We start from the raw sequence: 55697 nt of genomic DNA on the forward strand, positions 1-55697 counted from the left end.
GCGCAGGTCGGCGATGGTGAAGGGCTCCTTGCAGAACGCGGCGGCGATCGTGGTGTGCTCCAACTGGGACCTGGCTCGCTCAAGTCCGTCACGAAGGATCTGCTCGTGGTCGAAGGCCAGCGTGACCTGCCCGTGGAGGATGGAGGAGACAGGCGTCCAGTGAGCGGCGGCGGCGTCGGTTCCTGCCTTCGGCGTCGGTAGATCAGGGCCGAGCGCCAGGTAGGCGATGGAGACGATCCGTCCACGCGGGTCGCGCTCGGGGGCGCCGTAGGCGTGCAGTTGTTCCAGGTGCAGGGTGTCGCCGACGACTCCGGTCTCTTCTCTCAGCTCCCGCCTCGCGGTCGCGTCCAGCGCCTCGCCGTCGCGGACGAATCCGCCGGGCAAGGCCGCTTCGCCGCGATGGGGCATGTTGCCGCGTTCGATCAGCAGGACGTGGAGTCGCCCATCCCGAACGGTGAAGATCACCAAATCCACGGCCACGGCCACGGAGGCGGGCGGGCGGCGCCCACGCACTGTCTTGCTCATTGCCATACCTCTATTAAAGGTCCGGTTGACTCTAACTAGAGCCGCACTTATGGTCAGTCTTACCTGAAGAACTCACCGGAGGGCTCATGGCCCAATCGCGCACGGTAGGCCCCGAGAACAGCGCAGGGACGGTTATTCCGAAGGCGACACGGTATCTCTGCGCCGGCGTGTACCTCGATCGCGAGTTCCGCGAGATGGTCATCCGCCGTGTCTACAACGACTCCCACCACATGGTCGCTCCCTCCTACGGCTTCGATCTCGTTCCGGTTGTCGCACACGCCTGGCGGGCGTGGCGCCTGGACACGATCGGCTCGGCACTGGTCATCATCGTTCTCCTGGGTAGCCTCGCATGGGCTCCCGCGGCTGCCACTGTCGCGGCGGCGCTGTTCGCCCTGTGCTGGTCGGCGACCGTCGCCGTCCGCAACGCGCTGATCGCGGTACCGCTGAAGGCCAAGGAGCGCGCGGACCGGTTCTTCCACCGCGCCCGCTGGGGTAGTGAGTCGCGCGACCTCGCGGTGCATCTGCGTGCTCTGAAGCTTGCCTGTGTCAGCAGCGGCGTCCTCGTCCTCGCCGTTCCCATGATCTCCAGCGCGACCGGCGTCCCGCTGGTCTCATTGCTGCAGCAGGCAGCGATCATGGGAATGTCGGTGGTCCTCGTCGTGTGTGGCTGCGCCGCGGCGCGGCGCCATGCCTTGCACCAGACGGCCAAGGGCAGACTGCCGGCGCCGGACAGCCGCCGGTACCGGACGATCGACGAACAGCAGCGCCATACCTTCGTCATCTACAGCAGGCCCGCCAAGAAAGAGCCGGCGCCCGGGGACTTCCGCGACATTCTGGCATTCGACGACTCGCACAAGCCGTTCGTCGGGGCCGGGCGGTTGATCCATCGCTGGAACCCGCCGCTCAACATCCACCTGTTGCAGTTCGGCGAGGGCAGCATGGCGGCCAGGGAATTCGATCCCCTGCCGTTCCAGGCGCATGAGCTGGTCGCCTATCTGAAGAAGGAGATGCGACGGCTCGACGGGCAGGACGACGCCACCAGCCTTCCCGGCTTCGGCATGTCGGATCGGATCTACGTGGCGGAGGCCGATGTCGACGGCAGGCGTGACTGGCTGCAGGGTGAGCGTGCCGAACACGAGATCGAGGACATCATCGATCGGCCGTTCGACCGGTTCCATCACTTCCTCGAGATCCGTTCCTCCGTGTCCGGCGAGCTCGTCACCACCGTGTTCCTCCGCATCACGGTCAAGGGACGCGCGCTCAGTCTCGACTTCGCCGCCTGTGCGCTGACCCGCACGCCGGACGAGTACCACGTCCTCGACGAGTACGGCGAGGACGGGCCCACCGCGCTCCTCCGGGCCGCGGTCCGGGCTCTGGTCGAGCTGCCGGCCGACATCATGCAGGCGTGGCGCCTCTTCCGTGTCCCTTCCGTCCTGCTCGGAGCCTGTCGAGCCCGACGAACCAGAATTCACTATCCGAAACGCGGTGTGAAGATCGGACCGAAGCTGAGCGTGCGCGAGGAGAAGCGGGTGTCGTGGGAGTCGGCCCAGCTCGACCGAACCCTCATCTCCGACCACGTGAAGCTCATCGAGGATCGTCTGCTGAAGGCGGCCACCGATTTCCTGCGCGAGCACAAGGTCGACATCTCGGAGTTCGAGGAGCGGGCCACCAGCATCATCAACACCGGAATCATGAATTTCGGTGAGTCCATCAACGTCAACAACTCCGCGGTCGGCGCCAACGCCATGAGACTCGATCTCCCTGAATCCTTCGGCCAATCGTCAGGAGGCCACGCATGACCAGTCGGTTCGAGAACAGCGGAATAGTCAATCAGGGCGGCTCCATGACCATCAGCGGGACCGCGGTCGGCGACGGTGCCACAGTCGTCCACCATCATCCCCCGGAGGCCGACATCGGCACGCGGTCGGACGTCGGTGTGATAACAGTCAAGGATTCGGAGGCCCGGGCGGTGAAGGACGCCCTCGGGCTTGACCGAGAAGTCGTCGGGGGAATTCCCTACTGGCGCGGGAGCGTCGATCACCGAGGCGTGGTCGCCAGGGTGGCGATGATCCGCTCCCTGCATCAGGGCCAGCGATCCACCATGGCCGCGTTCGAGCACCTCAGGGAAACGTTCCGGCCGGCGGTCGTCGCGCTTGTCGGTATCGGCGGCGGGTTCCATCCCGACGTCTCGGCGGGCGACGTGGCCATAGGAACGCGGGTCGTTTACTACGACCTTCGAAAGGAAACCGCCGACGGGGTCCAACGCAGAGGTGAGAACCCGGAGACACCCGCCATAGTGGGAAACTCCGTGAACAGCTTCTTCGTCGACCACGGTGAACCGGCGCGCTTCGAGAGCGAAGGAAGCGGGTTCCACGTCATTCCCTGCGTCATCGGGACCGGCGAGGCCGTCATCGCGGACGCCGAGTCCGAGATCAGGAAATATCTGAAGCATTACAACGACAAGGTGTCCGTGGTCGACATGGAGGCCGGTGGCCTGGCGCAGGCCTTCTTCGAGCGCGGAAACTCATCCGGCATGCGCGGTTGGGTAGTGATTCGCGGCGTCTCCGACCATTCGGACAAGGACAAGAACGACGCCATGCAGAACACGGCTGCCCGGCATGCGGCCGAGGTGCTGCGGGCGCTGATCCCCTATCTTCCCTGTCACGCCTGACCCGGAGTCACGATGGAAGAGTTCGTGATCGGGGTGGTGAGTTCGCTCGCCGCCGCTGGGCTCGCCGTGGTGGGCGGCATGGTCTTGCCGCGTCGGGTGCGCTCGTGGCCGACCCTGCTTCTCTCCAGAGCGACGGGCCTGGGGGTCTCCCGGGTGCATCCGCGCCAGCGCGTCGCCGCCGCCGATCTCAAGGCGGCACTCGGCAAAGCCCGGTGGGTACGGGTGCTCGCCGGCCGCGGGAACGAACTCACCCGCGACGGGTTCGCCGCTCTGTGGGACGACGGAGGACGACGTCTGGAGTTCGTTCATGTGCTGCTTCCCGACACCGATCCTCGCTCCGTGTCGTGGCTGAAGTGGCGCGAGGACGAGATCCGGCGCATCGACCCTGGCTTCGCCCAGGGGATGCTGGCCGAGCAGATCGAGCTCAACGCCGGATACGTCAGCGAGGTCGCCGCCGACAGGGACAACATCGAGTTGCGCCGCTACAACCTTCCCCACCTCCACCGCATAGTGATCACTGATCACATCGCCTTTCTCACTCTCTACCGCCGGGCGGGCCACGGACGCGACTCGCCCTGCGTGGTAGCGCCTCGCCCCGGCCTCATGTACGACTACGCGCTTCAGCTCTTCACCACGGCCTGGGACCATGCCTGAAACGCTTCCCTAACCGCGACTCAGGATGGTGAGCAGCCGGCGGAGATTGTGGGTAAGTGTCCTGCCCGGGATGGCCATGCGGAAGGAGGGGGGAGTTGGGCGATCGGGACGCGTCGTTCGCCTGCGCCCGGGCCGCCGCTGGAGCGCTCTTCTTCGACGCGGAAGGCCGGGTGATGCTCGTGCAGCCGGCCTACAAGGAGCAGCGGGAGATCCCCGGCGGCCATGTCGAACCGGGGGAGACCCCGTACCAGGCATGCGTGCGCGAAGTGCGCGAAGAGCTCGGGATCGAGCCGGCCATCGGCCGGCTGCTCGTGGTCGACTGGGCGCCCCATCCGGAGCAGGGGGACAAGATCCTCTTCGTGTTCGACGGTGGTGAGCTGGACGCGGACACGCTCAGGCGGATCACGTTCGCCGACGGCGAGCTCAGCGCGTACGCCTTCCACCCGGCCGACGAGCTGGAAGACCTGCTGATCGGGCGGCTGGCCCGCCGGGTCAGGGCCGCGCTGACCGCCTGGGAGCTCGGCGAGACCGTCTACCTGGAGCACGGCCGGGCTGTCGCCGCCGGGTGACGAGCCCGGCGGCGGCCCCGCGTCAGTCCTTGACGACCTCCACCCAGTACCGGCCGTCGCCGTCGCGGTGGGCGCCGTGGATGTCGGTGGCCAGGTCGGGGAACGTCCGGTCGAAGTCCTCCAGGGCCCGCAGGTACGTCATCAGCGGCCCGTCGGCCGGGCCGGTCGCCTCGCCGGGCATGAGCATGGGGATCCCCGGAGGCGTGACCACCACCGTGGCGGCGGCGACCCGGCCCGGCAGGCCGGACAGCGGGACGCGTTCGGTGCGGGCCCGGATCATCGCCTGGTAGCAGTCGGCGGGCGTGGACACGGGCTCCGGCAGGGTGGTGAAGACCTGGTCGAGCAGCTTGCCGACCCCGGAGTCACGCAGCTTCTCGTGCACCACGGTGCAGAACTTCTGCAGCGAGATCCCGTCCGGTCCGAAGCCGGGCAGCACCTCCGCCAGGGGCAGGTCGGCGTCGTAGGCGTTCTTGAAGTCGGTGAGCGCGTCGATCAGCGTGCCCCACTTGCCCTTGGTGATCCCCATGGAGAACAGCACCAGCAGCGTGTGGTCGCCGGTCTTCTCCACCACGATGCCGCGCCGCTGCAGGTAGGCGGCCACGACGCGGGCCGGGATGCCCCAGTCGAGCGTGCCCGTGGCGGCGTCGGCGCCCGGGCAGGTGATCGTCACCTTGACCGGGTCGAGCAGGCAGTAGCCCTCGGACATGCCGTCGAACCCGTGCCAGGCGGCGCCCGCCTCCAGGGTCCAGCACCGGGGTTCGGCGCACAGCAGCGCCGGGTCGGCCTCGGCGAAGGAGACGGTGCGGCCGGTGCGCGGATCGGTGACGGCCGGAGGCTGCCAGACGCCGAAGAACCAGTCGGGCCGCAGGCCGTCCTCGCGGATGCGGGCGGCCAGCCGGACCATCGCCTGCCGGAACCGGACGGCCTCGACGATCGCCTCCCCGGTGAGGAACGGCCCCGACGGGCCGTCCATCATCGCCGCCGCGACGTCCAGCGAGGCGATCATCGGGTAGAGCGGCGAGGTGGAGGCGTGCATGAGGTACGTCTCGTTGAAGGCGTCGTAGTCGACCGGCGCCCGCTCCGAGGGGCGGACGTGCAGCATCGCCGCCTGCGACAGCGCCGCCAGCAGCTTGTGCGTCGACTGGGTGGCGAACACGGTGGGACGGCCGGGGCCCGGCAGGGCGCGCTCGTCGACGGCCATGCCGTACCGGCCGGCGTAGAGCGGGTTGAACCGGGCGTAGGCGAACCACGCCTCGTCGAAGTGCAGTCGCGGCACGCTGGCGCCCAGCAGCTCGCCGACCCGCACCGCGTCGTAGCACACCCCGTCGTACGTGGAGTTGGTGATCACCGCGTACGACGGCTCGCCGCCGGCCAGGGGATGGGCGGCCACCCGGGCGCGGACCGCGGCCGCCTCCAGCGCGGCGGGCGGGATCGGCCCCGCCAGGCCGAGCCCGTTGCGCTCGGGCACGAGGTAGACCGGGCGGGCGCCGCTGATGGCCAGCGCGTGCTGGACCGACTTGTGGCAGTTGCGGTCGACCAGGACGGTGTCGTCGCGGGCGATGGCGTGGTGGCCGACGATGCGGTTGGCGGTGGAGTTGCCGTTGACCACGAAGAACGTGCGGTCGGCGCCGAAGACGCGGGCGGCGTTGCGCTCGGCCTCGCCGATGGGGCCGGTGTGGTCGAGCGGCGACCCCAGCTCGGTGACCGAGATGGACAGGTCGGTGCGCAGCAGCCGCTCGCCGTAGAAGTCGAAGAACGCCCGGCCGACCGGCGACTTGAGGAACGCCACGCCGCCGGCGTGCGCCGGGGTGTGCCAGGAGTAGCGATGGTGGTCCTGCAGGCGGCGCAGCGCGCCGAAGAACGGCGGGAGGATCTTCTCGGCGTACTGGTCGGCGGCGTACGCGATGCGCCCGGCGATGAACTGCGGGGTGTCCTCCAGCGGGAAGACGTAGCCCTGGATGACCTCGTACACCCACAGCGGGAGCTCCTGCTCCTGGGTCATCAGGAAGACCGGCAGCCCGCGGAACCGTCTCGCCACGGCGCCCAGCAGCTCCTCGGCCCCCGGCGCGTCCCACGCCGCCAGCACCGCCGTGAGCGAGGCGTCGGACCCGACCACCGCCAGGGCGTCCTCGGCGCGGTGGGTCCAGCGCACCTGGAGGCCTAGCTCGTCCATCGCCGCGCGCACGCGGCGGAGCTGCTCGGCGAGCGCCGAGTCGGCCTCGGGACGTTCGGTGACGGCGGCCAGGACCGTTCGCTCCATGCGGCACTCCGGGGGTCGGGGGGATCGGGCCGGAAGGTCATGCCGAGCCCACACCATGGTAACGCATCGAGGTTGAACGACAACGAAGAGTAATGAGGCGGTTTGCGGTGATGTACGATCGGTGCGATCGTCCTGTCATCCGAACCCGCCTCCCAGGCGGTAGTCATCTCCGGAGAGACGACGAGACGGAGATGATCGATGGACGACGGGTTCGCCGAGTACGTGGCACACCGCCATCTTCGGCTGTGCCGGATGGCGTACCTCCTCACCCGGGACTGGGGCACGGCTGAGGATGTGGTGCAGACCGCGCTGGCGAAGGCATGGCTCGCGTGGAGACGCATCGAGGGCGATCCCGACCCTTACGTCTACCGGATCATCGTGAACACCCATGCCTCCTGGTGGCGCAGGCGCTGGCGCGGGGAGGTGCCGGCCGCGACGCTGCCGGAGACCGCCGACCCGCGTGACCCGGCCGCCGAGGTGGACGATCAGGCCGCGCTGTGGAGCGCGATCGGCACGCTGTCCCCGCGCCAGCGTGCGGTGATCGTCCTGCACTACTTCGAGGGGCGGACGCTGACCCAGGTCGCCGAGATCGTCGGCTGCTCACCGGGAGCGGTGAAGAGCCAGCTCAGCCGGGCCCTCACCCGTCTTCGCGTCGATCCCGACATCCAGTCCATGACCTTGGAGGGGGTCCGGCGATGAGTTACACCGAAAGTGACCTGCGCGAGCTTCTCAACGACCACGGCCACGGGCGGGCCGGCCGCGAGCCGTCCGCTCATCTCGACGCGATCGTACGGCGGGGCCGCCGCATCCGCCGTACCCGGCGGGCCGTGACGGCCGGGACCGCGCTGGCCTTCGCGGCCGTCGCCGCGGCCGGGCTGACGGGTCTCCTGCCCGCCGGCGCGCAGAGGGGGGAAGGGGTGGCGGTCGCCCAGCGGCCGGTGGACTCGGCGCGGGTCGTCACGCTCGGGCCCGAGCTCCCCAGGACGATTCCCGTGGTCCTGGGAGCGCCGAAGTTCGATCTGGGTCTCATCCACTCCCGGCGGTTCGAGACGGTGGGCGCCGGTCAGAAGGTGACCTTCACGCCGACCAGCGTCTATACCGGCTTCAGTGTGGTCTGCGACGATCCACGCGCCCTGGTCGTCTACCGGCAGCGGGGAAGGAGCGACGAGCCGACGGGCGGGTCCGGGCGGTGCGGGGGTTCGATCAGCGGTCACAACGACAAGATGTCGGTGCCGTCCGACTGGCTGAAGCGCCCGCAGTCCCTGGAGGTCTGGGTCTTCCCCGCGGACGCCCCGGTCCGGAAGGTCGCCGAGGCCGTCAACGGCTGCCGGCCGAGGGATGAGAAGTGCGACGAGAGCGCCCAGATCGCGGCGTTGGCGAACCCCGAGGTGCGTCGGCGGCTGTCGGCCCTGGTCGGTGAGCAGCCGGGCAGGTGGGCCGTCGGCATCTACGACCGACCGGCCCCGGCCCAGGCCCCGACCGCCTCCGCGTCCCCGACCGCGGGCCCGTCGGTGGCTCCGACCGCGTCCGCGTCTCCGACCGCGGGCCCGTCGGTGGCTCCGACCGCGTCCGCGTCTCCGACCGCGGGCCTGTCGGTGGCTCCGACCGCGTCCGCGTCCCCGGCCGTGGCTCCGACCGCGTCCGCGTCCCCGGCCGTGGCTCCGACCGCGTCCGCCTCCGCATCGAAGCCGTAGAAGCCGTAAAAGCCGTAGAAGCCGGGTCCAGGCGAGGGACGCCTGGGCCCGGCCGCAGGTGGCGGCGGTCACGGCGGAGGTGTCGTCGGTGGAGGCGACGTCGAGGGCCGAAATGTTGCAGGCACCCGTACGCGACCAGCCGCGGCAGGGGCGATCGCCGGGGAAGTTTCGAGCGGCGAGCGTGGCAAGCGGGTTCGCGACCGGGACTTGGCCATCTCCTGACCAGAGGTTCGGCGGGATGTGGTCGCCCTGCCGCACACCTCCACTGATACTCTATGTCACGACTTGATCGCGTTACGTGACCGAGGGGGCTCGTGTGAAGGTCGCCTGTGTCGGCGGGGGACCCGCCAGCCTGTACTTCTCGATCCTGATGAAGCGGGTGGACCCGTCCCATGACATCACCGTCTACGAGCGGAACCCGGCCGGGTCGACGTACGGCTGGGGTGTGACCTACTGGGACGAACTGCTCCACCACCTCCAGCGTGCCGACCCCGAGTCGGCGGCGGCCATCCTCGACAGCTCGGTCAGCTGGGACAGCTTCGTCGTCAACGTGCGCCACCGGGCGACGGTGACGGTGGAGAACGGGGACCAGGGCTTCGGCGTCGGCCGGCGCCGGTTGCTGGACATCCTGACCGAGCGGGCCCGCTCTCTCGGCGTCCGCGTGGAGTTCGAGCACGAGATCGCCGGCGAGGACGCGGAGGAGCTGGCCGGGGCCGACCTCGTCGTGGCCGGTGACGGGGTCAACAGCGTCCTGCGGGAGCGCCACGCCGACCACTTCGGCACCGAGGTCGAGGTGGGCCGCGACATGTACGTCTGGCTCGGCACCACCAAGGTCTTCGACGCCTTCGTCTTCGCCTTCACGCCGACCGAGCACGGCTGGATCTGGTGCTACGGCTACGCGTTCGGCGACCACAGCACCTGCGTCGTCGAGTGCGCCCCGGAGACGTGGCGGGGGCTCGGCCTCCACGAGGCGAGCGAGGCCGACAGCCTGGCCCTGCTGGAGAAGCTGTTCGCCGACATCCTGGACGGGCACCCGCTGATCGGCCGGGCGAACGCCGACGGAGCCGCGCACTGGCTGAACTTCCGCACCCTGACCAACCGCACGTGGCACCGCGGCAACGTCGTGCTCATGGGGGACGCCGCGCACACGACGCACTACTCGATCGGGGCGGGCACCGCCCTGGCCCTAGCGGACGCCGCGATCCTCGTCAACGCCCTGCACAGCGGCATGGAGCTGGAGCCCGCCCTGGCCTGGTACGGGCGGGAGCGCAAGGCCGCGCTGGTGGCGCCCCAGCGCTCGGCCCGCAACAGCGCCCGGTGGTACGAGGACCTCACCCGCTACATCGACCTGCCGCCGGAGCAACTGGTGGTGCTGCTCAGCGAGCGGCACTCCGGGCTGCTCGCGCACGTGCCGCCCCGGCTGTACTACCGGCTCAACCAGCTCACCACGGCTCTCGGGGAGCTGCGCAGAGGCAGGCGTTGACGGGTCCCCCGCGGATCCGGCGGGTGATGGTGGGGACGGTGATCGCGGAGTCGGCGGCCGGCAGGAGGGCCCTGGACAGGATGACGGTCACCGATGCCATGGGACGTCCCCGCTCCTTGCGTGGTGTTCCCCACGGACGGCTCCGGGGGTCAGGCGGGCTCGTACGACCAGGTCGTGCAGGGCGTCGTGCGCCGTCGGCTCCTCCGGCAGGGCCGAGGTGTCGCGTGCCTCAGCCAGCTCGGCGCTCAGGCGCTCCACGTCCTCGGCCGCGCCCGGCACCGGCGGCGCCGCGCCGTGCTCGGCCTCGCGCTTGGCGGCGACCAGGTCCGGCAGGTACGGCGGGCCGTAGGCGTACAGGTGGGTCACGTCGGCCCGCACCTCCCCGGCGCGCATGAGGTGGAGGCCGGTCAGGAGCACCCGGAACGTGTACAGCAGCGGCTTGAGCCGCCCCGTCCTCTCGAACAGCCGCCACTGCGTCCGGGCGAAGCCGAGGTAGTGGTGGGCGTGGTGCCGGGTCAGGCAGGCGGGGGCGAGCGCGAGGAGCTCCTCGTGCAGCGGCGAGGCGGCCACGACGAGCGGCGACAGGAGCTGCTCCAGCACGTAGCCGTTGCGTCGCAGCAGCAGGCGGCAGAACTTGGCCAGGTCGTGGGTGACGAGGTCCACCTCGACGCCCTCCCGGGTCCAGGTGCGCTCCAGCGTGTCCGGGCCGGTGCGCAGGCCCACGACCCGCTCGGCGGGCAGCACGTGCACGCCGCGCAGGTCCACGTCGGAGTCGGCCGACGGGAAGCCGTACAGGTGGGCGCCGCTGACCGTGGCGAACGCCAGGGGGTGCGGCTGCTCCGCGGCGACCTCCGGCAGCCAGCCGGGCAGGTCCGGCAGACCCTCTGAGTGCGGCGAGCTCACAGGTGCCCCCTTCGGACGTCCATCAGGAACTCCTCCACCTGCTCCAGGCCCGGCTCGGCGGGCAGGACGCTGGGCGCGGCGGCCAGCTCGGCGTTCAGGGAGACGCGCCAGGCGTCCACCTCCGCCCACGGCGTCTCGCCGCGCCGCACGGCCAGCAGCCGGTCGCGGAAGGCGTCCATTCGCACCAGCGGCTCGCCGTGCCGGACCAGGTTCAGCCCGCTCAGCAGGAGCCTGATCATGTGCATGGCCTGCTTCCAGCGCGGGGCGGCCGGGTCGAGACGGCGGAACTGGTCGTCGGCGTAGCGGGCGAACGTCCTGTGCGCCCGCCGCGACACGAACGCCCCGCGCAGGCCGAGCAGCCGCTCCCCGTACGGGGTGGAGACCTCGACGAGCGGCGACCACAGGCACTCCAGCACCGTGGGGTTGGCGGCGAGGGCGAGCGCGCAGAACCGCTCCACCTCCCAGGAGAACTGCTCCGGCAGCGGCCCCTCGCGGTGCGTGGGCGGCTTGGACAGGCGCCAGAAGTCCTGGGTGGGGGCCACGAAGACGCCGCGCCGGTCGGTGTCGGACCCGTCGGTGTCGAGGCCGTACGCGCGCGATCCCGTGACGACGGACAGGATCAGGTCGTCGCCGAGGCGGGGGTCTTCGCGGGAGGTCATGGTGGGTGCCGGCTCCTCTGGAGATCGTGGTCGATCACCGTATCGGGGCGTATCGCGAAATGTCCGGGAATTTCGTACGGTGGCTGCACCGGTTCTCCACGTTCCCCCCGTGGGAACTCCACGGAAGCGCCACGGGATCGCCACGGCGATGTGCTTGGCTCCCTCTCATGATCGACAATCGTGAGGTGGAGCCGCCCGACCCCGTCGACTACCTCGACCAGGTCGCCGCGAGCGCCCCCGGCCGGGCCTACAAGCGGCGGATCCTGCGCCGGCTCGGCCTGCGGCCCGGCCAGACCGTGGTGGACCTCGGCTGCGGCCCCGGCACGGACCTCGGGGCGATGGCGGACGCGGTCGCGCCGGACGGCCGCGTCATCGGCGTCGACCGCGACCCGGCCATGCTCGCCGAGGCTCGGGCCAGGCTGGAGGGCCGGCCGGGCGTCGAGATCCGCGCCGGCGACGTGCACGCCCTCCCGCTGGACGACGGCGCCGTGGACCGGGCCCGGACGGACCGGGTGCTCCAGCACGTGGAGGACCCGTCGCGGGTGCTGGCGGAGTTCCGGCGCGTGGCGCGTCCCGGCGGGCGGATCGTCATGGCCGAGCCCGACTGGGACGGCCTGCTGGTCGACTCCCGCGACCCGGCCATGAGCCGCGGGCTGACGCGCTTCGTCGCCACCGAGGTCGTCCGCAACGCGACCGTGGGCCGCGGGCTCGCGCGGATGTGCGAGGAGGCGGGGCTGACCGTGCTGTCCGTGACCGCCGTGGCGCCGGTGTTCCGCGACTTCGACACCGCCGACCGGCTGCTCGGGCTGCGCCGCAACGTCGTCAGGGCGACGCGGGCCGGCGCTCTGGCTCCCGCGGCGCGGGAGTGGGTCGAGGAGCTGCGGTCGGGGCCGTTCCTTGCGTCGTTCCTGCTGTTCCTGGTGACGGCCGAGGCGCCCGGCTGATCGCGGGGCGCGGGACGCGGACCCGGGCGAGCAGGCGCGTGGCGACCGGCTGGCCGAGCAGGATCCCCGCGAAGACCAGGGCCAGCCCGCAGACCTGCTGCGCCGTGAGCGTCTCGCCCGCCACCGCCGTGCCGAGCAGCACACCGGTCATCGGGTTGAGCAGGCCGATGAGGCCGACCGTCCCCGCGCTCAGGTGCCGCAGCCCGGTGAACCAGGCGGCGAACGCCAGCGCGGTCGCGACCACCGTGACGTAACCGAAGCCGAGCAGCGCGGGCACGTCCAGCGCCGGCGGCGGGCCCTCGACCACGACCGCGACCGGGACGAGCACGGCGCCACCGGCGACGAGCTGCCACGCCGTCAGCGAGAACACGTCCACCGACGCGCTCCACTTCTTGGCCAGCACGTACCCGAACGACGACATCGTCATCGCCAGGACCGACGCCAGCACCCCCGTCGCGTTCACGGCCGTCGCGCCGCGCAGCAGCAGGAGGCAGACCCCGGCGATGCCGATGACGGCCCCGGCGGCGTGCGCCGCGCGGGGCCGCTCGGACAGGGCCGCCCAGGCGAACAGCATCATCACCACGGGCGAGGTCGCCATGATGGTCGAGGCGACGCTCGTCGGGAGCGTCTGGGCCGCCAGGTAGACGAGGGCGAAGAACGCGCCCATGTTCAGCGTGCCGAGCAGCAGCGACCTCCCCCACCACGAGCCGCGCGGAAGCCGCCTGCGGACGAGGAGGAGCAGCAGCCCGGCGGGCAGCGCCCGGATCGCGGCGCCGTACAGGGGGTGGTCGGCGGGAAGGAACCGGTGGGTGACGAGGTAGGTGGCGCCCCACGCGACGGGCGCGATCGCGGTGATCGGGGCCCACCGCAAAGTAGCTTCCATGGAAGACAATGTAGCTTCCATGGAAGCTATTGTGGGGACATGACCGGTTCTATCTCCGGCGATCCGGATCGTCTCGACCACGTGGCGCGGATCCAGCAGGCATGGGCCCGCGAGCGTCCCGACCTGGACGTCACGCCCCTGGGGGTGATCGGGCGGCTGCACCGCCTGGCCGGCCACCTCACCGACCGGCTCCTGATCGTCTACCGGCGCTACGGGCTGGGTGAGGGGGATTTCGACGTGCTGGCCACGCTCCGGCGGGCCGGGCCGCCGTTCGAACGCGCCCCCGGCGAGCTCGCCGCGTACACGATGGTCACCACGGGCGCCATGACCAAGCGGATCGACCGGCTCGAACGCGGCGGACTGGTCACCCGGCGCCCCAGCGAGCAGGACGGCCGCGGGCGCGTCGTCGCGCTGACCGACGACGGGCGGGAGCTGATCGACGAGGCGTTCGCCGAGCACACGCGCAACGAGCGCCGCCTCCTCGACTGCCTGACGCCCGAGGAGGCGGCCCAGATGGAGCGGCTGCTCACCACCTGGCTCGCCTGCTTCGAGTCGCCGCGCCCGCCGGGCTCGTCCCATCCACGAAACAGGCCCTAGGCGGCGTCGAGGCGCAGCTCGAACACGACCCGGTCGGTGGACGGCCCGTCATAGTCGGGGACGGGTCCCCGCACCGCGAACCCCATCGCCCGGTGGAAGGCGATGGAGCCGTGGTTGAGCGGCGAGGTGATCGCCCGCACCCGCGTGCGGCCGGCCGCCGCCGCGAGGCCGAAGAAGCCGCGGTAGAGCCGGCGCGCCAGCCCGCCGCCGCGCCGTTCCGGATGGACGCCCACGAAGTGGATGTACGCGGCGTCGGGCAGGGACGGCGACAGGAAGCCGACGAGGAACCCGGCCAGGGCGTCGCCGTCCTCGGCCACGAGGCTGGTGCGGTGGAAGTGGTCGAGGAACAGCCGCGGCAGCCCGCCCTGGATGGGGCGTCCCCACCAGTCGTCCACCACCGGGGCGATCCGGTCGTAGTCACCCGGTTCGGCGGCGCGCAGCCGCACGTCGTCGGTCATGCCCATCACTTCCCGTCCCCCGCGAGCCTTCCAGAGCGGTCCGGGGGACATCATCCCGCAGCGCGCCGGGCGTCCCGTGGGCGGCCGGCCCTCGCTGATCGCGGACGGCGAACGGGGAGGGGTCCAGGGCCGGCGCCGGACTATCCTCGGGCGATGAACGATCTCTGGGATCCCGCGGCGACCGGTGTCCTGCGGCTGCCCTCGGGGCGGCTCGTGCGCGGCCGGGGGCTGCGGCATCCCCTGCCCGGCGGCCCGGCGCCGGCCTTCGGGGTGTACCTGCTGGGCAAGGAGCCGCCGGCGGTGTCGTGGGAGACGCGCTGGGTGCGGTGGCCCGACTTCTGGCTGCCCTCCGACCGCGCCGCCGCCGCGCGGGCGCTGCGGGAGGCGTGGGAGCGGGCCGCGACCGAACGGGTCGAGGTGGCCTGCGGCGGCGGCGTGGGCCGCACCGGCACGGCGCTGGCCTGCCTGGCCGTCCTGGACGGCGTGCCGGGCGGCGAGGCGGTCGCGTACGTGCGCGCCCACTACAGGGCCCGGGCCGTGGAGACGCCCTGGCAGCGCCGCTACGTCGCCCGGTTCCGCCAGGGCGGGTGAGGGCCGCCGAGGCCCGGCCGGCACGGCGTGTCGCCGAGGAGGCGGCCCGCAGGCTGGAGCGTCGTCTACGCTCGGCCCATGGGGACCGAGGTGAGAGGGGACTCCTCGTGGCTGACGACATGACGGGGCTGACGGGCCTGCTCTACGAGATGGGGCTGCTCAAGCGCTACAAGCGCACCGGCTGGCTGGTGGCGGGCGTGCGGGATCCGGAGAGCATCGCCGACCACTCGTTCCGCACGGCGGTCATCGCGGGGGTGATCGCGGCGCTGGAGGGGGGTGACCCGCAGCGGGCGGCGTTCATGAGCCTGTTCCACGACAGCCAGGAGACCCGGATCACCGACATCCCGTACGTCGCCAAGCGCTATCTCAAGGCGCCCGCCAACGAGGACGTCACCGCCGACCAGACGCGTGACGTGCCCGAGGTCGTGGCCGCCATGCTGCGCGGCGCGATCGCGGAGTACGAGGAGAAGGTCAGTCTTGAGGCGGTGTGCGCCCGCGACGCCGACAAGCTGGAATGCCTGTTGCAGGCCGTCGAGTACCGCGAGCAGGGGCACCAGAACGTGCAGCCGTGGATCGACAGCTCCCTGGCCGCGCTCAAGACCGCCACGGCCAAGCGGCTCGCCGACGAGGCCCTGCGGACGAACACGCTCGACTGGCTGACCCGCGTCCTCGACAGGGGCTGAGACCGGTCACGCCGGCGGGTCCCCTACGCTGGGGACATGATTCGCCGCGCCACCCCTGCCGACGTGCCCGCCATCCTCCGGCTGATCCACGACCTCGCCGAGTACGAGAAGGCCGCGCACGAGGTGCGCGCGAGCGAGGAGCAGCTGCGCGCCGCGCTGTTCGCCGCCGAGCCGGCGGTGTTCGCGCACGTCGCCGAGGAGGAGGGCGCCGACGGGGAGCGCGAGGTCGTCGGGTTCGCGCTGTGGTTCCTCAGCTTCTCGACCTGGCGCGGTACGCACGGCGTCTACCTGGAGGACCTGTACGTGCGGCCGGACCGCAGGGGCGGCGGCCACGGCCGGGCGCTGCTGGCCGAGCTGGCGCGGATCTGCGTCGAGCGCGGCTACCACCGGCTCGAATGGTCGGTGCTCGACTGGAACGAGCCCGCGATCGGGTTCTACCGCGCGCTGGGCGCGGTGCCGATGGACGAGTGGACGGTGTTCCGGCTGACGGACGAGCCGCTCCGGGCCCTGGCCGGGCGCGCGTCCTGATCCTCCCGCCCCTTCCCGGGGCCCCTGAACGCCCGTCGCCGCGGGCCCCGTGACCGGAACCCGCGGCGATCAGGAACGCCCGTTCGCGGAGCGCGCCTACCGGCTCGTGGCGGGGTGCGACATACCGCTGGATGCGCGGTCGAACACGTCCGTGTCGGCCTCCCGGCCGCGCTCCATCTCCGGCATGGTGCCGCCCATGCCCATGGCCTCCCGGCTGCCGCCGCCCTCCTCCAGGCGCAGCGCGACGCCGAGGGCGAAGAACGTGGGAGCCCATTCGCCGATGAAGATCCCCCACCGGTCGGCCCGGTCGAGGCCGGCGGCCTCGGCCTTGGTGGACAGGGCCCAGGACGCGAACGCGAGGCCGATGGAGGCCATGCCGGCGGCGTAGGCGTGATGGGAGCGGATTCCCATCTTGTGGAGCATATTGATCATGATTCCCCCTTTGCTGTGGTGCTGCTACCCGCCGCCCATGCGCCGATAACGCGACGTCCATCCGTTTTGCCCGGTCTTGTCCGGTGCGAGGTCAGGGGCAAGGGAACGTCAGGCGGCGGGGTCCGGATCGCTGGTCGCGCGGAAGCCCGCCACCCGGTGGGAGCCGTCGCAGAACGGCTTCGTGGACGACAGCCCGCACCGGCACAGCGCCACCGTCGCCCGGCCGGGGTCGATCTCCCGGCCCTCCTGGGTCACCAGCCGGAAGTTCCCGCGCACGAGGAGCGGTCCGTCCTCGCAGGGGGTCACGGTCACCTCGCCGTCACCGTCGGTACGCATCCCCGCCACCTGCCCAGGCCGCCCTCGCGAAAACTCACTCACCGTGACGCTTCACTCATGTCGCGAGACCGTTCAGAGGTCGGATCGTGATCGTGGCGCGACCAACCCCCGAGAGTGCCGCCGTAACGTCCAGCGAGTGCCCGAAATGGAGCCGAACGTCACCAACGCCCCAGCCCGCCTGCCGCAGCGTGACAGTGCCGATCGCTGCACCAGTGTCGACTCGGGGCGGCGCTGCGTCCTGCCGCCGGGTCACCAGAGCCCGCACGTCTATCCACCGTCGGAGCCGCACCCCTGACCGGGCGGCCCGCGCCGCCTGATGCCCCGGTCCGCGGGTCATGATCCCTGGGAACCGTAAAGGGCTTGTGCGGACTGGACAAGCAGGCATTCGATCAAAGGCGGCGTGGGCATCAAGCGGCCATGCACAAGATTTTTCAGCGCAGGTCACTCCTGCTGGCGGCCATTGTCCCTGCTCTGCTCGCCGCGGGCTGCGCGTCCGGGGGCGGTACAGAGGCCATGGGGGGCGCGGCGTCCCCGGGCGCGCCGACCACGGACATGAGTTCGATGCCGATGGAGAGCGGCTCTCCGTCGGAGACCATGATGGGCAAGAACACACCGAGGGGAACGGTTCAGCGTTACTTCGCCGCTCTCAAGGCCGGCAACGTGGACGACATCGTCAAGCTGTTCGACGCCACCGACGGGCTGGCGGCCCTCCAGGGCTCGGCCACCGCCGAGGGGTCCGACGCGCTCCGCAAGCTCTACCAGCAGACGGTCACCGGGCCCCAGTCGGGCTCGTACACGATCGAGCTGTCTGAGAGGCACGGCGACCAGTACGCCTTCGTCCGCTCGACCAGCGAGCAGGACAGCCAGAGCTACCGGGAGTTCTTCATCCTGGAGAAGTCCGGCGACGGTTACAAGATCGATCAGCTGATGACCAACCAGGCGTCCTGACGCGCGAGGTCCACCGGCGAAGCGGTGACCGCCCTCAGCGGGCGGCCACCGCTTCGCCGTGATCGGGAGCGCCTGTCCGGAACCTCCGGGCGCCGCCGGGTGTACCAGCACCATGAAGACGATCGCGAGAGCCCTGACCTGCCTGCTCGCCCTGGCGCTGGTGGCCGGGGGGACACCGGCCCGGGCCGCCGGGAACCGGGCGGGCAACTGGGCGGTGACGTACCTGGACCCGTCGCCGGCGCGGTTCGCCGCCGGCACGTCGTACACGCTGGGGTACTGGGTGCTCCAGCACGGCAGCCATCCGTTCGCGGGGGACCTCGGGCCGACGGGGCTGCGGCTGAGCGGGCGGGGCGGCGAGGTGCTGACGTTCCTGGGGGCGCGGCTGCCGGAGGCCGGGCACTACGCGACGTCGCTGGTCGTGCCCAGGGGGACGTGGCGCGTCGAGGGGCTCCAGGGGATGTTCCAGCCGCATCCGGTCGGCACGCTCACCGTGTCCGGCGGGCTTGAGGTGAACCCGCTGTCGCGGGAGGCGGTCCCGTCGAAGGCGGCGCCGGGGGAGGACTACTGGGGACGGATCCGGCCACCGGGCTTCCCGGCCGGCAAGGGGACGACGGTCGTCCCCTCGTCGAACCCGTCACCGCTGGTCGAACGGCCTCAGGCGGCTCCCGCGCCGGCCACCCCGCTCTCGGGGGGCGGCTCGTCCGGCTCGGGCGGTGTGCCGCCGTACACGCTGCTGATCGCCGCGGTGGCGGGCGCGCTGCTCGCGCTGGCGGCGCTGCGCCGCCCGGGACGGGAGCGGCGCCGCCCCGAGACGGACGGCGACACCGTCACCTTCCCGGGCTGAGGACGATCTCAGAGCGGGGGCGGAGGCGGGGGAGACAGGAGCGCGTCCAGCGTGCGGACCAGCGTCTCTCCCGCCTCCTCGCGCGCCAGCCGCCCCGCCTCGACCTCGCCCGCCGCCGTGTGCAGGATCGCCAGGAACGTGCTGACGAGCCAGGTCAGCGGCAGGTCGGTGCGGAAGGCCCCCTCGTCGCGGCCCCGCGAGATCAGGCGCTCCACCCGGCCCAGCGGCTCGGCGTGGCGCTCGCGCAGCCGCTCGGCGGGCAGCGCCGCGTCGGCCGCCAGGAACAGCCGGCTGTGCTGGCTCAGCACGTCCCAGGACGAGCGGACCAGCGTGGCCAGCGCCTCGCGGGCGGGCGGCGTGTCGAGGTCGAGCCCGGCCAGCGTCCTGTCGGCCAGGTCGACCGTGTGGCTCACCACCGCCGCGACCAGCGACTCGCGGGAGGGGAAGTGGCCGTAGAGCGTCACCCGCCCGACGCCGGCCTCCTTGGCGACCCGCAGCACGCTCGCGGCCGGGTCGGCGCTCAGCACCCGCCGCCCCGCCTCGAGGATCGCGGCGATGTTGCGCTCGGCGTCGGCCCGTCTGCTCCCCATACCGGCGAGCCTAACGGCGGGTCACGCCCGCCCCGGTCACCGGCGGACGGTCACGCCGTCCCTTGCGACGATCACGTACGGGCGGGGGTCACAGCTCGCGCTCGTGCATGTCGAGGATCGCCATCGACACGGCCACGGCCACGGCGGCGTCGCCGGACTCGATGGCGCGCAGCAGGTCCCAGTGCGAGGTGTCCGGCTCGTGCACGGTGCGGCGCACGTCGCGCACGCTGTCGCGGACGGCCTCGCCCATGCCGTGGTAGAGGTCGGCGAGCAGCGGGTTGCGGGCCGCGTCGGCCACGCGCAGGTGGAAGGCGGTGTCGGCGTCGGCGAACCCGTCGAGGTCGCCCGCCTCGCCGGCCGCGTCCCTGCGCTCCAGCGCCTCCCGCAGCGACGTGAGGTCGTCGTCGGTGCGCCGGACCGCCGCCAGCCGGGCCGCCACCAGGTCGAGGCCGCGCCGTACGTCGATGATGTCCATGGCGGCGGCGCGGTCGAGCCCGCGCCGCAGCGCGGCCCGCGACTCGTCCGTCGCGGTCACGTACGTGCCGTCGCCCTGGCGGGTGGTCAGCAGCCCCGCGTGCGCGAGCACCCGCACGGCCTCGCGCACCGACAGGCGGCTCATGCCGAGGCTCGCCGCGAGCTGCGCCTCCGACGGGATCTTCGTGCCGACCGGCCACGCACCGTCGGCGATCTCCCTGCGGAGCTGCTCGATGGCGGCGTCCACGAGCGAGGTGCGCGAGACGTTGCGCATGCGTCCTCTTTCCTCAGGTTTCGCGGGTCCGGGTCCGGGTCCGGCAGGTCTCCCGGGTCCGGAGCCTCGGCGAACCGGGGCCTCGGGGTGGGGGCCGCCGGTTCGGGGCCCTCCAGCCTAGACGCCCCGCCGCTCGGCCGCCCGCGCGCCGGCAAGGCGGCTCCGGGGACGGCCGGACAGGCGTTTCCACCCGGACGGACAGATCTTGTCAGGTCCTTGGGCGGGTGAGAGATTGCCCGAGGAACTTATCCCCGTTTCCGACACTTGCCACCTTTGTCACGGAGGACACGCGTGTCGCATTTACGCCCGGCCCTTCTGGCGGTCGCCCTCACCCTGGCGATCGCGACCCCCGCCCAGGCGGCGGTCGGTCCCGCCATCACCGTCGAGAACGGCCGCACCCAGCCGGTCTTCTCCTACGCCGACGCCGTCCGCGAGCACGTCTACGTCGAGTCGAGCGTCGACAGCGACGCCGACGGACGGCTGGACCGGGTGCGCGTCGACATCATCCGCCCCAAGGAGTCCGGTCCCGGGCTCAAGGTCCCGGTGATCATCGACGAGAGCCCGTACTACGACAACTCCGGGCGCGGCAACGAGGCCGAGCGCAAGGTCTACGACTCCGCCGGGAACGTCACGAAATTCCCGTTGTTCTACGACAACTACTTCGTGCCGCGCGGCTACGCCGTCCTCAACGTCGACATGCTCGGCACCACCCGCTCCGACGGCTGCCCCGACATCGGCGGCAAGGCCGACGTGCTGGGCGGCAAGGCGGTCGTCGACTGGCTGAACGGCCGCGCCCGCGCCTTCCGCGCCGACGGCACCCCCGCCACCGCCGACTGGACCACCGGCAAGAGCGCGATGATCGGCAAGTCGTACGACGGGACGCTCGCGAACGCCGTGGCCGCCACCGGCGTCAAGGGCCTGGAGACGATCGTGCCCATCTCGGCGATCAGCTCCTGGTACAGGTACCAGCGCTCCAACGGTGTCGTCTACAGCTACGACTACGCCTCCTGGCTCGCGAACTACGTGGACACCGACCCCGAGGCCAAGTGCCAGGCCGTGCGGGACCGGATGGACGCCGAGGACGGCGACGACACGGGCGACTACAACGCCTTCTGGGCCGAGCGCGACTACCTCTCCGGCCTGCTCGGCGACGCCTCGAAGGTGCGGGCCAGCGTCTTCGTCGTCCACACCGTGAACGACCTGAACGTCAAGCCCGACAACTTCTCCACCTGGTGGGACGCGCTCGCCCGGCGCGGCGTGCCGCGCAAGATCTGGGTCGGCCAGTACCAGCACGTGGACCCGTTCGACTTCGAGGGCCGCAGGGACGTGTGGGTGGACACGCTGCACCGCTGGTTCGACCACTGGCTGCTCGGCGTGCGCAACGGCATCATGAGCGAGCCGCGAGCCGACGTGCAGACCGGCCCCACGAGCTGGATCACCCAGCGCGACTGGCCGGCCCCGCTCGCGGCCCGGCTGCCGCTGCGCCCGTCCGCCGACGGCGGGCTGGGGCTCCGGCCGGCCGCCCGGGGCGCCACCGCGTCGTTCGCGGACGTGGCCATGGACGAGGCCGACATGATCGCCGATGTGGGCACCGCCAAGCCCGGCCGGGTGGCGTTCACCACCGGGCCGCTCCCGCTCGACCTGCGCCTGTCGGGCACTCCTACGGCCGACCTCACCGTCAAGCTCGACAAGCCCACCTCGAACCTCACCGCGCTGCTCGTCGACTTCGGCGACGCCGCCCGGGTGGACTGGCGGCGCGGCCAGGGCATCACGACGCTCACCGAGGAGGACTGCCACGGGGAGAGCACCGCGGCCGACGACGCCTGCTACAAGAAGGTCGTCACCAACGTGGCGAACCGGCCGGCCGAGGTCGTCGCCCGGGGCTGGATCGACGTGCAGAACCGCGCCTCGCTGAGCGAGCCGTCCCCGCTGCCGGCCGGCACGTTCGGCAAGGTCCGGTGGCGGACGCTGCCCCAGGACTACACCTTCGCGAAGGGCCACCGGCTGGCGCTCGTGATCGCCGGCACGGACAGCACCTACAGCGAGGAGCCGGGCACGGGCGCGAACGTCACGCTCGACCTGGCGGCCAGCTCCGTGTCCGTCCCGTTCGTCCTCGGCACCCCGCTGACGGACGTGCCCGAGGACCGGGCGACCTTCCGCGGGCCGTCGCGGGTCGAGCTGCCGAAGGCCGAGCCCGAGTTCAGCTTCTTCTGATGCCCATGCTCTCTCGGCGCGCGCGCCGGACCTCAGCCGCGCCTGTCGCGGCAGGCGTCCGGCGCGCCGCCGTCGTCGGGGAAGGCGTACTCTCCGGCCAGGGCGACAGGGCCATCATCGCCTTGCGCGGCTCGACCACGGGGCCCGCATCGTCAACGCGTCGTCCCAGCGGATCCGCCGGCTCTTCTCGGCAGGGGGCGGCTCAGTACCGGGCGCAGTTGCTCCAGTGGCTTCTGCCCTCCCCGTCGATGATGTACGGGCCCGGGTTCTTGGCGACGGTCCACGAGACGCGCAGCCGCAGCGTGCCGCGGGCGGTCGTCGTGCCGGACGTCCTGCGGCCGTCCCCGCGCGCGACGCCGACCCAGCGCACGACGATCGTGCCCGTCTGCGTGACCGGCCGGCCGGGGCAGCCGGGCCGGGACGTGGGCGCCTTCACCCGGAACGCGTGGCCCGACACCGCGATGCCGCCCGTGCCGCCCGCCGAGACGACGCGGCACGTGCCGCCCTTGCAGGAGAGCGCGAACGTACCGGTGCGGCGGGCGCCCAGCCTGACCGAGACCGGCGCCAGGGACGCGGCCGGGGCGTGCGGGCGCGGCAGCGTCACCGGCTGCGTCACCGGCTGCTCGCGCGGCGTCCCCGCGGGGTGGCGCGTCACGCTGTCGACGGGGCCGCCGGTGGCGGAGCGCCTGGCGGGCCGGTCGGCCGGGCTCTTCGTGCCGGTCACGGCCGGGCTCATGGTGCCGGCCACCACCGGGCTCTCCCGCCGGCCGTCCGCCGCCTCGTCCGTACGGGACGGACCGGCCGTGGCGCGCGCCGGGGACCCCGCCGCGGGGGTCACGGCAGGGGCCGCCGTCGCGGCGGGAGGCACGGCGGCGGGCTCCGGCGGCGGCACGGGCACCGCCGATCCGGGGGACGGGCGGCCGTCCGGCGTCGGCGTCCGCGCCGGGTCCTCGGCGCCCGTCTCGGAGATCGCCGGCATGTGCTGGCGGGCGTTGAGACCCGACCAGGCCAGGCCCGCGACCAGCAGCCCGACGCCGACCAGCAGGCTCACCCGGGCCACGTTCCGCACCGTGAAGCGCGGGTCGCCGTCGGCGAGGTCGGGGCGCTCCAGCCAGAACTCGTCGGGGCCGCTCGCGTTCAGCTCCACCACCTGGCCGCCGAAGGCGGGGCCCGGCTCGTAGCGGAGCGGCGCGGTGAACGGCGGGGCGCCGACGGCCGGGCCCTCACCCGGGCCGTCGGCGCCGCGGCCACGGGCCCATCCCGGTACGCCGCCGGCCGGAGGGGGGAAGGCGTCCTCGGGGGGCCGGCGAGGCCCGGGGATGGTGATCACACCGTGGATCCGGGCGGAGGAGGGCGGGACGCGCCGCTCCGCCTCCGGGGACGTGGACGCTGACTTGCCTGGGCCCTTGGTGGTGACGGGGCGGTCGGCCGCGGCCGGGCGGCTGGTGGCCGCCGGGGGCTCGGGGGAGGGGCGGTGCGGGGTGGCCGATCCGTCGGCGGGGCGCTGGTGCCGGTGCTCGGGCCGGTCGGGGGTCGCTCCGTTGGCGGGACGGTGCCGCTCGGTGGGCGGGGTGGTGCCGGTGGAGCCGTTACGCGGGCGGGTGGCGGGCGGGGCGTCGGCCATGACGGGGGCGCTCAGGGGGACGGGCCGCTTCGAGCGGGGGGCGCCGGCGACCATGCGGTCCGTCGGCAGGCTCGTGGGCGCCACGCGTCCCGCCGGAGCGACCGGGGCCGCCACCGGCTGGGCCCCAGGTGCGGGTGCGGGCGCGCGGGTCGGCGAGGGTGAAGGTGAGGCCGACGGCTTCTGTGACGGTGAAGGTGAGGGCGAGGGCGAGGGCGTGGAGGTGCGCATCGGCGGCACGACTGGCCGCGCCGCCCGCGACGCCGGGGCCGCGGTGGCGGGTCGCGCGACGGGACCGCCCTCCTCACGGTGTGCGGCGGCGGGTCGCGCGACGGGACGGCCCTCCTCGCGGTGTGCGGTGGCGGGCTGTGTGACGGGACGCGCCTCTTCAGGGTGTGCGGGGCGGGTGAGGGGGCTCGCCTGGTCGGGACGTGCGGCCGGGGTGGAGGGCGTCGGGGTGGTGGGAGGAATGGGTGGGCCATCGTCCGGGTGGTGCTCCCAGGGCGGGCCACCTTCGGCCCGGCGTGAGGGGGCCCGCTCCTGACCGGCCGGGCCGCTACTGCTGATCCGGTCATGAGCGGACGCCGCTGGAAGGTTCCGGTACGGCACGCCTCCGCGGTTGCGGCGGACGATGGCCCAGTCTGCGGCCGGATCCGGCGACCAGGCGGGGGACTGGCCGGTCGGGTCCGGGGTCCAGGCGGCGCTCTGGGCGGCCCCGCCTGGGGTCTGGACGGCGGGCGCGGACGTCCCGCCTGGGGTCTGGGGGGCGGGTGCGGACGTCCCGCCTGGGATGTCGGTGGCGGACGCGGACGCCGCGGACGCCGCGGACACCGAGGACACCGAGGACGGCGCGGACGGCGCGGACGGCGCCGGGACGCGCGCGGCCGGGACGACAGGACGCTCCGGGCGGACGCGGGACGGGACGGCGTCCGGTGTCGGCCGTCTCGGGACGATGTCCGGCGGTCCCGGGCGGGCGTGCTTGCTCGGCGGGCGGTGCGCGGCCGGGTCAGGTGTGTGCTCCGGGCCGGCGGCGGCCGCGCCCGCCACCGGCCCGGAGCTTTCCCAGGTCCCCGTCGTGGGGCCGGGGACCGGAGAGATGGGCGGCGGCGCGGGCTCGGTCAGCCCGCGCGCCTGCGCCGGGAAGCCGTCCGCCCGCCACAGTCCCGCCTCGTCCGGCAGAGGAAGCGCCCAGGCGAGCTGCCCCTGCAGCGTGCCCGGCGCCGAGGAGATCGGCATCTGGCGCAGCAGCGTGTCGGCCACCATGACGCGCGGCGCGCTCTGGCAGAGGTCGCAGTGCGCGATGTGGCGGCTGATCCGCGCCCGGGTACGCCGCCCGGGCGCCGCCGCCCAGTCGTTGACCCGTGACTCCAGCGCGGCGCATCCGTGGCGGGTCCTGGCGGCGATGACGGCGGCGAACCACTCCTCCAGCCCGTCGGCCGCCTCCAGGACGATCATCTCCACCTCGTCGGCGTCCGCCGCGAAGATGGTGGCGATCTCGTCGTGCGTCAGCCCGTGCCGTACGGACAGGTCGAGCAGCTCCCGGTGCGCCGGGGAGAGCGCCCGCAGCGCCTCGGGCAGCAGATCGGCCATCCGGCCCGGCCGCGACCAGGAGCCGACGCTGGTGGGGGTGGACAGGTACGCCCGGTGCGCCCTGGCCAGCGCGTACAGCCAGGGCCGCAGCGGCGACGACTCGTCGACGCGCTCGGCCCAGGCGTGCGCCGACAGCAGGGTGCCCGCCACGGCCAGTTCGGCGTCGCCCGACGACAGCTCCGTCCGGCAGTAGTCGTACAGGTGCGGCCCGTAGCCGTCGCACAGTTCGAGGATGGCCTCACGTGCGTCCTCCGACAGGGTGCGCCACATGGGGGTCGCATCTCCTCTCCGTGGTTCGGGCATCGGGCGGCTCCGGGGTCAGCGGGGCAGGCGTTCGGCGATCTCGGTGGCCCAGTAGGTGATCACGCTCCCCGCGCCCGCGCGGCGGATCGCGGTGAGGCTCTCGAGGATGGCGCGGTCCCGGGTGAGCCAGCCGTTGGCGGCGGCCGCCTCGATCGCGGCGTACTCGCCGGAGACCTGGTAGGCGGCCACCGGCACGTGGACGGCGTCGGCGACGCGGCGCACCACGTCGAGGTAGAGGCCGGCGGGCTTGACCATCACCATGTCGGCGCCCTCGTCCACGTCGAGCAGCACCTCGCGCAGCGACTCGCGCAGGTTGGCGGGGTCCTGCTGGTGGGTGGAGCGGGTGCCGGTCAGCCGCGACTCGACCGCGTCGCGGAACGGGCCGTAGAACGCGGAGTCGTACTTGGCGGCGTACGCCATGATCGGCACGTTGTGGTGGCCGGCGGCGTCGAGGGCCCGGCGGATGGCGCCGACCTGGCCGTCCATCATGCCGCTGGGCGCCACCATGTGGGCGCCGGCCCTGGCCTGGGCGACGGCGACGCGGGCGTAGGCGGCCAGCGTGGCGTCGTTGTCGACGTCGCCGCGCTCGTCGAGGACGCCGACGTGCCCGTGCTCGGTGTACTCGTCCAGGTTGATGTCGCCGATGACGACGGTGGCGTCGCCCACCTCGGCGGCGACGTCGGCGAGGGCGAGCTGGGTGATGCCCTGCCCGTCCCAGGCGCCCCGCCCGTCGCTGTCCTTGGTCTCAGGGATGCCGAACAGCAGCAGCCCGCCGACGCCGGCCCGCACGGCGGCCGCGGCGGCCTTGCGGACGCTCTCGCGGGTGTGCTGGACCTGCCCGGGCATGCAGGCGATGGGACGGGGCTCGTCCAGGCCCTCGCGGACGAACAACGGCTGGATCAGGTCGGCGGGGTGCAGGCGGGTCTCGGCGACCAGCCCGCGCAGGGCGGCGGTGCGCCGCAGGCGGCGGGGACGCTCGGCGGGATAGCTCATGTCAGTCTCCGATCACCTTGCCGAGCAGGACCCGCTCGGCGTGCTCGACGGCGGCCTGGGGCGGGCGCCGCATCCAGTAGCCGGCGTTGCTGCGCGCGGTGATGTTGAGCGCGCGCAGCTCGCACAAGTGCTCCGCCGTCTTGATGGCCAGCCCGCCGGGGTCGATGACGGGCAGTCCGTGCAGTTCGTGGACCCGCAGGTGGACGAGGATCACGTTGGGGATGCCCTCGGCCGGCACCAGCCACTGCGCGCCGGCCTTGGCGGCCTGGCGGGCGGCCTCGGTGTAGGCGTCCAGGAACGGCTCGAAGTCGTGCGCGAGGGCCCGCTGCACGACGTCCGCGCCGCGCTCCACGATCTGGTACGAGGCCAGGTCGGCGCCCGCGGCCCGGATGTTCTCGGTGATCGGCTCGGCCAGGTGCGGGATGAACCCGAGCACCCCGAGGCGGTGGCGCTCCATCCGGGCGGCCTGCCAGACGGCGTCGCCGTAGCCGACGACGGGGATCGACACCCGGGTGCGGGCCGCGGCCAGCCCCGGGTCCTGGCCGGCGCCGCTGATCCAGGCGGCGCAGCCGTCGCGCTCGGCGGTCACGGCGGTCTGCGCGAAGTAGTGGCCGAACAGCAGGCCGATCTCGCCGTAGCCCACCAGGTGCTCGGGCAGCGCGGTGCCGTACGTCTCGGGCGGCAGCGTGTGGATCTCCACGGTCGTGCCGGGGGAGGACACCAGGGCCAGGTGTTCGGCGTACAGCTTGTCCAGAAGCGGCGTGCGGCCCTCGACGGTGTGTTTCTGGAACCAGATGCGCATGTCAGCTCTGCCTCACGGGGTGGTGGGGGACGGGGTCCAGCACGCGGTCGGGGCCGCGCCCGGGGGGACGGCCGGGCAGGGTGTCGGCGGCGCTCGCGGGCATGCCGCCGGGCAGGGTGTCGAGCATCGAGGCCTGCGCCAGGTAGAGGCGGGTGGCCTCGGGGTCGCCGGCGATGGCCCGCAGCCCCGCCATCGCGGCCGCCAGCCGGGAGGTGTCGCGGTCCTGGACCCCGGCCACGCGTGCCTCGCTGCGCGGGATCACGTGTTCGAGCAGGACGTTGCGCCGCCGCGCCGCCCACGCGTCCAGCGCCGCCGGGCCGGCGTGCCCGGCCGTCACCTCGGCCAGCACGGCGCCGAGCTCGACGGCGTCGTGGATGCCGGCGTTCATGTTGAGCCCGCCGGCCGTGGACGTCAGGTGCGCCGCGTCGCCCGCGAACAGCACCCGGCCGCACCGGAACGAGCCGAGCACGCCGCGCGACAGGCCGTACCGGTCGGCGCCGATGACCCGCACCGGCCGGCTGACCCCGGGCAGCGCCCGCCGCACCAGGGCGGCGACGCTGGAGGTGGCCAGCGGGTTGCGGGCGTCGCAGGGGATGCGCACGACGATCCGCCAGTGGTCGGGCAGCGCGAGCAGGCTGCACGACTGGCCCACGTCGCGCACGTACGTCAGGGGCGCGAGGCGCGGCAGCAGCTCGTCCAGCGGCGAGTCGGTGAAGACCCGCAGCGCCTGGGTCGGGTAGCCGGCGCGGGGGAACGGCAGGCCGAGCGAGCCGCGCACGGTGCTGTGCGCGCCGTCGGCCGCCACCACGTACTTGGCCCGCGCCCAGCTCTGCCCGATGCGCAGCCGCACGCCGGTGCCGCCCTCGGCCACCCCGTCCACGGCCGTGCCGAAGCGCACGTCCGCGTCCGGCTGGGCCTCCAGCGCCGCCAGCAGCAGCGGGGTGAGCGACGACTGCTCGGCGTGCAGCCGGTACGGGTGCCGGGTCATGCCGTCGAGGCTGCCCATCCCCATCTCCGCCAGGACCTCACCGGCCCGGTCACGCCACTGGACGCGGTTCACCACGCGGCCGCGGGCGATGAGCGGCTCGGCGACGCCGAGGTCGTCCAGCAGGTCGAGCGTGGCCGGGTGGAAGGTGGAGGCCCGCGACTGCCTGGCCAGGCCCGCCTCCCGTTCGAACACGGTCACCGGCACGCCCGCCCTGGCCAGGGTGAGCGCGGCCGTCAGCCCGACCGGGCCGGCGCCGACCACGGCGACGCCGCTCATGTCCGCTGCCCCTGCGCGGCGGGACGGTGCGGGACGCGGCCCAGCGTGATCGGCATGCCCGTCGCCCGTGACAGCGCCCACCAGGAGCTGCACAGGTTCGAGGTGAGCAGGATCCGGTCGTTGCCGGCGCCGATCGGCAGCAGCGCCGGCAGCGTCGACATGCCGGTGCCGCTGAACAGCACCACGGCGTCGTCCGGCAGGCACGCCTCGCCGACCTGCTCCACCAGCTCGGCCGTGGTGACGTCGTAGGGCGAGAACCGGCCGCGCGCCCGCACGTCCACCACCCGGGTGACGTGCATCCCGGCCGCCTTCCAGAACCGCTCGGCCAGCTCCGTCAGCCACGGCTCGTACGGCGAGACCAGCACGATGTCCTCGGCGCCGATGTGGTCGAGCGCGTCCAGCGTGGCCAGGGTCGCCGAGGCGAACGGGACGCCGAAGCGCTCGCTCAGCTCCTCGCACCGGAACCGGTCCTCGTCCGGGCCGAGCAGGTACCGCGAGCCGCTGCACAGCATGACGATCGCGTCGAGCGGCAGGTCGCCGAACGAGCAGATCATCGCCGGCAGCGCCTCGTTGTACGCCTCCAGCCGCTCCGGCAGCGTCAGCCCGGGCCGTACCGGGAACCGGGTGACGTGCATGTCGGCCCGCGAGCCCAGCAGCCGGGCCAGCTCCGGCTCGGCCGCCGGGTTGGCCGGGGGCACGATCACGCCCACTCTGCCGCGCTTCATGCGGTCCTCCCCGCGTCCAGGCCGAACAGCGTCCGCAGCGCGTCGGCGTACCGCTCGCCCAGGGGAGAGCCCGAGTGGCGGGTCAGGCTGGTCAGCGGCCCCTCCAGGAACGCGTCCACCACCCGCTGGACGGCGTCGCGCACCTCCTCGCGCGCCGAGGGGTCCAGCTCCGGCGCCCGCGAGGCGAGCCGGCCCAGCTCGGCGTCCGCGACGGCGCTCGCCTTCGTGCGCAGCGCCACCGCGACCGAGCAGGTCGCCGATTCCACCGCGACCGAGCAGGTCGCCGGCTCCGCCGCGGTGGGCGGCGGAACGGAGGAGGGGGCCGGCACCGTGGTGATCCACGGCCTGCGCGGCACGGCGGCCCGGCGGGCGGGGATGGCGCCGCCGATCCCCCTGCGCGGGCGCCGGTCCGGCAGGACGGGGGACGGGGCGAGTCCGGCCGTCGTCATCAGCAACCCGACCAAGCCGCGGCCCAGAACGCCGCCTCACGCCGCTCCAGCGCCTCGTCATCCAATTCGCGCCGGGTCCGCGCGGTGTCCGATTCGCGCCGGGTCCGCGCGGTGTCATCGGTGGTGTCCAGCCGCACCCCGGCCCGCTCGGCGCCGAGCAGGTGCACCGCGGCCCCGATCACGGTGTCGGCGAATTCCCGTTGCCGTTCCGCGGCGACCTCCGCCGGGCATTCGACCTTGATGGTGACCATGGTTTCCTCCATGCGGGTGGGGGGTTCAGGACGCCTGCGCGAGCGCCTGGTCGATGACGCTGATGGCCAGGTCGGACACCTGCCGGATGTGGTGCAGCCGGTGCACGGTGCGCTCGGCGGTCGCGCCGTCGACGTGCTCGTCCTCGGCCGGCGCGGGCGGCGGCGGCGCGGGCCGCTCCCTCCGGGCGGGAGCCCCGTAGGGGTGCTGGTACGGCCTGCGGATCTCGTCGGCGAGCATGGTCCACTCCTGTCAGCGCGGCTTCACGGGCGGATACACGGGACTGATGGGGGGTTCAGAGCCGTTCGGGGGTTCGGTAGGCGGACACGTCGCGGGCGCCGAAGCGGGCCAGCTCCTCCTCCGCCTCGTCGCGTACCTGGACGAAGCTGTCGCGCAGCTCGGCGAGCAGCCGGCGCAGCATGATCAGCTCCGCCTCGGCCTCGCGCCGCGACAGGCGCGGGGTCCTGCGGCGCGGCGTGCCGGCGACCCGGGCGAGCGCCACGGTGCCGACGATCACGGCCGCGATCAGGCAGCCGACCATCGCGGAGGCGAAGCCCGGCATCGGGCCGTCCAGCACCGGCTGGTCGACCAGGGCGGAGGCGCCGGCCACGCCGATCGCGCCGCCCAGCATGCGGGCCGTGTTGATGGCGCCGACCGCGGAGGCGTACTGGGTGGGGTGGGCCGCCATCGTGCCGACCGTGGAGGTGCCGGTGGACAGGGCGCCGAACCCGCAGCCCAGCATGAGCGCGGCCACCAGCGTCCAGACGGTGGGGTAGGGGTTGGCCAGCAGGAGGGCGCAGCCGCCGCCGAGGAGCAGCGCCCCGGCGTAGATGACCGCGTTGAGGCCGATGCGCCGCCCGGCCAGCATGGCCAGCGGGCTCCCGCCGATCATCGCGAGCGAGATGGGGGTCAGCCACAGGCCGATGGTGACGGGGTCGAACCCGGAGTTCTTCAGGTAGAGCGGGCCGAGCGCGAGCACCACGAACGAGGCCGCGCCGTACAGCAGGGACGCCCCGCCCGACCACAGGAAGCCGGGACGCCGCCACAGCCGGATGTCGATGGCGCCGGCCGCGTGCCGCCACGAGGTGGCGATCGCCCCGGCCAGCAGCAGCGCGGCGGTGACCGCGCAGCCGATGGTGCGCAGGTCGCCCCAGCCCCACGTGCCGCCCTGCGACACGGCCAGCACGGCCGCCGCGATCGCGCCGACCAGCAGCACCGTGCCGAACACGTCGGGCACGCGGCGCACCTGGCCGAGGGAGCGGGGCAGCGCGGGGGTCAGCATGAGCAGGGCCGCGGCCAGTCCGGCGCTGGGCAGGAACAGGCCGCGCCAGCCGTACGCGGCCACGAGCAGGCCGCCGCCGGCCTGGAGCGCGAGGCAGCCGATGCCCGACGAGGCGCTCCACAGTGCCATGGCGCCGGCGCGGCGGTTGGCGGGCAGCTCGCCCAGCAGCAGGCCGAGCGAGGCGGGGAACATCAGCGCGGCGCCGACGCCCTGCGCCAGCCGCCCGCCGAGGAGCAGCGGCCAGGACGTGGTCGCGATGACCGCCGCGGCGCCCAGGCCGTACAGGGCCAGGCCGAAGGCGAGGACGCTGCGCCTGCCCAGCAGGTCGGCGAAGCGGCCCGCCGTGGCCAGCAGCGCGGCCACCGCGGCGAAGTTGATCGTGCTGACCCAGGTGACCTCGGCCATCGGCAGCGAGGCCGCGATGGGGTCGCGGCTCAGCACGGGGATCGCCAGCGTCGTCGCCGTGCTGTCGGCCATGATCGCGATGACGACACCGCAGGCGATCAGGCGCAGGACGGCGAAGCGCCCCCGGACCTGCGACCGGGGCCGCGCCACCGGCCCGACGAACGGGCCGGCGACGTGCTCGCGAACGGGCGTCAGCGTCATCGCGGCGTCTCCGCCAGGTCCCTGCGGGCGACGGTGACGGTCTCGGGCCGCGGCACCTCGGGACGGTTCGGCACGCTGGCCGCGACCATCCGCTCGGTGATGCCGACGAGGCGGCCGGGCGCCCGCGTCCAGGAGCGGGCCGAACGGCCGGCGTCGGGGCCGACCAGCGACATGACGACCTGGGAGGCCAGCGTCAGGTGCTCGGCGCAGCGGCGGCTCACCTTGGCCTCCAGGCCGGCGACCTGCGCCAGGCGCAGCCGCAGCGCCTCCAGCGAGGCGGTGCGCTCCAGGCCGTCCAGCTCGGCGAGCCGGTCGGGCCAGCGCAGCTCGCGGCCGACGTGGTCGCGGACCCTGATGGCGATCTCGTCCGCGGGCACCTCCTCCTCGCGCAGGCGGGTGCCGATCGCGAAGGCCGAGCGCGCGGTGCGGGCGTAGTCGGACAGCCGGCCCGCGAGGGCGGCGTCGAGCATCCGGGCCCGGTGGACGAGGCACTCGGCGCTCCAGCCGAGCACCATGAGCCGGTCGGCGGCGACCTCGGTGTACCAGCCGGCCAGCCGCAGCTCGCGGGCCATCCGGTGGTAGTGGACCCAGCGGTCGCCGTTGCCGTCCACCCAGACCTCCACGCCGCCGAGCGGCATGTTGGCCACGTGGACGCGCTTGTCTCGGGGCGCCACCCGGGCGCAGATGCGCAGGATCACCCGGTCCGGTGCCTGCGGCGCTCTCGGCCGCCTGGCGAACCAGGAACCGGTCTGGGGATCGGTCACGTCCGGCCACCTCCTCGCCGGCGACTCTCCAGAACCGTCCGGCCGTCAAGTCTCACTTTCCACGTATCGGTCCGATAGTGGCGTTCTGTGGGAAGATGTGTCAACTGACACTTTCCAGTTGGGTATGGATGCGCCGCCGGAGGTTTACGGACGCCCGCGGGCGCGCATGATCCCCGGATTCCCCTACGCTGAGGGTCTCCCGGGCGGCAGGAGGTGCGGAGTGGCGACCATCGCCGACAGGCTGGACCTGGCGCTGCGCGAGCGGGGGCTGAGCGGCGCGCAGGTGGCCGCCGAGCTGACCGAGGCGGGCATCCCCATCACCCGCGCCTACGTCAGCCAGCTCCGCACCGGCAAGCAGACCAATCCCACCCTCCAGGTGCTGCGCGCCCTCGCCTCCTGCCTCCAGGTCAGCGTCGGCTGGCTGGTGGGCGAGGAGGCGCCGGGCGCCGGCTCCGCCGCGGTGGACGACCTCCAGGCGCGCGCCGCCGCCGTCGGCGCGGCGGCCTCCGGGCTGTCCGACGGCTCACTGGCCGTGCTGCGCGGCGTCATCGACCTGGCCCGCCGGGCCGAGGGGCTGTCCGAGAGCCCGGAGGCCGGCCCGCCGCCCGCGGCCGAGGCCCCGCCGGTGCCGGCCGCCCGGACCACCCTGCCCCCGCCGGTCCGCGCGGCGCTCGGCGAGCGGCTGCGCGGCCTGCGCGAGGCGGCCGGCCTGACGGCCGAGCAGGTCGAGAGCGCGCTCGGCCGCGGCACGGTCCGCGTCGAGGCCGCCGAGACCGGCCGCGCGGCCCCCGCGCCGGCCCTGGTGGAACGGCTGCTCGACCTGTACGGCGTGACCGCGCTGCCCGCCCGCGAGCACGTGCTGTCGCTGGCCCGCGGCGAGCGCGAGCCCGCCTGGTGGGACACCAGCGCGGTGCCCGTCTGGCTGGCCACCGCCTTCGCCCTGGAGCAGCGGGCCTCGGTGATCCGCGTGTACGACCCGCGGACGGTGCCGGCGCTGCTGCAGACCGAGGCATACGCCCGCGCCGCGATCGGCGTGGCCGGCCCCGCCACGCTCGGGCAGGGCTCGGTGGAGGCGGCGGTGCGGCTGGTGCTGGCCCGCCAGGAGATGGTCTTCGCCGGGCGCGGCCCCGTCGTGTGGGCGATCATGGACGAGGGCGTGCTGCTGCGCTCCATCGCCGAGCCCGCGGTCCACCTGGCCCAGCTCGACTCCCTCATCGACCTCGCCAAGCGCCCCGGCGTCTCGCTCCATCTGCTGCCCCTGGACGACCCGGCGTACCTGCCCCGCACGGGGCCGTTCACGCTCTGGCGTTACGCCGAGGCGTTCGAGCCCGACATCGCCTGCGCGCACACCGTCGAACGCGACGAGCTGATCACCGAGCCGGGGGCCGTCGAGGCCTACCACCAGGCGTTCGCCAAGCTGTCGGTCACCACGACCACGCGCGAGGAGACCTTCGACCTGCTGAACACCCACCGTGACCGAATAGCGCGAGGATGATCCTTTATTCACCGGGAAACGTATATTTCCCGATTATTTCGCGCCAATAGGTTGTATTGTTGGGACATTTGGAGCATTTTCAACTTGGTCCTCCGAGTGGGGTCGAGGCCGCGGAACTTTCCCGTACGGCAAGGCGAGGGGAAAGGGGCGATACGGAAATGCGTCAACGTGCCATCCGTAATTTGGCCAGGCTCAACACGTCCCAGGCGCGTATCACCCGTATGCTCGACGCCGCCGCCGGAGGGAAGAACAATTTCGTCGCCGACCGCGACGCCGTGCGCCGTTATGACGAGGCCGCTCCCGTGACCACCGCCGCCGCGCGGGCCGTGCTGGCGTTCCTGTCCCGCGTGATCCGCCACCTGGCGGCGGGCGGCGTCGACCAGTTCGTGATCGTCGGCAGCGGGGTGCCCAGCGGGCTGCCCCCCGGCCGCCAGCTCCACGACCTGGCCCGTGAGGCGTCGGGCCGCTCCGACGTCCGGGTGCTGTACGTCGAGAACGACCCGATGGTGCTGGCCTACGCCCAGGCCACGATCGAGCCGGTGACCGACCTGGTGCGCGTGGTGGAGGGCGACCTCCGGCAGGTCGAGGACCTGCTCGGCGACCGGGTGGTGCGGACGTTCGTCGACTGGGACCGGCCCGTCGGCCTGGTGCTGGTCTCGGTGCCCGGCCTCGGCGACGAGGAGGCGCGGCACGCGATCAAGTGCCTGTGCCACGCCGCCGCCGCGGGCAGCTACCTGGCCCTGCTGCAGACCACCTTCGACGCGATCCCCGACGAGCTGCTGCCCGCGATCGGCGAGCTGCTGGCCATGACCCTGCCGGGCCACGTCGTCCGCACGCGCGCGGAGTCGGCGGCGCTGCTGGAGGGGCTGGACCTGGTGGAGCCGGGGCTGGTGTGGGTGCCCGAGTGGCGGCCCGACGGGCGCGACGAGGCGTGCGCGGCCCTGCCCAGCGCGTCGGGCAACTACGGCGCCGTCGCTCGCGTCCTCTGACCCCGGGCCCGCCGGCCCGGCGTCCTCTCACTCCTGGCCCGCCGGCCCGGCGCCGTCAGCCCCCCATGATGTCAGTCCCACCAGAACGACCAGAAGTGCCGGCCGATGATCTGCTCCGCGTAACCGCGCAGATCACCCGGGCCCTGCACCACGTTGTCGGGACAGAACGTCCAGTGCTCGGCCGCCACGTGCAGCGCGTGCTCGGCGTCAACCGGCGGCGCCGCGACGCTCAGCTCCAGCGTGTTGAACCCGACGCACACCACCCGCGCCCCGAAGCGGTCCTCCCAGCTGCGCACCACCGCCGCGAGCGGCACCATCCACTCGTTGTGGTGCAGGGCGCCCTGCCAGCCCATCACGGCCAGCGCGTCGGCGCCGCGCCGGGCCGCGACCAGGCCCAGCGGCATGCCACGCGAGGAGAGCTGGTCGGCGTACCAGTCGGCGACCTCGCCGGGAGTGGCCTTCGGCACCCCGGGGGCGGCCGGGCCGGGGCAGAGCGCGCCGTAGGGGTCGAGCTCGTCGAGGGCGTCGGACGGCATCTGCGCCACCCACTCCTGCCACACCTCGTGCATGAACCCCTCGGCCGTGAAGTGGTCGATCTGCGCGGGCTCGTCCGGCACGACCTGGCCGATCGACCAGGGCTGGGCCGACTCGTCCAGCAGCACCGGCCAGAGGCCGCTCGCGGGGTGCTCGGCGCGCAGGCGGGCCCAGTCGTGGCCGGAGACGGGCTCGTCGCTCATCCAGAACGCCGGCCTGGCCGGCTCTCCCTGGCCGGTGTAGCCGGGGTCGGGCCAGACGAGGTCACCCGGCGGCAGGGCGGCCCGCAGCGCGCGCCCCATGCCCGCGTCGGCGAACAGCCGGCCCAGCTCGCGTGGCAGCCGATGATCTGTCATGCCCTACCGTCTCCGTCCGCACCCGTCGGGGAGATGGTAGTGCCGCCCACCGACATGGCCTCGGGGGCGGCGCGAATTCCTCGCGTTCCTCGCGCGGGCGGCGGGCGGGCGTGGGCTCCGCCGCCGGTGGGGGGTGTTTCCGGCACGGCCGCGCCACCGTGCCGGAAACGTCAGCGGCCGGTCAGTAGCCCCCGTACGAGGAGTGGGTGGAGTGCGGCGAAGAGGTGGGGGTCGCCGTCGCGGTGGGGGCGGTGGCGGAGGAGCCGCCGGAGCCCGCGGGCCGGATGAGGCCGAGCAGGCCGTGCTGGCCGCCGTCGATGCCGGCGGAGAACCACAGCGCGTTCTCACCGCCGTTGGCCGCGGTGCCGAGCTCCAGGTCCCACAGGCCGGGAAGCTGGATCGTCGCGCCGTTGGCGGTGCGCAGGGCGCCGAGGTGGCGGTTGTTGCGGTAGGCGTGGATGGTGCCGTCGCCGAAGTTGCCGACGAGCACGGATCCGGCGTAGGCGCCGCGCGGGGCCGCGGTGATCGCCCACGGCGCGTTGAGGCCGGTGCGCGCGATGCGGCCGGTCAGGCGGCCCTCGGCGTTGAAGCGGCTGACGAAGCCCTTGCCGGCGCCGGCGACGGACTTGCCGGTGTCCGGGTCACGCAGCGCGTACGCCACCCAGATCTGGTTGTGGGCGACCGCCACGTTGAACGGCGAGTAGCCGGAGGGGACGGCCGGGTCGCGGAACTGCCAGCGCTTCAGCCGGACCCGCTCGAAGTCGGAGTTCCAGGCGTGGATGCGGCCGCCGGCGAAGTCCGCGGCGAGCAGGAAGTCGCCGTCCTCGGTCCGCGCGAGCGCGAGTCCCTTGTAGTCGGCCCCGCGGGTGAACGCGGCGATGACGGCGTTCTTCGGGTCCGCCTCGGCGTTCCAGCCGGTGATGGCGCCGCTGGGGCTGGAGAAGAGGAACGTGGCGGGCTTGCCCTTCACGGTGAACCCGTCGGTGGGGTTGAACACCTGGCCCGTCGGGGCCCCGCCCGGGATGCTGACCTCCGTCTGCTCCTTCTTGCCGGCGCCCGAGTAGACGGTGGCGCTGCCGGTGCCCGTGGCGGAGACCCAGAGGGTCTTGCCCATGGCCAGGCCCCAGGGGTTGACCAGTTTGGGGTCGGTGGTGGCGGCCTTGCCCCTCACGTCCGAGACGAGGTTGACGACGTCGAACCGCGCGCGGGGGGTGGCGGTGGCGTGTGCGGGGGTGGCGAGAGTGCTGCCCAGGCCGACCGCAACAGCGCAGAGTGTGATGATGCGTGACCGCATCCGTGCCTCCTTGTTAGCGCTTGTGACGCGAGATACGCGGGGCGCCTGGGGCAGGGTTCAGTATGGTCCGGAAATATCCGGCGAGGCGTTTCTTGCCGTCTGTAGGGGAGATGGATGGTTATGGAAGTTCTGGGGATTGATATCGGCGGCTCAGGGATCAAGGGCGCGCCCGTCGACGTCACGGCGGGCAAGCTGGCCCAGGAGCGCCTGCGCATTCCCACCCCGCAGCCGTCCAAGCCGGAGCCCGTCGCCGAGGTGGTGCGGCAGATCGTCGATCACTTCGCGTGGTCCGGGCCCGTCGGCGTGACGTTCCCCGGGGTGGTCCGCGACGGGGTGGTGCACACCGCCGCCAACGTCCACCACTCGTGGATCGGCGTGGACGCCTCCGACCTGTTCGGCGGCGCGTGCGTGCTCAACGACGCCGACGCGGCCGGCATCGCCGAGATGACCTTCGGCGAGGGCCGCGACCGGCGCGGGACCGTGCTCATGCTGACGTTCGGCACGGGCATCGGCAGCGCCCTGTTCACCGACGGGGTGCTCGTGCCCAACACCGAGCTCGGCCACCTGGAGCTGCGCGGCAAGGACGCCGAGCTGCGCGCCTCCGACAAGGCCCGCGAGGACCACGAGCTGAGCTGGGACAAGTGGGCCGGCCGGGTCGAGGAGTACCTGCGGCACGTGGAGATGCTGTTCTCCCCGTCGCTCATCGTCGTGGGCGGCGGAGTGAGCAAGAAGGCCCACAAGTGGCTGCCGGAGATCCACATCGACACGCCGATCGTGCCCGCCGCGCTGCAGAACGAGGCGGGCATCATCGGCGCCGCCCAGATGGCCGGCAGCCGGGCCGGCTGACCTCACTGATCAACAAAGTCGGGCCCGGGAGGCAACCGGAACGGCCTCTCGGGAGTCTCATTGATGGGCGTGGCCGTTCACGACGCAACTCTGGGGAGAGTGGGCCCGCCGTGGACGGCCACGGCCATGTCTGAGGTCTCAGCGCTTTATTGGGATGCGGGACGGCGGCGCGGTCCGGCAGCATGGACCGTTGGCTCCCGGTGCACGGGGCTCAAATATCCTGAAAGCAGTATGGGAACCTCCGCGTTGTCCTCTCCGCTCACCGAGATCCAGTCCCGCCTGCCCGAGCTCATGCCGCGCGACCAGCGGCGGCTGCGGCGCAGGCTCGACGGCGCGCGCCGGGTGCGCTCCCGCGAGGCCCGCGACAAGATCGCCGCGGAGATCCTCGCCGACGTCGAGCGCGCCGAGCAGCGCCTGGCCCGCCGCCGCGAGGCCGTGCCGGCGGTCAGCTACCCCGAGGCCCTGCCGGTCTCCCAGCGCAAGGACGACATCCTCGCCGCCATCCGCGACCACCAGGTCGTGATCATCGCCGGTGAGACCGGGTCCGGCAAGACCACCCAGATCCCCAAGATCTGCCTCGAACTCGGCCGCGGTGTGCGCGGCCTGATCGGCCACACCCAGCCCCGCCGCATCGCCGCCCGCACCGTCGCCGAGCGCGTCGCCGAGGAGCTCGGCACCGAGCTGGGCCAGGTCGTCGGCTACAAGGTGCGCTTCACCGACCAGGGCAGCGACCGCACACTGGTCAAGCTCATGACCGACGGCATCCTGCTGGCCGAGCTCCAGCACGACCGGCTGCTGGAGCAGTACGACACGCTCATCATCGACGAGGCCCACGAGCGCAGCCTCAACATCGACTTCATCCTCGGCTACGTCAAGCAGCTCCTGCCCCGGCGCCCCGACCTCAAGGTCATCATCACCAGCGCCACCATCGACCCCGAGCGCTTCTCCCGCCACTTCGGCGACGCGCCGATCATCGAGGTGTCCGGCCGCACCTACCCCGTCGAGGTCCGCTACCGGCCGCTCGGCGAGGACGACGACCAGACGCAGGGCATCGTCGACGCCTGCCGCGAGCTGGTCACCGAGGGGCCGGGCGACATCCTCGTCTTCCTCAGCGGCGAGCGGGAGATCCGCGACGCCGCCGACGCGCTCGGCAAGGCCGACTTCCGCAACACCGAGATCCTGCCGCTGTACGCGCGGCTGAGCGCCGCCGAGCAGCACCGCGTCTTCCAGCGCCACACCGGCCGGCGCGTCGTGCTGGCCACCAACGTGGCCGAGACCTCGCTCACGGTCCCCGGCATCAAGTACGTCGTCGACCCCGGCTACGCCCGCATCTCCCGCTACAGCCACCGCACCAAGGTGCAGCGCCTGCCCATCGAGGCGATCTCCCAGGCCAGCGCCAACCAGCGCAAGGGCCGCTCCGGCCGCACCTCCGACGGCATCTGCATCCGGCTGTACGAGGAGGAGGACTTCCTCGGCCGGCCGGAGTTCACCGACCCGGAGATCCTGCGCACCAACCTGGCCTCGGTCATCCTGCAGATGACCTCCATCGGGCTGGGCGACATCGAGGCGTTCCCGTTCGTGGAGCCGCCGGACCGCCGCCAGGTCAAGGACGGCGTCAACCTGCTGCACGAGCTGGGCGCGTTCGACGCGGAGGGCAGGCTCACCCCGACCGGCCGCAAGCTCGCCACGCTGCCGGTCGACCCGCGGCTCGGCCGCATGGTGCTGGAGGCCGAGAAGCACGGCTGCCTGCGCGAGGTCATGGTGATCGCCGCCGCCCTGTCCATCCAGGACCCGCGCGAGCGCCCCGCCGACAAGCAGCAGCAGGCCGACGAGAAGCACCGCCGCTTCGCCGACCCCGAGTCCGACTTCCTCACCTACCTCAACCTCTGGCACTACCTCCAGGAGAAACAGCAGGAGCTGTCCTCCAGCGCCTTCCGCCGCCTGTGCAAGGCCGAGTACCTCAACTACCTGCGCGTGCGCGAGTGGCAGGACATCTACAGCCAGCTCCGCCAGGCGCTCGGCGTCCAGCCCAACAGCCATCCCGGCGACCCGCACAGCGTGCACGTGTCGCTGCTGTCGGGCCTGCTGTCCCACATCGGCGTCAAGGACGTCGTGGACAAGCAGCGCCCCTCCGACGGCCGCCGCCCCCTCCAGGAGTACATCGGCGCCCGCAACGCCCGCTTCGCCATCTTCCCCGGCTCGGCCCTGGCCAGGAAGCAGCCGCAGTGGGTCATGTCGGCCGAGCTCGTCGAGACCTCGCGGCTGTGGGCCCGGGTCAACGCCAAGATCGAGCCGGGCTGGGTCGAGCCGCTCGCCCAGCACCTCGTCAAGCGCTCCTACTCCGAGCCGCACTGGGAGAAGGACCAGGGCGCGGTCATCGCGCTGGAGAAGGTCACCCTGTACGGCGTGCCGCTGGTCACCGGCCGCAAGGTCAACTACGGGCGTATCGACCCCGAGCTGTCGCGCGAGCTGTTCATCCGGCACGCGCTCGTCCAGGGGGAGTGGGACGCCCACCACGAGTTCCTGCGCGCCAACCGGCGGCTGCTCCAGGAGGTCGAGGAGCTGGAGAACCGCGCCCGCCGCCGCGACATCATGGTCGACGACGAGGCGCTGTTCGACTTCTACGACCGGCGGGTGCCCGCCGACGTGGTGTCGGCCCGCCACTTCGACGCCTGGTGGAAGAAGGCCCGCGCCACCGACCCCGGCCTGCTCACCTTCTCCCCGGAGATGCTGGTCAACGAGGGCGCCGACGTCAGCACCCAGGACTACCCCGACACCTGGCGCCAGCTCGGCCAGCGGATGAAGCTCACCTACCAGTTCGAGCCGGGCGCCGACGCCGACGGCGTGACCGTCCACGTGCCGCTCCAGGTGCTCAACCAGATCGGCGCCGACGGCTTCGACTGGCAGATCCCCGGCCTGCGCGAGGAGCTGGTCACCGAGCTGATCAGGTCGCTGCCCAAGCCGCTGCGCCGCAACTTCGTGCCCGCCCCCAACTACGCCAAGCAGGTGCTGGCCGGAGTGAAGCCGGGCGGCGAGCCGCTGCTGGAGGCCGTGGAGCGCGAGCTGCTGCGCCTCACCGGCGTGCGCGTGCCGCGCGAGGCGTGGCAGCTCGACCAGATCCCCGACCACCTGCGCATCACGTACCGGGTGATCGACGAGCGCAAACGGACGATCGCCGAGGACAAGGACCTCGACACGCTCAAACGGCGCCTCGCGCCGCGCCTGCGCCAGACGCTGTCGGCGGCGGCCGACGACCTGGAGCGCACCGGCCTGCGCACGTGGAGCTTCGGCACGCTGCCGAAGGTGTTCGAGCAGGGCCGCATGAAGGGCTTCCCGGCCCTCGTGGACGACGGCGACTCGGTCTCCATCAAGATCTTCGAGACGGAGGCGGAGCAGCGCCGCTCCCACTGGCCCGGCACGCGCCGCCTGCTGCTGCTGAACGTCACCAACCCGGCCAAGTCACTGCTCGGCGGCCTGTCCAACCAGGCCAAGCTGGCCCTGTCGCGCAGCCCGCACGGCGGCGCCGTGGCGCTGTTCGACGACGTGGTCGACGCCGCCGCCGACCAGCTCATGCTCGACATGGGCGGCGCCCCGTGGGACCCGGTCGCCTTCGACCGCCTCTACCAGCACGTACGCGCCGAGCTGCACGACACCGCGGCCGACGTGCTGGCCAAGGTGGAGCAGATCCTCAGCGTGTGGCACGCGGTGGGCACGCGACTGGAGTCGCTGCGGTCGAGCGCCTCGACGGAGGACGTGCGCGAGCAGTTGCGCGGACTCGTGTACGCGGGATTCGTCACCGCGACCGGCCGGCGCCGGCTGCCGGACGTGCTGCGCTACCTGCGGGCCGTCGAACGGCGGCTGACCAAGCTGCCGGAGGAGCCCTGGCGCGACGAGGAGTGGATGGCGCGGGTGCACAAGGTCGAGGACGACTACCACGACCTGCTGGACAAGCTCCACCCGGCCCGGCGTTCGGACCCGGACGTGGTGGAGATCAGGTGGATGATCGAGGAACTGCGGGTCAGCTTCTTCGCCCAGACGCTCGGGACCCCCACCCCGGTGTCGGAGAAGCGCATCGCGAAGGCGATGGAGCGGCTCAGCCCTTGAAGATGGAGGTGTCGAGCTCCAGGTTGACGGGGTCGGGCAGCATGATGGGCGTGCCCATGTCGACGGTGGTGGTCGAACGGTAGGTGCCGCGCTGGATGTTGTGATGAACCCTGACGACCTGAGGCGAACTCAGAGTGTCGATCAGCAGGTAGATCGGCACATGGCCCTGCGCGTAAAGGTACGGCTTCTCCTTACGGTCGCGCATGACGCTGCTCGGCGAGACGACCTCGGCGACCAGGATGACGCCCGAGGACATCAGCTCCAGGTCTCCCCAGCGCGGGCAGTCGGCCGGTGAGAGCACATAGTCGGGGGCGACGGGCTCGCGAGGTCCCTCGATGCAGACGCTGACGCCGCCGACGGATCCTCGCCATCCGTGCTGCCTGCGGACGGGAAGCAGCGCATCATGCAGGTCGGCGGCGATCCAGCCGTGCTCAGGAGTGCCCAAGGGGCTCACGATCACAGTCCCTTCGATGACCTCTGCCCGGAATCCGGGGATGGGGGGTAGTGCATCGAACAGCTCGCGGCCCGTCCTCGGTAGGGGCCCCTCACCGGTGAACCTCAGCTTCGCGCACCGGCGCTCATCCGTGACTCTGACCGCAACCATGAGATGTCCCTCCGTAATCGAACGGGCGCGCTAAGTATTGCACGCCCTGACCCTCCGCTGAAGCGCTTTCCGCCCGCCCGTACAGTGGGGGCCGACGAGGAGGGACAGGGATGATCAAGGCAGTGGTGTTCGACGTCGGCGAGACGCTCATCGACGAGACCCGCATCTGGTCGCGGTGGGCCGACCGGCTGGGCGTGAGCAGGTTCGTGATGATGGGCGCGCTGGGCGGCATGGCGGCCCTGGACCGCTCGCACCGCGAGGCGTTCGAGCTCGTCCGGCCCGGCATCGACATCGACGCCGAGCTGGCGGCCTGGGAACGCGACGAGCCGGACAGCCTGCGCAACCACTTCGACGCCGACGACCTCTACCCGGACGTCCGCGACGCCCTCGCCGCGCTGCGCGCCGCCGGGCTCCAGGTGATCATCGCGGGCAACCAGCCGGTCCGGGCCTACGACGCGCTGGTCGCCATGGAACTGCCGGCCGACTCCGTCCACACCTCGGACGGGTGGGGCGTGTCCAAGCCCGATCCCGGGTTCTTCGCCAAGGTGGCCGCCGTCGCGGGGCGGGAGCCGGGCGAGATCCTCTACGTGGGCGACCGGCTGGACAACGACGTGCTGCCGGCCGGGCGGGCGGGCATGCGGACCGCGCTGCTGCGGCGGGGGCCGTGGGGATACCTGCACGCCGAGCGGGCGCGGGCGTGCGAGGCCGATGTGATCGTGGACGACCTGCACGCCCTGCTGCCCGCGCTGTCCCGCATCACCTGACGGCCTCCGGGCCGCCCGGGCCCCGCGCCGACGGCTCGCCCGGGGCGCTCCTGGCCCGAGCCCCGCGCCGACGGCTCGCCCGGGCGCCCCTGGCCCGAGCCCCGCGCCGGCGGCTCGCCCGGCCGCTCCTGGACCGGGACGTCGTCGAGCGGCCCACCGGGACGTCCTCCTGGTGGGCCGCCGCTGACGGATGGCCGCGAGAAGCGCGGCGGTGGCGGGCGAGGCGGTGCGACGGCGGGGCGGGTCAGCGGGAGGAGGGGCCGGCGGTCCGGCCCACGTCGTCGTCGCCCCCGTCCTCGCCGCCGAAGCCGAGACCGGCGTCGGCGGCCAGGTCGTCCGGGGCGACGTGGACCGCGCGCTCCTCGGCCGACAGGTCGCCGGAGTCCTCCCCCCAGTCCTCGCCGATCTCGTCCTTCTCCTCGTCGGGTGCCAGACCTTCGTCGGGCTGCGTCAGGCGGTGCTCCTCCCGGGGCGCCTTCTCCCGGTCGGGCTTCTCCCGCCACAGCCGCTCGTCGAGGGAGTCCTGGTGCTGAGGGTCGTCCTCGTCGATGCGGTGGTCGAGGCCGAGGTCGTCGGTCCACTCCTCGACCTCGATCTCCTGCTCGTCGGCGAAGCCGAACCTGTCCGGAGGTAGTTCGCTCATAGGGGCACCCCTACCCCCAGGCACGGCCGGAATCCTAGGATCCGGCCTTCCGCAGAGCCTCCTCCAGCTCCTCCTTGTCCATCTGGGAGCGGCCGGGGATGTCGGCCTTCTGCGCCTCCTTGTACAGCTCCGCCTTCGTCGCCTCGCCGTCGGACGAGGAGCCGGCGCCCGAGCCGCCCGTCAGCGCGGCCAGCTCCTCGTCGCGCCGCTTCTGGAAGGCCGCGCCGAGCCGCTCCAGCTCCTTGGCGTCGGCCTTGCCGGCCAGCTTCGGCAGGAGCTCGCTCTCCTCTTCCTCCACGTGGTGGCTGACGGACTCCTCCAGCTTGACGAGGGTCTGCTGGAACTCGGCGGTGCCCGGCTCGGCCCGTACGAGGGCGTCGAGCAGCACCTCCGCCTCCTTGTGCTCCTCGACCTCGTGGTGCGCGTCGATGCCGGGGTAGACGCGGTCCTCCTCGGCGCGGGCGTGCGCGGTGAGCAGGGCGTGCAGCTCCGCGACGGTGGCGCGCGGGTCGCCCTCCTTCTTCTTGAGCCGCTCGAAGAGCGCCTCGACCTTGCGGTGGTCACGGGTGATGAGTGTGATGACATCGGTCGCCATGGGGCGACGTGCTACCCGCCCGGCGCCGCTCCAATCGCCCCGGGCGGGCATCCGGCGCCCGCCGGTCCCTGACCCCGTGAGCGCCCGGCGGGCGGTGTCAGCGGCCGATCGCGGCGCCGATGAGCGCGCGCGGGTCGGCCGCCCCCGCGAGGGTCCCGTCCGGCCGTACGTCGATGAGGTGGGCGTGGCCGAACATCCCCCCGTACGGCCGCGCGGTCACCGGGTGGCCGAGCGCGGCCAGGCCGTCGGACCAGGGCGCGCCCTCCTCCAGGTCCAGGACCGTGTCGTCGGGCGCGTACCAGGTGTCGAAGCCCGTGCCGCCCGCGCCGATCCGCCAGCGCGGCGCGGAGATCGCCGGGCCCGGCAGCTCGCCGTGGCGCAGCAGCCGGGTGATGACCTGGAGGAGGACCTGCGGCTGCGCGTCGCCGCCCATGGTGCCCACCACGGAGCGCAGCGACCCGTCGGCGCGGGTCACCAGCGCCGGGGCGAGCGTGTGCGGCGGGCGGCGGCCGGGGCCGTACTCCGCCGGGTGGCCGGGCGTCAGCGAGAAACCGATGCCGCGGTTGTGGAGGTTGATCCCGGTACGGGGCTCGAACACCATGCTGCCGAAGCCGGCGGCGTTCGACTGGATGAGGGAGACCCCCATGCCGTCGCCGTCCACGGCGCACAGGTACGTGGTGTCGCCGGGCGCGGCCGGGGCGCCGAGGCGGAGCCTGCGCGCCGGGTCCACCAGCGCCCGGCGCCGCTCGATCTCCTCGGGCGCGAGCAGGTCCTTGGCGTCCTCGTGCAGCAGGGCCAGCCGGTCGTGGCCGCTCACCCGGGCGGCCTCGGCCAGCAGGTGCGCCCAGAGCGGGTCGTCCGGCGAGGCGGGCAGGTCGAGCCCGTCGGCGATGCCGAGCGCCATGAGCAGCAGGTATCCCTGGGAGTTGGGCGGCATCGACCAGATGTCGTGGCCGAACGCCCGGATCCCGAGCGGGGTCACCCAGTCGGCGTTCGGCCGGGCGAGGTCGGCCCGGTCGTACTCGCCGGCGCCGAGCTCCAGCAGTCCCTCGCCGAACTCGCCGAGGTAGAAGCCGTCGCGACCGTCGGCGGCGACGGCGCTCAGCGCCCGGGCCACGCCGGGCCGCCGCACCCGGTCGCCGGCCTCGTGGACGACGGCGAAGTCGCCGCCGCCGGGCCGCCCCGCCGCGATCCGGGCGCCCGCCAGGAGCAGGGGGGACGCGGGGAAGCCGGCGCTCGCCAGCCGGATCGCGGGTTCGAGCAGGGAGGCCAGGGGGAGCCGGCCGTGGCGCTCGTGCAGCGCGAGCCACCCGTCCACGCAGCCGGGCACGGGGACCGAGCGGATGTCGTGCAGGTGGGGCATGCGCTCGTGACCCTCGGCGCGCAGCCGGTCGGGGTCGGCGCCCGACCCGGCGCGCCCGGAGGCGTTGAGCGCGCTCACCCCACCGGAGGAGCCGTCGTGGACCAGGGCGAACAGGTCGCCGCCGAGCCCGCACATGTGGGGCGCCGTGACGGTCAGGACGGCGTTCGCGGCGATGGCGGCGTCGGCGGCCGAGCCGCCGCGGTCGAGCGCCGCCACCCCCGCCGCGGAGGCGAGGTGGTCGACGCTGCACACCATGCCGGATGTCGCGTATCGGGTGTCATGCACGCATTCGACCTTACGGCCGGGCGCGCACCGGGCAAGGCCGGCGCGGCTAATTCCCAGGGAGTTCGCGGGGTCAGACGGGTTCGAGGGGGCGGTCGCGGCTCACCAGGGCCGCGTAGTGGCCGTCGAGGGCCAGCAGGTCCTCGTGCGTGCCGCGCTCGACGACCCGGCCGCCGTCCAGCACCACGATCTGGTCGGCGTCGCGGACGGTGGAGAGGCGGTGCGCGATGGTGATCGTCGTACGGCCCTCGGCGAGGGTGTCCAGCGCCTCCTGCACGGCCCGTTCGGTCTGGGTGTCCAGGGCGCTCGTCGCCTCGTCCAGCACCAGCACCGGCGGGTTGCGCAGCAGCGTGCGGGCGATCGCGAGACGCTGCTTCTCGCCGCCGGAGAAGCGGTAGCCGCGCTCGCCGACCAGCGTGTCGTAGCCGTCGGGCAGCGCGGCGATGTGGTCGTGGATGCGGGCCGCCCGCGCCGCCTCCCGCAGCTCGTCGTCGGTCGCGTCCGGCCGGGCGAAGCGCAGGTTGTCGGCGATGGAGGCGTGGAAGAGGTACGTCTCCTGCGACACCACGCCGACCGTGTCGGCCAGCGTCTCGAAGGTGAGCTCGCGCACGTCCACGCCGTCGATGGTGACCCGGCCGGCGCCGACGTCGTACAGCCGCGGCAGCAGGTAGCCGAGCGTGGTCTTGCCCGAGCCGGTCTCGCCGACGATCGCCAGGCTGGTGCCGGCCGGCACGGTGACGTCCACGTCCCGCAGCGCCGGGGCCTCGCCGTAGGAGAAGGACACGTCCTCGTAGCGCACCTCGCCCCGCACGGAGGTGAGCGCGCGGCGGCCCGGGTGGATGTCCACGGGCAGGTCGAGGTACTCGAAGATGCGGCCGAACAGCGCGAGCGAGCTCTGCACCTCCACGCCGAGCCGCAGCAGCGACACCGCCGGCCGGAACAAACTGACCTGGAGCGTCGTGAAGGCCACCAGCGTGCCCACGGAGATCGCCCCGGTGTAGCCGACCGCCCAGTAGATGACGGCGGGCATCGCGGCCATGACGATCTGGATGGACGCCTGCCGCCACCGCCCGGTCATGCTGGAGCGCACGCCGAGGTCGGCCAGCTCGTCCGAGGCGTCGGAGAAGCGGCGGGTGAGCTCGGCCGAGCGGCCCATGGTGCGGCCCAGCAGGATGCCGCTGATCGACAGCGACTCCTGGACCATCGAGGAGATGACCGCGAGCTTGCGCTGGCGCTCGGAGGTGATGCGCCGGCGCTCGGCGCCGACGTGGCGGCTGATCCACACGAAGACCGGCAGCAGCACGAGCGAGATCGCGGTCAGCCGCCAGTCGAGCGCGACCATGGCCACGACCGTGGCGATCACGGTGGTGAGGTTCGAGACGATCGAGGTGGCCGTGTTGGTGACCACGGACTGCATGCCGCCGATGTCGTTGGCGATGCGCGACTGCACCTCGCCGGTGCGGGTCCGGGTGAAGAAGGCCAGCGACATGCGCTGGAGGTGGGCGTACACCGAGGTGCGCAGGTCGTGCATGACGCGCTGGCCGACCGTGGTGGACACCAGCGTCTGCACGACGTCGAAGACGCTCGTGGTCACGGCGACGACGATCATGCCGAGGGCGAGCAGCGCGAGGAGGAGCGGGTCGCGGCGGGGGATGGCCACGTCCAGCACCTCGCGCAGCAGGAACGGCGAGGCCAGCGACACGAGCGACGACAGCAGGATGAGGGCGCCCACCAGGGCCAGGCGGCCGCGGTAGGCGCGGAAGAGCGTGACGACGCGCCGCAGGGGCGCGCGAGGTTCGTCTGCCAAGAAGACCCCTTTCGGATGTTCGCTCAAACAGAGGTTAACTCATATTTGTTCCCGCCTCTAAGCTTGGCTCATGGACGACATGGAGCTGTCCGAGCTCGTGCACCTGGTCAGCCGCAGGTTGCGGCACGGCTGGAAGAACCGGCTGGAGCCGCTCGGGCTGAACCCGGGCCAGGCGCGGGCGCTGCGCGCGCTGGTGGACGCCGGCCGGCCGCTGCGGATGGTGCAGCTCGCCGAGCAGCTCAGGATCGTGCCGCGTTCCGTGACGCCCGTCATCGACACCCTGGAGGAGCGGGGCCTGGTGCGCAGGGAGGTCGATCCGGCCAACCGCCGCTCGACGCTGGTGGTCATCACGGACGCCGGGCGCGAGGTGTACGAGCGGGTCCGCGAGGCGCGGCGCGCGGCCGGCCACGACCTCTTCGCGGTGCTCACGGACGAGCAGCGCGACCAGCTCAGGGAACTGCTCGGGACGGTGGAGGCCCAGTTCGGATGATCCGCCCGCGAAGGCGGGTCCAAGGAACGCGGGTTCAGCTCCCCGGGCGCGGCGTCCTCGGGCGGTAGCGGCCCGACAGGCGGGCCAGCTTGAGGCTCAGGTGCAGCGCCAGCCGCTCGCCGCCGTCCTTGAGGTCGGTGCCGGCCAGCTCCTCCACGCGTTGCAGCCGGTAGTACAGGGAGGTGCGGTGCAGGCGCAGGGCGCGCGAGGTGGCCACCGCGCTGCCCGCCAGGTCGAGGTACGCCTCCAGCGTCTCCAGCAGGGGGAGGTGCTGGTCGTCGTCGAGGAGGGGTTCGAGGCCGGGGTGCAGGTCGTGGTCCGGCAGGTGGGTGAGCATCCGGTAGACGCCGAGCCGGGTCCACTCCGCCGTACGGCCGGCGCCGGTCACCCGGGCGGCGACCTCGGCGGCGTGCCGGGCCTCGGCGTACGAGGCGGCGGCCCCGTCGAGCTCCGGCCGGGGCCGGCCCACCCCGACCGTGACCGGGAGGGGCATGGCGGCGTGCAGCTCCTCGGCGATCCCCAGCGCCACCGGCGGCCCCGGCTCCGCGGTGCCGGCGGCGATCAGCAGGACGACGTGGTCGTGGCGTACCAGGTGCAGGGGATGGTGACCGGTCAGCCGCCGCCGCAGCGTCAGCGCCCCCTGCTCCAGCGCAGCCCTGACCTCCTCGCCAGGCCGTGTGCCGACGAGGGGACGGGTCTCCACGGGGCCGGGAGAGCGTGTCTCCGCGAGGCCGCAGGGGCGGGCGACCAGGGCCGTCACCGGCTGGGCGCGGGGGAAGGCGCCCGCCTCCACCAGGCGGCGGGCCGCGTCGTGCTCCCCCAGCATCAGCCCCGCCACCGCCTCCAGCTCCCGCCGCGCGGGCAGCCCCGCGGTCAGGCTCTCGTGCAGCAGCGTCAGCCCCAGCCCGGGGGCCGCCGCCGCGGCCTCGGCCACCTGCGCCTCGGTCATGGGCGGGTCGGCGTCGATGAACCACAGGAAGCCGAGCAGCCCGCCGTCGTGCCGCACCGGGACGCAGACCCGCGGCAGCGGCCCCGTCCCGGGCGCGCCCGGGATCCGCAGGGGAGCGGTCGCGTCGTGGATCCCGGCCGCGGCCAGCCGCCGGCGGGCCTCCGGCGTGGCGCGGCGGCGCAGGATCGAGTCGCGGCGGGCGTCGTCCATGGCGCCGGTCTGCTCGCTGTGCGCGACGACCCGGTGCAGCCGGTCCTCCACCAGGAGGGGACGGCCGAGACGCGCGGCGAGGTCGTCCACGCTCTGCTGGAGGGTCGCCACGGCTCACCTGGGCATTTCAACAAATGTCGGAAAGGTCCCTACGGGTCTTCCCTACAACTGCGCGATGATCTCTGTCAATATCGCCTATAGCGTCCCATCCGTGAACGCCCCGAAGAAGCTGTTACGAGGTCTCCTCACCGCCCTGGTGCTCGTACCGGTGAGCCTGATGGCGACCCCCGCTTCCGCCGCGCCCCCCTCCGACCCCGAGCTTCCCTGGCGCCGGGCCCACTGGCCCCAGACGCAGCCATGGCAGCAGGACGGCCCCGACGTCCAGGAGCTGCGCTCCCGTCCCGCCGCCGACATCCCGCCGATCGACCCCCAGAACTGGGAGAACCCCGACCACATGACGTGGTCGGACTACAAGAAGATCCCCGGCACCACCTGGAACGACCCGGCGGTCAAGGGCTCCAAGCGCACCTTCAAGGGCGCCCTGGTGCTGCTCGACTACCCCAACCAGCCGTTCGTGGTCACGCAGCCCAAGGGCTCGACCATCTTCCAGAACCCCAGCGCCGAGGCCCACGACATCCCCCGCGACCAGGTCGCGAAGTTCTACCAGGACTTCCTCAACACCCCCAACGCCCTCAACAAGGGCCACACCATCCACGAGTACTGGATGGAGGACTCCGGCGGGCGCGTCGGCGTCGAGCTGACCGGCTTCGGCCCGTACACGATGCCCGGCAAGGACCACGAGTACGCCATGGAGTACCAGGCGGACGCGTGCCCGGCCGGCGACACCTGCAGCCGCAACCTGCGCGCCGACGGCAACGCCGCCTGGCTGGCCGCGGTCGGCGAGGAGACCGCCAAGCAGTTCGACTTCGTCTTCTACCTCAGCGCCGGCCAGGACGAGTCGTCCACCTGGCAGGAGTTCGGGATGATGAAGTTCCCGGACAAGGAGTCGGTGCCCGACGAATGGGGCCCGCCGGACCCCGCCCTGCCAAACTGGTCCAAGACCCGCTACGTCGACTGGACGTCCTGGCAGTCCGGCTCGACGTTCTGGCCCAACGCCCGCTTCGGCGTCGACTCGGTCCAGGCCGAGAGCTCCGGCATGTCCGTCTACGCCCACGAGCTGAGCCACATCATGGGCGTCGCCGACAACTACAACAACCCGTACGGCACGCCGCTGCGCCGCGCGTACTCCGGCATCTGGGAGATGCTCAGCCGCGGCACGTTCAACGGCCCCGGCGGCCCGCACAGCCGCTGGCTGATCCCGCCGACCTCCGGCTCCTCCATGGGCGCCCAGCACATGCTGCGCAACAAGATCAAGCTGGAGATGGTCGACGACCGCAACGTGCTCAGCCTGAACCGCGACGCGCTCGCCCAGTCGGGCCTGGTGACCGCCCGGGTCACGGCGCGCGCCGTGCGGCCCGGCACGGACGGGCTGATGGGCCTGAACATCGCGTTCGGCAGCGGCGACAAGAGCCCCGCCTGCGACGTCAAGACCGACCCGCTGTGCGACGGCGGCGGCTACGACAACTACACCGTCGAGGTCGTCGACCGCATGGGCACCGACTCCTTCACCCCCGACTCCGGCGTGCTGCTGGCCAAGACCAAGGACCAGGACCGGGCGCCGTTCATCTGGGTCGTCGACGCCAACCCGCAGGACATCGGCATGACCGACTACGTGCTGCCCGACGGCACCAAGGTGCCCATCACCATGGGCGACTACCGGCAGCTCTCCGACGCCCTGTTCCACGCGGGCACGAACTCGGGCAGCGAGTACGAGTTCACGGACCAGGCCAACCGCCTGCACTTCTACGTCACCGACGTCGAGCGCGACCGCAAGGGCGTGCTGTCGTACACGGTGGCGGTCCGCTCGCTCGACGGCGCCGGACCGCAGCGGCGCGGCGTCCGGCTGCTGCCCGCCGCCGGCGTCCCGGCCGGGCGCAACGTGTCGCGCTGCTCGTTCCCGCTGCTCAACACCGGCAAGGCGGCGCCGGCGCAGGGGCAGCACCCCGAGGACGTCAGCGCCTACCTCGGCTCCGACGTCTACCGGCTCACGGCGCAGGTCACGGGCAAGGGCTGGAGCGCCCAGCTGCCCAACGAGCTCGCGTCGGTCGCGTTCGGCAAGCGGGCCGGCGTGACCGTCAACGCGGTGCGCGCCTCCGGCGGCGACCGGCTGGCCACCGTCACGCTCACCGCCACCTCGGAGAGCGACCCGGCCAAGAAGGCCACCGCCACCTGCCACGTGATCGGCCTGTAGCAGGGGCACGTCCGCGGGGTACGGCCGGAACCCGGCCGTACCCCCTCGGCGTTCTCACGGTACGACGTGAAGAGAGGTCTCGTTGACCGGGCAGCCGCCTGACAAGCCCGAGCCCCGGCGCGCCGACACGCCGGAACCCCGGCGCGCCGACCAGCCGGAGCCCCGGCGTCGCAGGGTCCCCGTGGCCGCGCCCGTCGCCGCCGGGCTCGCCGCGGCGGCCGCCAGCATCCTGGCCGCCTCCCTGGAATGGGACATCCCGCCCATCGCCAAGATCGGCGTGACGGCCGGCGCCGCGATCCTCGTCGGCCTGACCACCTGGGCCACCACCGAGTCCAAACCCACGGCGCACACCAGGGCCGACCCCGCCTCCCGCGCTCCCGACCAGTGGCCGCCCGTGCCGGAGCACTTCACCGGCCGCACCGAGGCGCTGGCCGAGCTGCGCGAGGTCTTCGCCGCCCGCCGCAAGGCGAGCGACGTCGTCCCGCCACTCGTCGTGTCCGTCTACGGCAGGGGCGGCGTCGGCAAGTCCGCGCTCATGGCCCGCTTCGGCCAGGAGGTCGCCGGCTGGTTCCCCGACGGGCGGCTGCACGCCGACCTGCGCGGCGGCGCGGGCGCCCCCGTGCGGCCCGAGGAGGTGCTGATCGGGTTCCTGCGGGCGCTCGGCGTCCGCCTCACCACCGACCCCGGCGGCCTGGACGAACTGCGCAGGCTCTGGCTCACCTGGACCAAGGGCCGCCGCATCCTCATCGGCCTCGACAACGCGCACAGCGCCGAGCAGGTCAAGCCGCTCATCCCGGCCGAACCCGGCTGCGCCGTGCTCGTCACCTCGCGCCAGCCGCTGTTCCTCAACGCCACGCGCGACACCCGGCTCGGCGTGTTCAGCGAGGCGCAGGGCGTGGAACTGCTGGCCCGGCTGGCGGGCAGCGCCCGCGTCGTGGACGACCTGGACGCGGCCAAGGAGATCGTCCGGCTGTGCGACCGGCTGCCGCTGGCCATCGGCATCTGCGGCGGGCGGCTGGCCACCCGCGAGCAGTGGACGCTGCGCGAGATGGCCGGCCGGCTGGCCGACGAGCGCCGCATCCTCGACCAGCTCGAACTCGCGCCGACCGTGGACAAGAGCGTGCGCGCCTCGGTCCAGCTCAGCTACGACGACTGCACCGGCATGCAGCGCCGCCTGCTGCGGCTGCTGTCGGCGCTCACCGTGCCCGACGTGCCCGGCTGGGTGGCCGGCGAACTGCTCGACATCTCGGTGCTCGACGGCGCCGACCAGCTCGAGGCGCTCATCGACGCCCAGCTCGCCGAGTGCTCCGGCACCGACCAGACCGGGACCATGCGCTACCGGCTGCACGACCTGGTCCGCGTCTTCGCCGCCGAGCCGGCCGCCGAGGAGGACGAGGGCCGGCGCCGCGACGCGGTCGAGCGGGTGCTGTCCGGCTACCGCCGCCGCGCCGAGGCCGCCGCCCAGGACCGCTGGCCGCAGGACTGGAGCCGGGGCGGCCGCCGCTCCAGCGCCGAGGGCCAGGTCCACGCCGGCGACTGGCTGAACGCCGAACGGCTCAGCCTGGTCGCCCTGGCCGGCCTGGCCCGGGAGTACGAGCTGTGGGAGCTGACCTGGGGACTGGCCCGGGCGTTCTGCTCGCTCTGCCACTCGCTGCGCGCGTACTGGGCCGACTGGCGGCAGGTCGCCGAGCTGGGCTGCGAGGCGGCGCTGCGCTCCGGCGACCGGCGCGCGCTGGCCATCTCGCTGCTGGACCGGGCCGCCGTGCAGGGCGGGATCGGCGCCCACGAGCTGGGCCGCGCCGACGCCGAGCGGGCGCTGGAGCTGTTCACCGAGCTGGGCGAGACGTGGTGGGCGGCGCGGGCCCGGCGGGCGATCGGCATGGCGCTGTTCTCCGACGGGCACCTCGACCGCGCCCAGGAGCACCTGACGGGGGCGATCGCCGCGTTCCGGGCCGAGGACGACCAGTGGTGGATGGCCCGCACCCAGCGCAACCTGGCCGAGCTGCGGCTGGCCGAGCGGCGCCCGGAGGAGGCCAGGGAGCTGCTGGAGGACTCGCTGGCCGTCTTCGAGCGTTCGGGCAACCGGTACTCCGAGGCGCAGACGCTGCGCGCGTACGGCGAGGTGCTGGCCGCCCAGGCGCGCGGCCTGCGCCGGGACGGCGAGCACCGGGCCGCGCTCGACGGGTTCACCCGGGCCGGCCACAGCCTGAGCCGGGCCGCCGAGATGTTCCGGCAGCGCGGCGAGCTGTGGGAGGAGGCGCGCTGCCTGCGCGCCGCGGGCGAGGTCGGCGACCCGGCCAACGGGCTGCGCGAGCTGGAGTTCGTCCGGCGGGCCGAGGACATCCTGGCCGCGCTCGGCGACTCCTGGGGCGTGGCCCGCACCGCGCTGTCCGCCGGGCGGGCGCTGGCCCGGCTCGGGCGCATCGAGGAGTCGGAGCGGGAGCTGCGCCGGGCCGTGGAGGCGTTCCGGGAGCTGGACGACCGGTGGTGGATGGCGCTCAGCCTGCGCCACCTCGGCGAGGCGCACCTCGACGCCGGGGGCGCGCGGGCCGCGGTCGGCCCGCTGCGCGAGGCGCGCGAGATCTACCGCAGCCTCGGCAACGAGGCCGGCATGCGCCGCACCCTGGAGCTCCTGCGCCGCGCCGAAACCTGAGGATGCCCGGGCGAGCGGGGCCCTGGCGTGAGGGCGCTCGGGTGAGCGGGGCCCTGCCGTGAGGGCGCTGGGGTGAGCGGGGCCCTGCCGTGCGGATGCTCAGGTGAGCGGGGTCCGCAGGAGCTCGCCCGCGGTCCGGCGGGCCTGCAGCACGCTCTCCTCGAACAGCCGCCGCACCTGCCGCGCCTGCTCGCCCAGCTCCCGGATGTGCCGGTGCGCCAGGTCGTCGCGGACGGTGTCGGCGACCAGCCGCTGGTAGTCGGGCGTGCGCGCCGCCAGCGTCTCCAGCCGCTGGTGCGCGTGGTACACCTGGTCGGCGCGCGTCACCTGCCGCGCGTACTCCTCCAGGTGCCGCACCCGCCGCGACAGCGACGTCCAGGCCGCGTCCAGGGCCGTCGTGTACGGACGGAACGCGTCCTCCAGGCCCGAGGGCAGGACACGCGGGACCAGCCGGCGGTGCTCGGCGTGCATGGCCGACAGCCGCGCCAGCCGCTGGGCGATCTGCCACACCTCCTCCGGCAGCGTCACCTGGTTGTCGATGGTGTC

The 55697-nt window shown here is 73.2% G+C and carries 51 protein-coding genes and 1 pseudogene (2 of these 52 running past the window's edge); 23 read left to right on the forward strand and 29 right to left on the reverse strand.

Features of this window, described 5'->3' with window-relative positions; all coding sequences use genetic code 11:
• On the reverse strand, positions 1–480 hold the 5' portion of the coding sequence (locus HD595_RS29305) for an NUDIX hydrolase (protein ID WP_253781355.1). It extends 201 nt beyond the left edge of the window; 480 of the gene's 681 nt are visible here — the first part of the coding sequence; the start codon lies at positions 478–480; its stop codon lies off the left edge, out of view.
• Between the two features lie 131 nt (positions 481–611).
• Here HD595_RS29305 and HD595_RS29310 point away from each other — a divergent pair, with 131 nt between their 5' ends.
• From HD595_RS29310 to HD595_RS29325, 4 genes are all read left to right on the forward strand, one after another.
• Positions 612–2324: a hypothetical protein gene (locus HD595_RS29310; RefSeq protein WP_253774550.1), complete on the forward strand. Its 1713-nt coding sequence runs from the start codon at positions 612–614 to the stop codon at positions 2322–2324.
• Positions 2321–3196, forward strand: coding sequence for a 5'-methylthioadenosine/S-adenosylhomocysteine nucleosidase family protein (locus tag HD595_RS29315; protein WP_253774552.1), 876 nt, complete (start codon positions 2321–2323; stop codon positions 3194–3196). Before HD595_RS29310 ends, HD595_RS29315 begins: the two co-directional genes overlap by 4 nt.
• 12 nt (positions 3197–3208) lie before the next feature.
• Positions 3209–3850, forward strand: coding sequence for a hypothetical protein (locus HD595_RS29320; RefSeq protein WP_253774554.1), 642 nt, complete (start codon positions 3209–3211; stop codon positions 3848–3850).
• Positions 3851–3945: 95 nt separating this feature from the next.
• Positions 3946–4419 carry an NUDIX domain-containing protein gene (locus tag HD595_RS29325; RefSeq protein ID WP_301309631.1) on the forward strand — a complete coding sequence of 158 codons (474 nt, stop codon included), beginning with the start codon at positions 3946–3948 and terminating at the stop codon, positions 4417–4419.
• Positions 4420–4441: 22 nt separating this feature from the next.
• Here HD595_RS29325 and HD595_RS29330 read toward each other — a convergent pair whose 3' ends face one another.
• A complete protein-coding gene (locus HD595_RS29330; RefSeq protein WP_253774556.1) occupies positions 4442–6679 on the reverse strand; it encodes an Orn/Lys/Arg family decarboxylase in 2238 nt (745 codons plus the stop codon).
• Between the two features lie 198 nt (positions 6680–6877).
• On the opposite strand from HD595_RS29330, the gene HD595_RS29335 reads away from it, so the two are divergent.
• The 3 genes from HD595_RS29335 to HD595_RS29345 all read left to right on the forward strand — a co-directional run bounded on the left by HD595_RS29335 (position 6878) and on the right by HD595_RS29345 (position 9856).
• Positions 6878–7378, forward strand: coding sequence for a SigE family RNA polymerase sigma factor (locus HD595_RS29335; protein ID WP_253774558.1), 501 nt, complete (start codon positions 6878–6880; stop codon positions 7376–7378).
• On the forward strand, positions 7375–8373 hold the full coding sequence (locus tag HD595_RS29340) for a hypothetical protein (RefSeq protein ID WP_253774560.1): 999 nt from the start codon (positions 7375–7377) through the stop codon (positions 8371–8373). Before HD595_RS29335 ends, HD595_RS29340 begins: the two co-directional genes overlap by 4 nt.
• Before the next feature lie 316 nt (positions 8374–8689).
• A complete protein-coding gene (locus HD595_RS29345; protein ID WP_253774562.1) occupies positions 8690–9856 on the forward strand; it encodes an FAD-dependent monooxygenase in 1167 nt (388 codons plus the stop codon).
• Positions 9857–9943: 87 nt separating this feature from the next.
• Here the strand turns inward: HD595_RS29345 and HD595_RS29350 are convergent, their stop codons facing one another.
• A complete protein-coding gene (locus HD595_RS29350; RefSeq protein ID WP_253774564.1) occupies positions 9944–10759 on the reverse strand; it encodes a nucleotidyltransferase domain-containing protein in 816 nt (271 codons plus the stop codon).
• The gene (locus HD595_RS29355) at positions 10756–11418 is read right to left on the reverse strand and encodes a nucleotidyltransferase domain-containing protein (protein ID WP_253774566.1); all 663 of its coding nucleotides are present in this window, start codon (positions 11416–11418) and stop codon (positions 10756–10758) included. The genes HD595_RS29350 and HD595_RS29355 overlap by 4 nt, the downstream gene beginning before the upstream one ends.
• Before the next feature lie 167 nt (positions 11419–11585).
• Between HD595_RS29355 and HD595_RS29360 the strand changes: the two are divergent.
• Positions 11586–12155 (forward strand): annotated as a pseudogene (locus HD595_RS29360) (methyltransferase domain-containing protein); the annotation flags it as partial.
• Between the two features lie 85 nt (positions 12156–12240).
• Here the strand turns inward: HD595_RS29360 and HD595_RS29365 are convergent.
• Positions 12241–13245, reverse strand: a complete 1005-nt coding sequence (locus HD595_RS29365; protein WP_253774568.1) for a DMT family transporter — start codon at positions 13243–13245, stop codon at positions 12241–12243.
• A 39-nt stretch (positions 13246–13284) separates the two neighbouring features.
• Here HD595_RS29365 and HD595_RS29370 point away from each other — a divergent pair, with 39 nt between their 5' ends.
• Positions 13285–13842 (forward strand): MarR family winged helix-turn-helix transcriptional regulator, encoded by a 558-nt coding sequence (locus HD595_RS29370; RefSeq protein ID WP_253774570.1) that lies wholly within the window; start codon positions 13285–13287, stop codon positions 13840–13842.
• Here HD595_RS29370 and HD595_RS29375 read toward each other — a convergent pair.
• On the reverse strand, positions 13839–14300 hold the full coding sequence (locus HD595_RS29375; RefSeq protein ID WP_253774572.1) for a GNAT family N-acetyltransferase: 462 nt from the start codon (positions 14298–14300) through the stop codon (positions 13839–13841). The genes HD595_RS29370 and HD595_RS29375 overlap by 4 nt on opposite strands.
• Positions 14301–14453: 153 nt before the next feature.
• Between HD595_RS29375 and HD595_RS29380 the strand changes: the two genes are divergently transcribed.
• The 3 genes from HD595_RS29380 (at position 14454) to HD595_RS29390 (ending at position 16102) form a co-directional block, all read left to right on the forward strand.
• Positions 14454–14891 (forward strand): protein-tyrosine phosphatase family protein, encoded by a 438-nt coding sequence (locus tag HD595_RS29380; protein WP_253774574.1) that lies wholly within the window; start codon positions 14454–14456, stop codon positions 14889–14891.
• A 107-nt stretch (positions 14892–14998) separates the two neighbouring features.
• Positions 14999–15574: an HD domain-containing protein gene (locus tag HD595_RS29385; protein ID WP_253774576.1), complete on the forward strand. Its 576-nt coding sequence runs from the start codon at positions 14999–15001 to the stop codon at positions 15572–15574.
• A gap of 36 nt (positions 15575–15610) precedes the next feature.
• Entirely contained in the window at positions 15611–16102 is a 492-nt protein-coding gene (locus HD595_RS29390; RefSeq protein ID WP_253774578.1) for a GNAT family N-acetyltransferase, read from the forward strand.
• Between the two features lie 96 nt (positions 16103–16198).
• Here HD595_RS29390 and HD595_RS29395 read toward each other — a convergent pair whose 3' ends face one another.
• Positions 16199–16513 carry a hypothetical protein gene (locus tag HD595_RS29395; RefSeq protein WP_253774580.1) on the reverse strand — a complete coding sequence of 105 codons (315 nt, stop codon included), beginning with the start codon at positions 16511–16513 and terminating at the stop codon, positions 16199–16201.
• A 129-nt stretch (positions 16514–16642) separates the two neighbouring features.
• The gene (locus HD595_RS29400) at positions 16643–16870 is read right to left on the reverse strand and encodes a CDGSH iron-sulfur domain-containing protein (RefSeq protein ID WP_253774582.1); all 228 of its coding nucleotides are present in this window, start codon (positions 16868–16870) and stop codon (positions 16643–16645) included.
• A gap of 552 nt (positions 16871–17422) precedes the next feature.
• Between HD595_RS29400 and HD595_RS29405 the strand changes: the two genes are divergently transcribed.
• Complete coding sequence (locus tag HD595_RS29405) at positions 17423–17818, forward strand: nuclear transport factor 2 family protein (protein WP_253774584.1); 396 nt, start codon at positions 17423–17425, stop codon at positions 17816–17818.
• Between the two features lie 112 nt (positions 17819–17930).
• Positions 17931–18662, forward strand: coding sequence for a hypothetical protein (locus tag HD595_RS29410; RefSeq protein ID WP_253774585.1), 732 nt, complete (start codon positions 17931–17933; stop codon positions 18660–18662).
• 8 nt (positions 18663–18670) lie between these two features.
• Here the strand turns inward: HD595_RS29410 and HD595_RS29415 are convergent, their stop codons facing one another.
• The gene (locus HD595_RS29415; RefSeq protein WP_253774588.1) at positions 18671–19252 is read right to left on the reverse strand and encodes a TetR/AcrR family transcriptional regulator; all 582 of its coding nucleotides are present in this window, start codon (positions 19250–19252) and stop codon (positions 18671–18673) included.
• A gap of 88 nt (positions 19253–19340) precedes the next feature.
• The gene (locus HD595_RS29420; protein ID WP_253774590.1) at positions 19341–20000 is read right to left on the reverse strand and encodes a FadR/GntR family transcriptional regulator; all 660 of its coding nucleotides are present in this window, start codon (positions 19998–20000) and stop codon (positions 19341–19343) included.
• 291 nt (positions 20001–20291) lie between these two features.
• Here HD595_RS29420 and HD595_RS29425 point away from each other — a divergent pair, with 291 nt between their 5' ends.
• Entirely contained in the window at positions 20292–22214 is a 1923-nt protein-coding gene (locus tag HD595_RS29425; protein ID WP_253774592.1) for a Xaa-Pro dipeptidyl-peptidase, read from the forward strand.
• A 202-nt stretch (positions 22215–22416) separates the two neighbouring features.
• Here HD595_RS29425 and HD595_RS29430 read toward each other — a convergent pair whose 3' ends face one another.
• The 10 genes from HD595_RS29430 to HD595_RS29475 are packed head-to-tail and all read right to left on the reverse strand — an operon-like array spanning position 22417 to position 32862.
• Positions 22417–25695 carry an RNA polymerase sigma factor gene (locus HD595_RS29430; protein ID WP_253774594.1) on the reverse strand — a complete coding sequence of 1093 codons (3279 nt, stop codon included), beginning with the start codon at positions 25693–25695 and terminating at the stop codon, positions 22417–22419.
• Between the two features lie 48 nt (positions 25696–25743).
• Positions 25744–26721, reverse strand: coding sequence for a porphobilinogen synthase (gene hemB, locus HD595_RS29435; RefSeq protein ID WP_253774596.1), 978 nt, complete (start codon positions 26719–26721; stop codon positions 25744–25746).
• Position 26722: 1 nt separating this feature from the next.
• Positions 26723–27523 carry an aspartate/glutamate racemase family protein gene (locus tag HD595_RS29440; protein WP_253774598.1) on the reverse strand — a complete coding sequence of 267 codons (801 nt, stop codon included), beginning with the start codon at positions 27521–27523 and terminating at the stop codon, positions 26723–26725.
• Position 27524: 1 nt separating this feature from the next.
• Positions 27525–28787: an FAD-dependent oxidoreductase gene (locus tag HD595_RS29445; protein WP_253774600.1), complete on the reverse strand. Its 1263-nt coding sequence runs from the start codon at positions 28785–28787 to the stop codon at positions 27525–27527.
• Positions 28784–29512, reverse strand: coding sequence for a maleate cis-trans isomerase family protein (locus tag HD595_RS29450; protein ID WP_253774602.1), 729 nt, complete (start codon positions 29510–29512; stop codon positions 28784–28786). Before HD595_RS29450 ends, HD595_RS29445 begins: the two co-directional genes overlap by 4 nt.
• Positions 29509–29961, reverse strand: coding sequence for a hypothetical protein (locus tag HD595_RS29455; protein WP_253774604.1), 453 nt, complete (start codon positions 29959–29961; stop codon positions 29509–29511). The genes HD595_RS29450 and HD595_RS29455 overlap by 4 nt, the downstream gene beginning before the upstream one ends.
• On the reverse strand, positions 29961–30212 hold the full coding sequence (locus tag HD595_RS29460) for a hypothetical protein (protein WP_253774606.1): 252 nt from the start codon (positions 30210–30212) through the stop codon (positions 29961–29963). The genes HD595_RS29455 and HD595_RS29460 overlap by 1 nt, the downstream gene beginning before the upstream one ends.
• A 25-nt stretch (positions 30213–30237) precedes the next feature.
• Positions 30238–30450: a hypothetical protein gene (locus HD595_RS29465; RefSeq protein ID WP_253774607.1), complete on the reverse strand. Its 213-nt coding sequence runs from the start codon at positions 30448–30450 to the stop codon at positions 30238–30240.
• 55 nt (positions 30451–30505) lie between these two features.
• Positions 30506–32098, reverse strand: a complete 1593-nt coding sequence (locus tag HD595_RS29470) for an MFS transporter (RefSeq protein WP_253774609.1) — start codon at positions 32096–32098, stop codon at positions 30506–30508.
• Positions 32095–32862, reverse strand: a complete 768-nt coding sequence (locus tag HD595_RS29475) for a hypothetical protein (RefSeq protein ID WP_253774612.1) — start codon at positions 32860–32862, stop codon at positions 32095–32097. The genes HD595_RS29470 and HD595_RS29475 overlap by 4 nt, the downstream gene beginning before the upstream one ends.
• Positions 32863–33082: 220 nt before the next feature.
• Between HD595_RS29475 and HD595_RS29480 the strand changes: the two genes are divergently transcribed.
• On the forward strand, positions 33083–34357 hold the full coding sequence (locus HD595_RS29480) for a helix-turn-helix domain-containing protein (protein WP_253774614.1): 1275 nt from the start codon (positions 33083–33085) through the stop codon (positions 34355–34357).
• Between the two features lie 158 nt (positions 34358–34515).
• Entirely contained in the window at positions 34516–35346 is an 831-nt protein-coding gene (locus tag HD595_RS29485; protein ID WP_301309634.1) for an SAM-dependent methyltransferase, read from the forward strand.
• 71 nt (positions 35347–35417) lie between these two features.
• Here HD595_RS29485 and HD595_RS29490 read toward each other — a convergent pair whose 3' ends face one another.
• Together HD595_RS29490 and HD595_RS29495 are read right to left on the reverse strand one after the other, a co-directional pair.
• Positions 35418–36236 (reverse strand): DUF4253 domain-containing protein, encoded by an 819-nt coding sequence (locus tag HD595_RS29490; RefSeq protein ID WP_253774618.1) that lies wholly within the window; start codon positions 36234–36236, stop codon positions 35418–35420.
• A gap of 181 nt (positions 36237–36417) precedes the next feature.
• Positions 36418–37530 (reverse strand): TIGR03118 family protein, encoded by a 1113-nt coding sequence (locus tag HD595_RS29495; RefSeq protein WP_253774620.1) that lies wholly within the window; start codon positions 37528–37530, stop codon positions 36418–36420.
• Between the two features lie 120 nt (positions 37531–37650).
• Here HD595_RS29495 and ppgK point away from each other — a divergent pair, with 120 nt between their 5' ends.
• Entirely contained in the window at positions 37651–38376 is a 726-nt protein-coding gene (gene ppgK, locus HD595_RS29500) for a polyphosphate--glucose phosphotransferase (RefSeq protein WP_253774622.1), read from the forward strand.
• Between the two features lie 231 nt (positions 38377–38607).
• Positions 38608–42480 (forward strand): ATP-dependent RNA helicase HrpA, encoded by a 3873-nt coding sequence (gene hrpA, locus HD595_RS29505; protein ID WP_253774624.1) that lies wholly within the window; start codon positions 38608–38610, stop codon positions 42478–42480.
• On the opposite strand, the gene HD595_RS29510 is transcribed toward hrpA, so the two are convergent.
• The gene (locus HD595_RS29510) at positions 42470–43084 is read right to left on the reverse strand and encodes a Uma2 family endonuclease (protein WP_253774626.1); all 615 of its coding nucleotides are present in this window, start codon (positions 43082–43084) and stop codon (positions 42470–42472) included. The genes hrpA and HD595_RS29510 overlap by 11 nt on opposite strands.
• A gap of 110 nt (positions 43085–43194) precedes the next feature.
• Between HD595_RS29510 and HD595_RS29515 the strand changes: the two genes are divergently transcribed.
• Positions 43195–43848: an HAD family hydrolase gene (locus HD595_RS29515; protein WP_253774628.1), complete on the forward strand. Its 654-nt coding sequence runs from the start codon at positions 43195–43197 to the stop codon at positions 43846–43848.
• A 244-nt stretch (positions 43849–44092) separates the two neighbouring features.
• Here the strand turns inward: HD595_RS29515 and HD595_RS29520 are convergent, their stop codons facing one another.
• The 4 genes from HD595_RS29520 to HD595_RS29535 form a co-directional block, all read right to left on the reverse strand.
• Positions 44093–44491, reverse strand: coding sequence for a DUF5709 domain-containing protein (locus HD595_RS29520; protein ID WP_253774630.1), 399 nt, complete (start codon positions 44489–44491; stop codon positions 44093–44095).
• 34 nt (positions 44492–44525) lie between these two features.
• The gene (locus HD595_RS29525) at positions 44526–45086 is read right to left on the reverse strand and encodes a hemerythrin domain-containing protein (protein WP_253774632.1); all 561 of its coding nucleotides are present in this window, start codon (positions 45084–45086) and stop codon (positions 44526–44528) included.
• Positions 45087–45183: 97 nt separating this feature from the next.
• A complete protein-coding gene (locus tag HD595_RS29530; RefSeq protein ID WP_253774634.1) occupies positions 45184–46734 on the reverse strand; it encodes a gamma-glutamyltransferase family protein in 1551 nt (516 codons plus the stop codon).
• A gap of 70 nt (positions 46735–46804) precedes the next feature.
• The gene (locus HD595_RS29535) at positions 46805–48538 is read right to left on the reverse strand and encodes an ABC transporter ATP-binding protein (protein ID WP_253774636.1); all 1734 of its coding nucleotides are present in this window, start codon (positions 48536–48538) and stop codon (positions 46805–46807) included.
• 70 nt (positions 48539–48608) lie between these two features.
• Between HD595_RS29535 and HD595_RS29540 the strand changes: the two genes are divergently transcribed.
• A complete protein-coding gene (locus HD595_RS29540; protein WP_253774638.1) occupies positions 48609–49028 on the forward strand; it encodes a MarR family winged helix-turn-helix transcriptional regulator in 420 nt (139 codons plus the stop codon).
• 34 nt (positions 49029–49062) lie between these two features.
• On the opposite strand, the gene HD595_RS46885 is transcribed toward HD595_RS29540, so the two are convergent.
• Positions 49063–50298: a PucR family transcriptional regulator gene (locus HD595_RS46885; RefSeq protein WP_253774640.1), complete on the reverse strand. Its 1236-nt coding sequence runs from the start codon at positions 50296–50298 to the stop codon at positions 49063–49065.
• A 100-nt stretch (positions 50299–50398) separates the two neighbouring features.
• On the opposite strand from HD595_RS46885, the gene HD595_RS29550 reads away from it, so the two are divergent.
• Entirely contained in the window at positions 50399–52498 is a 2100-nt protein-coding gene (locus HD595_RS29550) for a M6 family metalloprotease domain-containing protein (protein ID WP_253774642.1), read from the forward strand.
• An 82-nt stretch (positions 52499–52580) separates the two neighbouring features.
• A complete protein-coding gene (locus HD595_RS29555) occupies positions 52581–55151 on the forward strand; it encodes an ATP-binding protein (protein WP_253774643.1) in 2571 nt (856 codons plus the stop codon).
• A gap of 99 nt (positions 55152–55250) precedes the next feature.
• Here HD595_RS29555 and HD595_RS29560 read toward each other — a convergent pair whose 3' ends face one another.
• Positions 55251–55697, reverse strand: the 3' portion of a protein-coding gene (locus HD595_RS29560; RefSeq protein ID WP_253774645.1) for a hypothetical protein. 426 nt of this gene lie beyond the right edge of the window; the window shows 447 of its 873 coding nt (coding positions 427–873); its start codon lies beyond the right edge, outside the window; the stop codon is at positions 55251–55253.

Origin of the sequence: Nonomuraea roseoviolacea subsp. carminata (genome assembly GCF_024172185.1) — a bacterium.
GTDB classification, from domain to species: domain Bacteria; phylum Actinomycetota; class Actinomycetes; order Streptosporangiales; family Streptosporangiaceae; genus Nonomuraea; species Nonomuraea roseoviolacea.

What these genes read in the sequence shown, in the direction of transcription:
- HD595_RS29310 (WP_253774550.1), top strand. Translation starts at nt 612, where the DNA reads ATGGCCCAATCGCGCACGGTAGGCCCCGAGAACAGCGCAGGGACGGTT.
- HD595_RS29315 (WP_253774552.1), top strand. Translation starts at nt 2,321, where the DNA reads ATGACCAGTCGGTTCGAGAACAGCGGAATAGTCAATCAGGGCGGCTCC.
- HD595_RS29320 (WP_253774554.1), top strand. Translation starts at nt 3,209, where the DNA reads ATGGAAGAGTTCGTGATCGGGGTGGTGAGTTCGCTCGCCGCCGCTGGG.
- HD595_RS29330 (WP_253774556.1), bottom strand. Translation starts at nt 6,679, where the DNA reads ATGGAGCGAACGGTCCTGGCCGCCGTCACCGAACGTCCCGAGGCCGAC.
- HD595_RS29335 (WP_253774558.1), top strand. Translation starts at nt 6,878, where the DNA reads ATGGACGACGGGTTCGCCGAGTACGTGGCACACCGCCATCTTCGGCTG.
- HD595_RS29340 (WP_253774560.1), top strand. Translation starts at nt 7,375, where the DNA reads ATGAGTTACACCGAAAGTGACCTGCGCGAGCTTCTCAACGACCACGGC.
- HD595_RS29355 (WP_253774566.1), bottom strand. Translation starts at nt 11,418, where the DNA reads ATGACCTCCCGCGAAGACCCCCGCCTCGGCGACGACCTGATCCTGTCC.
- HD595_RS29365 (WP_253774568.1), bottom strand. Translation starts at nt 13,245, where the DNA reads ATGGAAGCTACTTTGCGGTGGGCCCCGATCACCGCGATCGCGCCCGTC.
- HD595_RS29370 (WP_253774570.1), top strand. Translation starts at nt 13,285, where the DNA reads ATGACCGGTTCTATCTCCGGCGATCCGGATCGTCTCGACCACGTGGCG.
- HD595_RS29375 (WP_253774572.1), bottom strand. Translation starts at nt 14,300, where the DNA reads ATGACCGACGACGTGCGGCTGCGCGCCGCCGAACCGGGTGACTACGAC.
- HD595_RS29380 (WP_253774574.1), top strand. Translation starts at nt 14,454, where the DNA reads ATGAACGATCTCTGGGATCCCGCGGCGACCGGTGTCCTGCGGCTGCCC.
- HD595_RS29390 (WP_253774578.1), top strand. Translation starts at nt 15,611, where the DNA reads ATGATTCGCCGCGCCACCCCTGCCGACGTGCCCGCCATCCTCCGGCTG.
- HD595_RS29395 (WP_253774580.1), bottom strand. Translation starts at nt 16,513, where the DNA reads ATGGGAATCCGCTCCCATCACGCCTACGCCGCCGGCATGGCCTCCATC.
- HD595_RS29400 (WP_253774582.1), bottom strand. Translation starts at nt 16,870, where the DNA reads ATGCGTACCGACGGTGACGGCGAGGTGACCGTGACCCCCTGCGAGGAC.
- HD595_RS29405 (WP_253774584.1), top strand. Translation starts at nt 17,423, where the DNA reads ATGAGTTCGATGCCGATGGAGAGCGGCTCTCCGTCGGAGACCATGATG.
- HD595_RS29410 (WP_253774585.1), top strand. Translation starts at nt 17,931, where the DNA reads ATGAAGACGATCGCGAGAGCCCTGACCTGCCTGCTCGCCCTGGCGCTG.
- HD595_RS29415 (WP_253774588.1), bottom strand. Translation starts at nt 19,252, where the DNA reads ATGGGGAGCAGACGGGCCGACGCCGAGCGCAACATCGCCGCGATCCTC.
- HD595_RS29420 (WP_253774590.1), bottom strand. Translation starts at nt 20,000, where the DNA reads ATGCGCAACGTCTCGCGCACCTCGCTCGTGGACGCCGCCATCGAGCAG.
- HD595_RS29430 (WP_253774594.1), bottom strand. Translation starts at nt 25,695, where the DNA reads ATGTGGCGCACCCTGTCGGAGGACGCACGTGAGGCCATCCTCGAACTG.
- hemB (WP_253774596.1), bottom strand. Translation starts at nt 26,721, where the DNA reads ATGAGCTATCCCGCCGAGCGTCCCCGCCGCCTGCGGCGCACCGCCGCC.
- HD595_RS29440 (WP_253774598.1), bottom strand. Translation starts at nt 27,523, where the DNA reads ATGCGCATCTGGTTCCAGAAACACACCGTCGAGGGCCGCACGCCGCTT.
- HD595_RS29445 (WP_253774600.1), bottom strand. Translation starts at nt 28,787, where the DNA reads ATGAGCGGCGTCGCCGTGGTCGGCGCCGGCCCGGTCGGGCTGACGGCC.
- HD595_RS29450 (WP_253774602.1), bottom strand. Translation starts at nt 29,512, where the DNA reads ATGAAGCGCGGCAGAGTGGGCGTGATCGTGCCCCCGGCCAACCCGGCG.
- HD595_RS29455 (WP_253774604.1), bottom strand. Translation starts at nt 29,961, where the DNA reads ATGACGACGGCCGGACTCGCCCCGTCCCCCGTCCTGCCGGACCGGCGC.
- HD595_RS29460 (WP_253774606.1), bottom strand. Translation starts at nt 30,212, where the DNA reads ATGGTCACCATCAAGGTCGAATGCCCGGCGGAGGTCGCCGCGGAACGG.
- HD595_RS29465 (WP_253774607.1), bottom strand. Translation starts at nt 30,450, where the DNA reads ATGCTCGCCGACGAGATCCGCAGGCCGTACCAGCACCCCTACGGGGCT.
- HD595_RS29470 (WP_253774609.1), bottom strand. Translation starts at nt 32,098, where the DNA reads ATGACGCTGACGCCCGTTCGCGAGCACGTCGCCGGCCCGTTCGTCGGG.
- HD595_RS29485 (WP_301309634.1), top strand. Translation starts at nt 34,516, where the DNA reads ATGCGTCAACGTGCCATCCGTAATTTGGCCAGGCTCAACACGTCCCAG.
- HD595_RS29490 (WP_253774618.1), bottom strand. Translation starts at nt 36,236, where the DNA reads ATGACAGATCATCGGCTGCCACGCGAGCTGGGCCGGCTGTTCGCCGAC.
- HD595_RS29495 (WP_253774620.1), bottom strand. Translation starts at nt 37,530, where the DNA reads ATGCGGTCACGCATCATCACACTCTGCGCTGTTGCGGTCGGCCTGGGC.
- ppgK (WP_253774622.1), top strand. Translation starts at nt 37,651, where the DNA reads ATGGAAGTTCTGGGGATTGATATCGGCGGCTCAGGGATCAAGGGCGCG.
- hrpA (WP_253774624.1), top strand. Translation starts at nt 38,608, where the DNA reads ATGGGAACCTCCGCGTTGTCCTCTCCGCTCACCGAGATCCAGTCCCGC.
- HD595_RS29510 (WP_253774626.1), bottom strand. Translation starts at nt 43,084, where the DNA reads ATGGTTGCGGTCAGAGTCACGGATGAGCGCCGGTGCGCGAAGCTGAGG.
- HD595_RS29515 (WP_253774628.1), top strand. Translation starts at nt 43,195, where the DNA reads ATGATCAAGGCAGTGGTGTTCGACGTCGGCGAGACGCTCATCGACGAG.
- HD595_RS29520 (WP_253774630.1), bottom strand. Translation starts at nt 44,491, where the DNA reads ATGAGCGAACTACCTCCGGACAGGTTCGGCTTCGCCGACGAGCAGGAG.
- HD595_RS29525 (WP_253774632.1), bottom strand. Translation starts at nt 45,086, where the DNA reads ATGGCGACCGATGTCATCACACTCATCACCCGTGACCACCGCAAGGTC.
- HD595_RS29540 (WP_253774638.1), top strand. Translation starts at nt 48,609, where the DNA reads ATGGACGACATGGAGCTGTCCGAGCTCGTGCACCTGGTCAGCCGCAGG.